The sequence below is a fragment of the Streptomyces sp. NPDC057616 genome (assembly GCF_042800575.1).
Lineage (GTDB): Bacteria > Actinomycetota > Actinomycetes > Streptomycetales > Streptomycetaceae > Streptomyces.
Genome location: NZ_JBHVGU010000008.1, coordinates 88,436 through 131,688, shown reverse-complemented (window position 1 = coordinate 131,688; position 43,253 = coordinate 88,436). Strand labels below are relative to the sequence as shown.

Sequence of the window (43,253 nt, the reverse complement as noted above, 5' to 3'; positions counted from 1 at the left end):
CTGGAGGCCTTCGTGCGGGCCGCCGCCATCGAGATCGCCCCGCGGCGCATCAACGCCGTCAGCCCGAACGTCTTCACCGAGAGCCTCACCGACTACGCCGGCTACTTCCCGGGCATGGGCTCGGTCGACCTCGCCCAGGTCGCCCAGGCGTACGTCCGCTCCGTGGAGGGCGGCCAGACGGGGCAGGTCTACGCCCTGTAGCGAGCGGGGCCGGCATCAGCCGGCCTTGCGTGCCACAGCCCCGTAGAACCCCACGTCCTCCGACCCGGCCGGCGGCGGGCCGTCCGGCCGCCAGAACGGGACCTGCACCAGCCCCGGGTCCACCAGGTCGAAGCCGTCGAAGAACCGCTCGACCTCGCTGTGGGTGCGCAGGTTCATGGTCGCGGTCGCCCTGTTGTAGACGGCCTGGGCGTCCCCCCGGTCGGCCAGGTCGCCGGTGGCGTGCGAGAGGGCCAGGAAGCTGCCGTACGGCAGGGCCTCGCGCAGGGTGGCGACGATCTCCGCGGGCCTCTCCGCGTCCGTCACGAAGTGGAGGATCGCGACCAGGAACAGCGCGACGGGCTCGCCGAAGTCGATGACACGGCGGACGTCGGGATGGTCGACGACGCTGCGGGGGTCCCGTACGTCGGCGAGCACCACGCTGGTCGAGCCCATGTCGCCGAGGAGCGCGTCCGCGTGCCTCGTCACGATCGGGTCGTTGTCGACGTAGGCGACGCGCACGTCCGGCGCCAGCTCCTGGGCCGTCTCGTGGACGTTCGGGGCGGTGGGCAGGCCGGTGCCGACGTCGAGGATCTGGCGGACGCCGGCGCCGGCGACATGGCGGACCGCACGCCGCAGGAAGGCGCGGTTGGCCCGCACGGACATCCGCGCCTCGGGCGCCTGGGCGGTCAGGGCGTCGCCGGCCAGCCGGTCGACCTCGTAGTGGTCCCTGCCGCCCAGCAGGTAGTCGTAGATGCGTGCCGGGTGCGGTCTGCCGACGTCGATCTCCTCCGTGGGGACACCGTCCCGTGTCACGTCCGCTTCTCCTCTCGGCGACCGCCACGGCGCATTCGTCCGCGATCGGTTGTACGAGAGCTTTCTACATCAACTTCCCGGCCGCGGAGGCACGTTGCGCGCGCGGGAGCCGCCGGGCCCGTGCGCCGCGCTAGCTCGCGCGCTTGGTCGCCGCCCACGGGGTAGTCATCCTGTCGGTACAGGAGGTGCGTGTGACGGGATGGGCTGTCCCCTTGTGGGACGTGGACAACGGGCAGGGGCTGCGGCAGCTGGCCGAGCTGGGTCTGGCGCTGCTGCTGTCGAGCCTGATCGGCTGGGAGCGGGCGGCGCAGCAGAAGAGCGCGGGCCTGCGGACCCACACCCTGGTGGGCATCGCCAGCGCGCTGATGATGGAGGTCTCCCAGCACGGCTTCACCAACGTGCTCGGCCTGGACAACGTGTCCTTCGACCCGTCCCGGGTGGCCGCCCAGATCGTCTCGGGGATCGGCTTCATCGGCGGCGGCCTGATCTTCGTACGCCGTGACGCGGTCCGCGGACTGACGACGGCCGCGACGATCTGGCTGACCTGCGCGGTCGGCATGGCCTGCGGCGGCGGTCTGCCCGTCCTGGCCTGCGCGGTCACCGCGGTGCACTTCCTCGTCGTGCGCGGATATCCCCTGCTCACCGAACGCCTGGTGCCCGGCTCCTCGGCCTCGGCCTTCGAGCTGCGCATGACCTATCGCACCGGCACGGCGCTGCTCCCCCAGCTGATGGAGACCTGCACCCGGCGCGGCTTTCGGATCCTGCAGGTGAAGGTCGACCGGCTGCCCGGCCGGACCGACTCGGCGGCCCGCGTCCTGCTCGAACTGGAGGGGACCGGCGACTCCGCCCCGCTCACCGCGGAGCTGTTCGAGAACGAGGGCGTGATCGACGTGGAGACGACCGCCGCCCTCGACGACTAGCGCTCCCGCTCCCCGGCCCCGGCCGGGTCCCGCACGGGACGCCCGCACGAGACGACGTACGAAAGGCACCGCGTTGCACGCATCTTCGCCCGATTCCGACGGCGGCCGCATCACCACCCGGCCCCGGACCACCCGCCCTCCGACACCGCAGGCGGCGGTGGGTGTCGGGGTCATCGTGGTCCGGGACGGGCGGCTGCTGCTGGGGCGGCATCGGCTCGGCACGTACGAGTTGCCGGGCGGGACCGTCGAGCCGTACGACGGGTCCTTCGAGGCGACCGTCGTACGTGAACTGGCCGAGGAGACCGGTCTGGTGGCCCGAACCGACGACGTCACGCTGCTGGGGACGCTCGTCGATCGCGTCGGCGACGTCGTACGGATCACCGTCGGCGCGGTCGTCCGGTCCTGCGAGGGGCAGCCCTCGACGCAGCCGGACGAGAGCGTGGGCGGATGGGAGTGGTGGGCGCTGGACGGGCTTCCCCGGCAGGACCTCTTCGAGTGCAGCGCCCAGGTCCTCGCGCACTGGCGCCCCGAGCTGCCCATCGACCATCCGCCCGCGCACTTCACGCCCTACGCGGCGGACTGACGCCGTGCGCCGGCCGCCGGCTCACTCACGAGCGCCGGGGCCGTAGGCCGCGGCGATGTCCTTCGACGTCCCCCACCGGCTGTACGTGGGCGACTGGGGCCACCCCTCCGGCGAGTCCTGCCACTCCTCCTGGCGCCCGTACGGCAGGAGGTCGATGAGCGCGAAGGTGTGGCTGAGCTGCTCGGTGCCCCGGCCGTTGGTGTGCCAGGTGCGGTAGACCTTGTCGCCGTCGCGCAGGAACACGTTGACCGCGAACCCGCCGTCGGGCGGGGCGCCGACGTCGGACCCGAAGGAGCTGTCGGCGGTCGAGTACCAGGTCATCCGGTTGCCGACCCGGTGCTTGTAGGCGAGCGCCTCCTTGATCGGCCCCTGGGTCACGACGACGAACCGTGCGTCGTAGTTGTCCAGGAACTCCAGGCGCGTGAACTGCGAGGTGAAACCGGTGCAGCCGGGGCACTGCCATTCCTTGCCCGCGAACCACATGTGGTTGTAGACGATCAGCTGCGGCTTGCCTTCGAAGACGTCCGCCAGCCGGACGGGGCCGTCCTCGCCCTCCAGGACGTAGTCGGGCATCTCCACCATGGGCAGCCGGCGGCGCTCGGCGGCGATGGCGTCGAGTTCGCGGGTGGCGGCCTTCTCGCGGGCTCGCAGCTCCTCGAGCCGGCGCTCCCAGGTCGCGGCGTCGACGACGGGTGGCAGGGCATGGGTGGTCATGGTCCCCTCACAGAGCTCGTACGCAGTTCGGGTTGTCCGGAGGTAGACCGCGTCCGTCACCAGAACTCATCGGTCGCGCCCGGGGTCGTTGCGGTAGCGGCCGGGTGTGGTGCCGATGATCTGGGTGAAGGCCGTGATGAAGCTGCTGGGGTTGGCCCAGCCGCAGGCGTGGGCGACGCGGGTCGTGTCATGGCCGTCGGCGAGCAGGACGAGTGCGTGGTAGACGCGCAGTTGCGTGCGCCACTCGTAGAAGGTCATGCCGAGTTCGTCGTGGAACAGCCGGCTGAGGGTGCGGGCGCCGGCGCCGATCGTGCGGCCGAGTTCGGCGAGCGAGGTGTTGTCCGAGGGCTGCTCGCGCAGGATCCGGGCGACGGCGCGCAGGCGGTCGTCCTGCGGTTCCGGCAGCTGCAGGGGCTGCTCGCGCGCTTCGTGCAGCTCGTCGACGAGGACGCGGCGCAGGCGTGCGTGCGCGGCACGGTCGTGGTCGGCACCGTCGCGGAACCGCGGGCCCGTGAGGGTGAGCAGCAGCTCTCGGACGAGGTCGGAGGCCGTGAAGACGGCCGGACGGGCCGGCACGAAACGGGTCAGGGAGGAGGGCAGGAAGAGGATCCGCATGTCGGTGCTGCTGTGCGCGCGGTGATGGTGCGTGCAGCCGGCCGGGATCCATGCGACCCGGTTGGCGGGGACGATCGACGTGCCGCGTTCGGTGTGGACGGACAGGACGCCCCGGGCCGCGTACACGAGGTGCCCGCGCTCGTGGGAGTGCGCCGAGCTGGTGCCGCCGGACGGCCACAGGTGCACCCCGCCGGACGGCCAGATCTGCGACGTCCGGACGGTTGCGGGAGCTTGGCGGCCATCGGGCATGACGTGGCATCGTACCGGTGGCAGGCCACGGTGCCCACCGGCCCCGGTGGACGCATGACGATGACGATGCGTGCGGCGGTCTGTTTCGGGGGCCCCGAGGTGCCGGGATCCGGAAGCGGCCCGTGCCCGTGGTGCGGGAGGGCTGGAGCCTGGTGCGGGTGAAGGCCGCGGGCCTGAACCGGTCGGAACTGCGCACGCGCCAGGGGCACTCTCCCGGTGTGCGGTTCCCGCGGGTGCTCGGCATCGAGTGCGTGGGGGTCGTGGCGGAGTCGACCGATCCGGGGCTGCCGGAGGGGACGACCGTCGCGGCGGTGATGGGCGGGACGGGCCGGGAGTTCGACGGCGGCTACGCCGAGTACGCGCTGCTGATGCCGATCACCACCACCCTGCCGTGGGACGTCCTGGCCGCGCTCCCCGAGACCTACCTCACGGCGCAGGGCTTGCTGGACGCGCTGGGGATCGCGCCCGGTGGTACGGGGCGGCTGCCGATCCGGGGCGGGACGTCGTCGGTGGGGATGGCGGCCGCGTCGACCGGGCGCGGCTACGGCCTCGAGACCGCGGCCGGCGTCGACCACGTGCTCCTCGACGACGAGGGACTCGTTGCGCCTGGTCCGGCGCGGCGGGATGGTGCGTGGACCGGGTGTTCGCACTGGACGAGATCGTCGCGGCCCACCGGTACATGGAGAATGACGAGGGCACCGGAAAGCTGGTTCTGATCACCGATTAGCACGGAAAGAAAAGAACCGGCTATGAGCGACGTTAATTTTCGGAGATATCTCGTACAACCTTTGGTCACATGCGTGGGTCTCGTTAACGCAAGGGTGAGTTGAGGTTGTTGAAGAGGAGCTCCGAACGTGACCGTGCGCTCTTTTGCCCGGCGTATGCGGCCCCGAGTCGAGCGGAAGGCCGCCGAGCGGGTGTGGCAGCTGCGCACCATGCGGCGGCGCCGGCAGGCAGCGGTGACGGACCCGGTCCTGCGCCCGGTGGCGGTGCGAGGCCAGCAGCTCTACGGACGCGTCGTGTCCGCCTTCACCGCGGCCGGGGCCGCCGCCTCCAACCTCGGCCTGGTCGTGGCCGCGCTGGAGCAGGAAGGCATCCCCTACTTCCTGGTGCCGGCCGCGCGGACGCGGTACACGGTCGGCGTGAACGCCGTCGACCGGGAGCGGTTCCTCACCGCTCTCGAGACGCAGAACGCGGGCAAGGCGGTCTTCATCGGCAGGCCACTGCCCGGCGGCACGCTCCGCCACCCGGCCCTGTTCATGGACGGCGTGCTGCCCGCCGCGCTGCGCACGGCACCCACCTTGCGCGTCGGCGAGAACCACCTGGGCCCGTCAGGCCAGCTGCTCGCCGGTCCGGAACTCGCCTGCGACGTCGAGTTCTGGGAGGACGGGGCCCAGCTCCTCGCCACCGCCGACGGCCCCAGACGCCTGGCCAAGGTCCAGCCGCAGGCGTCCGAGGACGTCTTCGCCGAGTCCCTCGTCGCACCGCGCAGCAACGGCATCACCGACGTCCTGCCGGCGTCCGAGCAGAAGCCCGCCACCGTGCAGGTCGGCGACCGCGAGCTGCCGACCTTCGCCGCGCTCACCCCGCCGACCGTGAACGACGTGACCTTCCCCGTCGACGTCGTATACACCTGGGTCGACGGCGAGGAGCCCGCGATGCGGGCGAAGCGGGCCCGCTTCCGGGAGCGGGGCACCGCCGAGATCCTGGACAAGGAGACAGGCGCCTCCCGCTACACCAGCCATGACGAGCTGAAGTACTCGCTGCGCTCGCTCGCGATGTACGCGGACTTCGTGCGCCACATCTACCTCGTCACCGACGGACAGAAGCCGCACTGGCTCGACGACCGGGCCGAGGGCATCACGGTCGTCGACCATCGCGACATCTTCCCGCCGGACGTGTTGCCGGTGTTCAACTCCCATGCCATCGAGACCCGTCTGCACCACATCGAGGGCCTGTCGGACCACTACCTGTACTTCAACGACGACGTGTTCGTCGGCCGCCGGGTCACCGCGGAGCACTTCTTCCACGGCAGCGGGCTCATGAAGATCCCGGTCTCCCCGCTCAAGATCGGCGTCGGCAAGCCGCACGCCGAGGAGACCGCCACCAACTCCGCCAGCAAGAACGTCCGCGGGCTGCTGATGGAGAAGTTCGGGCGGATGACGACGAACAACTTCATGCACACGCCGCTGCCCCAACAGCGCGAGACGCTGCGGACGTTGGAAGAGCTCTTCGACGAGGACATCCGCCGCACCACCGCGTCCCGCTTCCGCTCCCCGCAGGACATCGCCATGACGGCGCCGCTGCTCTACCAGTACGCGCTGATGACCGGCCGCGGTGTGCCGGGCAGCTTCAGCTTCCGGTACGTCAACATCAGCCGCCCGGACGCCGAGGCGCGGCTGGACGATCTGCGCCGCAACCGCCGCTTCGACTTCTTCTGCCTCAACGACGTCGACGTGCCGCCGGAGGAACGGGAGCGGGTCGGGGTCCGCATGGGCGAGTTCCTCGACCACTACTTCCCCTTCCCCAGCCCCTTCGAGAAGCGGAACTGACGGGGGTCGGGGGGCATGGACATCCGTCACCATTTCGCCGGTCCCGCGGGCCTGCGAGCCGTCTGGGAGCTCCTGGTGGTCCTCCGCCTCCAGCTCTCGGCCCGGCTGTGGACGCTGCGCAGGGCCCGGGCCCGACGGCGCCTGCGGGCCGCCCTGCCGGGACTGCGCCGGATCAGCATCGGGACGGTACGGCTGTACGGTCCCACGGTCGCCGCGTACACGGCCGCGGACGCCGCGGAGGCCGACCTCGAGCGGGTGTGCACCCTGCTGGAGTCGATCGGGGTGCCCTACTTCCTCGTCCCCTCCGACCGCGAGGGCAGCGCGTCCCGGCCGGTGGTCGGCGTCGAGGAGACGTACCGTGACGCCGTCCTCGCCCGTGCGGCGCAGCGCTTCGCGCACACCGCCGAGTACGTCGGCGCGTGCGGGCGGGACGGCACCGTGACGCGTGCGGTGCTCTGGGCCGACGGCACGTTGCCTCGGGCGCTGAAGCGGGCGGCCGTGCTGCGCACCGGCGTGCTGCGTCTCGGCCCCGAGGGGCAGGTGCTCAGCGGTCTGGAGGCGGGCTGCGACATCGAGTTCTGGCGCCGCGGCCGGGACGTCGGCACGGCTGTGGGCTCCGACCCCTCCTGGCTCACCGTGCCCGGCAGCCAGTTGGGGGACGTCTACGGGCCCGCGCTCGTCGCGCCGCGCCGCAACCCCGTCTCGGAGGTGCTGCCCGCTGCTGCGCAGCAGCCGGCCGCCGTGACGGACCACCGGCGCAGCGTGCCGACGTTCGAGGCCTTCGCCGAGACGGGTATCGACGAGGTGCGCTTCCCCGTGGACGTCGTCTACACCTGGGTGGACGGGGACGACCCCGCGATGGCCGCGAAGCGCCGCGCCTACCAGGAGCTCTCCGGCGGTGTCATCGCGGCGCGCGAGACCGGGGCGTCGCGCTACACCAGTCATGACGAACTCCGGTACGCGCTGCGGTCGTTGGACATGTACGCCGGGTTCGTGCGGCACGTCTACCTGGTGACCGACTCCCAGATCCCGGACTGGCTGGACCCCGACGCGGAGGGACTGACGGTCGTCGACCACCGGGACATCCTCCCGGCCGAGGCGCTGCCCGTCTTCAACTCGCACGCCATCGAGAGCAGGCTGCACCACATACCGGGCCTGTCGGACCACTACCTCTACTTCAACGACGACGTCTTCATCAACCGACCGGTGCGGGCGGAGCACTTCTTCCACGGCAACGGCATCGCCCGGATCCCCCTGTCCCCGCTGAAGCTCGGGCTGGGCTCCCCGCATCCGCTGGAACCGGCGCCCAACTCCGCGGGCAAGAACGCCCGCGAGGTGATCAGGCGCTTCCACGGCCGCTACGTCACCCAGAAGTCGCTGCACACCCCGCACCCCCAACTGCTTTCCGTCATGAGGGAGATGGAGGACATGGGCATCGAGGAGCTCGAGCACACCGCGTTCTCGCGCTTCCGCTCGACCTCCGACGTGGCGCCGGCGTCCACACTGCACCACCACTGGGCAATCGCGACGGGACGGGCCGTCCCGGCCCACTACCGCTTCCGCTACGTCCAGTTGGGCACCCCGGACATGCAGCGGCGGCTGGCCCGCCTCGCCGCCGGCGAGGACATCGACTTCTTCTGCCTCAACGACGTGGACACGCCCCCGGCCGCCCGGGCGGCGGCCCGATCCGCCATCCACACCTTCCTGCAGCGCAAGTACCCCTTCCCGAGCCGCTTCGAGGGCTCCGGCCGCCCCCTCTCCCACACCGCCGCACCGCGCATCACGAAGCTCCCACGCCAGGTGACGTTCGAGGAGGCAAGGCGCCATGACGGAGGCTTTCAGCGCGAGGGCCAGAGCCAATAACGTGGCGGCAACCGACACCTCGCATCGGCCGTAGACGGCCTTGCCCCGTGGGGTTCGGCGTAAAAACACAGTTCCCGGCCGGAACCGGCTGGGTCAGGGGTCCGTAAAATTCCTGTGCCGCACTTGTTCGGCGTGAGGGGTGCGGTCCACGGCGTTCGCCGTGTCGAGAAAGGTCGACTCCATGACTCAGCCCCCCGCCTCCAGCGAACTGACCTCGCAGTATGCCGCCCAGGTGACCGGCGACCTCGAGCGCAACGTCAAGGAGCAAGATCGCGTCGGTGCGGAAATCGCCGATCTGCAAGGGCAGTTGGCCGCGCTGCAGCACGACCACACCATCCTCCTGAACATGCAGCAGGCCCTCGGTGTCACTCCCGCACCGGTCGAGCCGTCCGCCACGTCCGCCTCCCCGCGCAGCAAGGCCCGGGCCAAGAAGGCCGGCGGCTCGCCACGTCGCGCCGCGACCACCCGGCGCACCTCGACCCGTAAGTCGGCCGGGAAGAAGACCCGTCCCGCGGTCGGGACGGGCACTCGGCCCACCCTGGTCGAACTGGTCCGGGACCATCTCGCCGAGGTGCGCGAGCCCCGTTCCACCGCGGAGATCGCCGCCGCCCTCTCCGAGGCCCATCCCGACCGTACGTTCAAGAACACCGTCGTGCGCACCACGGTCGAAGCTCTCGTGGGCAAGGGCCTCGCGCAGCGGACCAAGCAGGGCAGTTCCGTCTACTACACCGCGTCAGAGGCGGAACCGTCCGGCGACGACCGGCCTCGGTCCGACGCCGAGTAGGGGTCGGACGGCACCCTGCTCCGCTCCGCCTGGTGCCGTCAGCCCGACATCCCCGCCCTCATCGCATGCGCGGTCGCCGCCGCGTCGTAGTCCTCCCGCACGCCCGGCACCATGATGATGTCCCCGGCGATGTGCTGCGAACGCAGCGGCGCGATCTCCTGGTACGCGGGCGAGTCCCACCAGGCCCGGGCCTGGTCCATCGACGGGAAGCCGATCACCACCACGTGCCCGGGCCACGAGCCCTCCTTCACCTCGTGCTGCGCCGCATGTACGAGGAAGCGTCCGCCGTACGGGGCGAAGGTCGCCGTGATGCGCTCGATGTAGTCGGCGATCTCCGGGTGCGGAGCGGCTTCCTGCAGGTGACCGATGACGTAGGCAGACATGTCGTTCCTTCCGGCGGTTCCGACTCCTTGTGCCGACGATCGTCACACGGCCGCAGGGCACGGTCGATGACCTCGGGGGTAATGAACCCGGACCCGAGTCGGTCATAGATGTTCTCAACCGACATGCCCACCCGGGAGGATCGGGCAGAGACAGCACCGGAGTTTCCCCCTGGGTAGGAGGAGTCCATCCATGCCCGCTCTCCCGCACGGCCCACGCATCGCCATCGTCGGGGGCGGCATCGGTGGTCTGGCCGCCGCCGCCTTTCTGCGCCGCGCGGGGCTGACGGCCACCGTCCACGAGCAGGCGGCCGAGCTCACCGAGGTCGGCGCCGGGATCATCATGGCCCCCAACGCCGTACGCCTGCTGCGGCGCCTGGACGTCATGCGGACGTTCCTGCGCAGGGCCGTGGAACTGGAGTGGGGCTGGGAGTTCCGCCGCTGGGCGGACGGCAGCGTGCTGTCGGTGGAGAACCTGACCGACGCGTGCGAGGAGCTCTACGGCGAACGCACCTACGTCACCCGCCGGTCGGATCTCCTGGACACGATCAGGTCGGCGGTGCCCAGCACATGGCTCCGGCTGGGCGAGCGGTGCGTGTCGGTCGAGGCGTCCCCGGACGACGTGCTGCTGCGCTTCGCGGACGGCAGCCGGGCCGAAGCCGACGTCGTCATCGGCGCCGACGGCGTGCACTCCGTCGTCCGCGGCGTCCTGGCGGGCCGTACGCCGCCCGAGTACTCCGGCGTCTGCGCCTTCCGCACCGTCGTGCCCGCCCACGCCGCACCGGCCTTCGCCCTGCGGCCCGCGCAGACGATATGGCTCGGGCCCGGCCGGCACCTCGTCCACTACCCGATCGCCGGCGGCAGCGCCGTCAACGTCGCCGCCTTCGCGCCCGCCGGGGACCACGTCGAGGAGTCCTGGAGCGCCACGGCCACGACCGAGGAGTTCCACGCCGAGTTCGCCGACTGGGACCCAAGGGTGACCGACCTGGTCCTGGCGGGCGGCAGGCCGGGCCGGTGGGCACTGCTGGACCGCGCCCCCCTACGGCAGTGGAGCCGGGGCAGGGTCACGCTGCTCGGTGACGCCGCGCACCCCATGTACCCCTTCTTCGCACAGGGCGCGGCCCAGTCCATCGAGGACGCCGCCGTACTGGCAATCTGTCTCGCCACCTCTCCCGACGACCCCGAACAGGCCCTCAAACGCTACGAGTCGGCGCGCATTCCGCGCACCACGCGTCTGCAGGAGTTCAGTCACGCCCGCCGGGACACCAACCACCTGCCGGACGGGCCCGAGCAGGAGACGCGTGACACGTCGCTCGCCGCGTCCGACCCGCTCGTCACGGCCGGCTGGATCTACGGCCACGACGCCGAGGCCGCGCTCACCACGTGACCGGCGGTCAGGCCGCCGGCCGGACGCGCAGCGGCAGTGAGGTCCACGACCGCAGGGTGTTGTTGGGGTGGCGGCGCGGGGTGCCGGTGAGTTCGAATCGATCGACGCGCCTGACCAGCGCGGTCAGCAGCGCCTCCGCCTCCAGGCGGGCCACATGCTGGCCCACGCACTGGTGGATGCCCATGCCGAAACCGACATGCCCGGACGGGTCACGCCTGAGGTCGAAGCGGTCCGGCTCGGTCCAGCGGTCCGGATCGCGGTTGGCCGCGCCCAGGAACATGAGGATCTTCGTGCCCTCGGGAACGACCGTCCCGGCGATGGCGACATCGGTGGTGGCGGTACGGAAGAAGGTCTGCACCGGCGACTGCCAGCGCACCGACTCGTCGAACGCGACGCGCACCAACTCCGGCCGCTCACGCAGCCGTTGCCACTCGCCGGGGTGCGTGGCAAAGGCGTACAGACACGCCGCCAGGCCGTGCACCGTCGTGTCGACGCCGGCGGTGAGCAGCGAGCGCACCACCAACGGCGCCTGCTCGTACGTGAGATCGCCCCGGTCGGCGGCCGCCCAGATCCGTGCGCCGAAGCCGTCCTCGCTCAAGGCATCGCGAGCGCAATGAGCGTTCACCCAGTCCGACAGCGCGGCCACCCGGTGGGCGTCGGCGGCGACGAGCCCGTTGCGCGGACCGAACGCGTTGAAGGCCATGGTGCCATAGGGCAGGAGGTTCTCCCGGCCGTCCGGGCCCAGGCCCACCGCGTCCGGGAAGGCCCGTAGCGGAAATGCCTCGGCGAGCGCGGTGAGTCCGTCGAACTCCGTGCTCTCGGCGAGGACTTGGCCGACGAGTTCCCCCGCCAGGCTGTGCCAGCTCTCGCGCAGACGCCGCAGCGCGGGCGGGGCGAGGATCTCGCGCAGCACGCGGCGGGGCGCGTCGTGCCGGGGCGGGTCCGCCTCCAGGAGCAGGCTCGGCGGCCGCCAGGGCTTCTCGTGACGGAAGTTGGCCAGGCCCACGCCCGCACCCGACTCGAAGCGCTGCCAGTCCACCAGCGCCGCGTGCACCTGCTCGTGGCGGGCCAGGGCGTGCACGTCGTAGCGCGAGAGGTACACCACGGGGCCGGCCTCGCGAAGGGCGCGGTGCAGCGGTTCGGGATCCAGCAGGACCTCGGGGGCGAACGGGTCGGCGTCGCTGACGGGCGGTACGACCGCACGCTCCGGTGCCTCGGTCATCGCGGCTCCTTGAAGGGCGTGAAGGATGGGAGGTGGACTCAGAGGTCGAGGACGAGGCGGTCGCCGCGGGAGCGCGAGACGCACAGGAACATGCAGTCGCCGGCGGCGCGTTCGTGGTCGGCGAGCACCGAGTCCCGGTGCTCGGGCCGCCCTTCCAGTACGGGCGTGAGGCATGTCCCGCAGGTGCCCTGTTCGCAGGAGGACAGCACGTCCGCTCCGGCGCGGCGCACCGCCTCCAGCACCGACACCTCCGGGGTGACGGTCACCGTGCGTCCGGTGCGGCGCAGTTCGACCTCGAAAGGAGTGCTGCGTACCGGAGCGCCCTGGGTGGCGGCGGTGAAGCGCTCGACCCGCAGGGAGTGCGGCTCCCAGGCGGCGCAGGCCGTTTCGACGGCGGCGAGCAGCGGCGCGGGACCGCAGCAGTACACCTTCGTCCCGGGGCGCGGCGTGCCCAGCCAGGCCGCCAGGTCCAGGAGTCCGGACTCGTCCTGCGGGACGAGGTGCACCCGGTCGCCGTAGGCGGCGGTCAGTCGGTCGCGGAAGGCCATCGACGACCGCGTACGGCCGCCGTACAGCAACTGCCATTCGGCGCCGAGGAGTTCGGCCTGGTGCAGCATGGGCAGCAGCGGGGTGATGCCGATGCCGCCCGCGACGAAGAGGTACCGCCGCGAGGGCACGAGGGGGAAGTGGTTGCGCGGCCCGCCTACACCGACGCGGTCGCCAGGCCTCAACCGGTCGTGCACGTAGGCGGATCCGCCGCGGCCCGCGGGCTCTCTGAGGACGGCGATCCGGTAGGTGTGGGCCTCCCACCGGTCGCCGCACAGGGAGTACTGCCGGGTCGTCCCGTCCGGCAGGACCAGGTCGATGTGGGAGCCGGGCGTCCAGTCCGGCAGCCTGGCGCCGTCCGGGTGCGTGAGCGTGAGGGACACGACGCCGTCGGCCACCGGTTCCTTGCCGGCGACGGTCAGGGTGGCCGCGTGCGCGACGTGCCCCGGCACCGGCAGTTCGACACTGTTCGCGACCACGTCGTCGCCTCCCGTCTCTGGCTTGCCAGGCAGGATGCGCGCCGGGGACACGCGTTCGCGACGGCCTTCTCATTCAGTGAGAGACGAATCATTGCGCTGGCGGTGACGTGCCGCCAGCGCCCAGCGCGCGGGAGACGCCGCGGGCCGCGGTGCGCACCACCGGTACGACGGAGGCGGCGCCGGCCTCGTTCGGGACGATCACGGCCAGCGCGGCCACCACCTCACCGCGTGCGTCGCGCACCGGCGCCGCGATGCCGAGGGCGTCCTCATGGACGTAGCCCGGGCAGAAGGCGTAGCCCTGGCGCCGGACCTCCGCGAGCACGGCGCGCAGGTGCGCGGCGGTGGCGGGGGTGTTCGGGGTGTAGCGCCGCAAGGCCCCGTCGAGCACCCGTTCCCGCAGGTCGACGGGGCCGTGGGCGAGCAGGACCAGGCCGCTGGAGGAGGCGTGGAGCGGCAGCCGGCCGGCGATGCGGGTGTAGTTGATGACGGCGCCCGGTGCCGACAGCCGCTCCAGGAACAGCACCTCGTCGCCGTCGAGCACACCGAGTTGGACGTGGTGGCCCACGACGTCGTGCACGCCCTCCATGAACGGCATGGCCGCGTCGCGTAGCGACAGCGTGGGCGAGGCCCGGGTGGCCAGCTCCCACATGCGCACGCCGATCCGGACCCGGCGGTCGGCGTCGCGGGCCAGGAAGCCGTACGAGACCAGCTCGGCGACGAGGCGTGAGGCGGTGGCCACGTGCAGCCCCGTGCGCCGGGCGATCTCCGAGACGGTCAGGGCGGAGTCCTCCGCCGTGAACGCCTCGAAGATCCGTACGACTCTCGCCAGTACCGACTCGCCGTTCCGTGTTCTCACCCGCCCATCATCGGACGCCTTCGTGGCCGTCAGCCACCGCCGGCCCGCCCGCCGGAGCTCCGGTAGGTGCGCAGGTAGTCGAAGTGTGCCGTCGCCCCCGCGCTGTTCATCGAGACCAGGCCGATCCTGAGCGCCTGTTCGGCGGGCAGGGTCCATACCCCGGTCCGGGTCCAGTGCACGCCGTCGGTGCTCGTGGCAGCGCGCACCTCGTGTTCACCGGCGGCCGTGTCGGCGTGGTAGGCCATCCGCATCCACAGCGTGCCGGCTGCCGGTCCGCCGAACATCGGCCCGTAGGCCACCGCTGTCGGTGGAGTCGTCGTCGGCCGTGCGCCCTCCTTGGCGAACTCGGTGACGTGCGTGACCTTGCCGGCGGTGTGGCTGAGCGGCAGGACGGCGTGGACCAGCTTGAAGTAGCGGTCGTCGTTGCCGTAGAGGACGAGACCTGCCTGCTGGTTGGCGGGGCCGGAGGTCAGCCGGAGTCTGGTCTCGACGATGAAGTCGCCCGGTGGCGCGGGCCGGGTGAGCACGGACGCGGTGTTGGTGGCGAGGTTGAGCTCGGCGTTCTGGGTGGGCCAGGACAGTGCGCCGTCGCCGACGGCGGCTCCGGCGGCCGGACCCCGGACCCAGGTCCACTTCGGCGACAGGCCGACGCCGTCGAACTCGTCGCTGTAGGACGCGAGTTGGCTGACCGGAGTCGGTTGTGGGACCCGCTTGGTGACCGGTGTCCAGAGGCGGGCGGCGCCGACGTTGTCCGCGGCCACGCCCGTTCCCCGGGCTGCGACTCCGGTGCGTCCCGCGCGGGCCGCGGCAGCCGGTACGGTGCGCTGCTGCACGGCCACCGGGTCGCGCAGCCGGTCCGCGCCGACCTCCACCGTCAGGTGGGTGCCGCGCAGTTCGGCGGCGACGTTGCGCCAGGAGGTCCACCGGAATCCGGAGGGCAGCGGCGTCGACCGCTCCCCCGCGCTGACGCCGTCGACCCGGGCGTCGGTGACCAGGGACTGCCGGTTGCGGTCGAGCCAGGCGACGACGTAGTTGCGCGGATCGGTGTAGCCGATCAGCAGTCCGGCCGCCGATCCGGCCGAGGTGACGCGCAGGTCCGCCTCGGCGCGCACCTGGGCGGGGGCGGCGGACGCCGTGACCAGGTAGGACGGGTCGCTCGCCGTTCCGCCGTGCGTGACGTAGCCGCCGGAGTCCTGGTCGGTCGCGGTCGTCCAGGCGCCGGAGCCCTCGGACCGCCAGCCGGAGGTGGAGCCGTCGTTGAAGGTGCTGCCGGCGTCCCACCTGGTCACGGGGGCACGTCCGGTGCCGTCGGAGGGGCCGGCTCCGGCACGGACCACGGGCCAGCCGTCGATCCAGTCGAGCCGGTCGATGAGCATCGGGCGTCTGCTGAGGGTGCGGTCGAGGCCGGGGACGGGGTCGAGGTCCGGGTCGTCGGCGGGGATCGCGTGGTAGACGAGCCAGTCCTGGCCGGAGAGGTCGGTCTGCAGGGCGTTGTGGCCGGGACCGATCCACCGCCCGCCGTTCGCCGCGACGACCACGCCGCCCTTGCTGGTCGGCGCCATGAGGCCGACGCCCCGGTCGTCGGTGAACGGGCCGGTCGGGCTGGTGGCGCGGCCGACCTTGACCTGGTAGCCGCTGAACGCGCCGTCGCAGCAGCCCGCGTCCGAGTAGAAGAGGTAGTAGTGGCCGCCGCGGTGGACGACGAAGCCGCCCTCCATACGGCGGCCCTGGGCGACCTCGGTGACCGGGCCCTCGACGCGGGTGCGGTCGCCGTCGAGCTTCGCCACGCAGATGGTGTCGTAGCTGCCCCAGTACAGGTAGGGCTGCCCACCCACGTCCGTGAACTGGGCCTCGTCGATGTCGCCGGTGGCGCAGCCGCTGTCCGCGGGCAGCACGGCGCCCTCGTCGGTCCAGGGCCCGGTGGGCGTCGGGGCGGTGGCCACGCCGACCGTGTCCCTGCCCGGAACGGAGTAGTAGAGGTCGTAACGGCCGTCGCCGTAGCGGATGTCGGGGGCCCAGAGCCGTGAACCGCCGTGCCAGGCGGGCTGGTCGCCGGGGGTGAAGACCTGGCCCGCGTACTCCCAGTGCGTCATGTCCGACGAGCGCAGGATGGGCAGCGTGCGTTCGCCGGTCTCGCCCTTGGTCTGGAAGACGGGGTTCTGGGTGCCGTAGGCGTACCAGTAGCCGTCCTTCCCGCGGATCATCGTGGGATCGGGGAAGGTGTCGACCGTGCCGGCGGTCACGGGATTGGTGTACGTCGCCGCCGGCGGCGCCGCCACCGCGGCCCGGGCGGGGGGAAGCGACCCGGCGAGGAGCAGGCCGGTCAGCGCGGCGAGGGTGCGGCGGATGCGTCTGCGGCTCATGACTCTGCGGCTCATGACGGCGACGGGCCTCCTTGTTCGAAGGAGCTGAGCGTGGGGTCGTAGTCGGAGGTGCCGATGTCGTACATCGGGGTCATCCAGTGGTAGAAGTTGTCGCCCCGGTCCCTGAGGAGTTCGTAGAGGCGGCGCATCAAGCGGCGGCGTACCGGCGCGAGTTCCGGGTGGTCGTAGCGGTTGGACAGCTCGTGCGGGTCGGCGGTGAGGTCGTAGAGCTCGTTCACGGACTCGGGGTTGACGACGAGCTTGTAGCGGTCGTCGCGCAGCATGCGCTGCGGGTAGGGGAAGTGGTGGCCGTGGAACTCGGCGAGCAACTCCCCCGGCCACTCGGGGTGCTCGCCACGCAGGAGCGGGAGCAGGCTGCGGCTGTCGGTGGCGGGCCCCGTGTCGCAGCCGGCGAGGTCGAGGAGCGTGGCGGTGCAGTCGGTAAGGGTGGCGAACTCCCGCCGCACCTGCGGGGGTTGGCCCGGTACGCGGATGATCCCCGGGATGCGGTAGATGTCCTCGTACATGGCCGGGCCCTTGTCGTGCAGGCGGTGGGCGCCGGTGAACTCGCCGTGGTCGGCGGTGAAGAAGACGGACGTGTCGCCGGTGAGGCCGAGTTCGTCGAGCCGGCCGAGGATGCGGCCGACCTGTTCGTCGACGAGCGTGACGTAGCCCCAGTAGACCGCGATGAGCTTGCGGGTCACGTCGAGCGGCATGGTGTCGAAGGCCCAGTGCGCGCTGTAGTTGCGCTGCACCGGGGGTTTGCCCTCGAAGGTCTCGGCGATCGACGGGGGCAGCGCGACGAGTTCGGGGTCGTAGCGGTCGTAGTAGGCGTCGGGCAGCAGGTAGGGCAGGTGCGGGCCGAAGAAGTGGGTGGCGAGGAAGAAGGGGCGCCCGTCGGCCGCGTACTTCTCGAGTTGCTCGATGGCGCGGGTGGCCAGGTAGTACTCGAAGGTGGCTTCCACGGGCTGGTGGAGGCGGGCGGCGAGAAGGTTGCCGGGGTTGCCGTTGGGGGTGGTGCCGCGGACCAGGTCGGTGATGCGGTACGGCGGCAGTCCGCGTTCCTCCAGGTAGGCGAGGTAGTCGGGGTGGTCGACGGGGTTGTGCCAGCCGGGCAGGTCGGGGCCTTCGAAGCCGTAGGAGGCGGCGTTGCGGTGCGTGCCGACGTGCCACTTGCCGATCAGGCCGAGCTGGTAGTTCTGCTCGGCGAGGGCGGCCGGGAAGGTGAAGGCGTCCTCGCGCAGGTCCTCCAAGTACCCCACGTTGCGTTCGTGGTTGGCGAGCAGGCGGTGGCGGAAGGGGGCCTGGCCGGTGAGCAGGCTGGCGCGGGCCGGGGTGCAGATGGCGGTCGGCGTGTAGAAGCGGTCGAAGCGGGTGCCGGTGGCCGCGAGCCGGTCCAGGTTCGGGGTGGCCACGTGCGGGTTGCCGTAACAGCCCAGGGTGTCGACCCGGTGCTGGTCGGTCATCAGGAAGAGGAGGTTCACTCGGCCGCCTTGGCGTAGACGTCGGCCGCGTAGAAGGAGTTCGCGGCGGGGGCCTTCTTGAGCTGGCCGGTGCCGACGAAGAAGTCGCTCATGCCGTCGAGCCACTTGGCGACGGTGCCGTCCTTGGTCTTGGCGACGAGGTCGGCGGTCGTCATCTGCTTCACATGGCCGGCGTCGGACGCGACCTTGTCCTGGGGGACCTTGAGGAGCTTGGCGGCGAGCGCGATCGACTCCTTGGGGTGCGCGGCGCGCCAGTCGTTGGCCTCCTGGAGGACCTTGACGACCTTCTCGTTGGTGGCGGGCGCGACCTTGGCCCCGGCGACGAACGCGGTCGGGAAGTCGCCGCCGATCTCCTGGGTGCCGGCCACCTCGACCAGGCCGGGCACCTTCTGCTTGATCGTGTCGATCAGCGGGTACCAGATGCCGGCGCCGTCGATCTGCCCGGACGAGAACGCGGAGACGACGGTCGCCGGCTCCATCGCGACCTTCTTGATGTCGCTCATGCTCATTCCGGCCTTCTGCAGGGCGAGGTGCAGCACCATCTCGCCGGAGGTCCCCTCGGGCACGCCGACCTTCTTGCCCTTCAGGCCGGTGATCGAGGTGATGCCGGGCTTGGCGATGACCCGGTCCGCGTAGGTGAGCGTGTCGATCGCGACGATCTTCGAGCGGCCCGAGGCGGGCAGCCACATGGCGCCGGGGCCGATGTAGCCGTAGTCGAGGTTGTCGGTGCCGAGTGCCTGGATCTGGATGGGGCCGTTGACGAAGACCTTGTACGAGGCGGAGACGCCGTGCTTCTTCCACAGCCCCCGCTCGTCGGCGATCGCCAGCAGGCTGGCGCCGTTGTAGTCGGCGATGTATCCGAACCGGACCTTGTTGCCGCCGCCTCCTCCGCTGGAGCCGCAGCCGGCGGCGGAGAGCGAGAGCGAGGATGCGGAGAGTGCCGCGATGAAGCCACGTCGGGACATGCTCATGACATACGTTCCTTCGAGGTGCTGGGCCGGTCAGGGGTGAAGTGGTGGGCCGGTACCGGGAGTTCGGGTCAGGCGGGCGAACCGGCCGGTGTCTGGTGGTAGACGGAGTGCCAGACCTCGTTGCGGATCCGGGCGAACTCCGTTGACAGCCGCAGCTGTTCGGTCCGGGGGTAGGGCAGGTCCACCTCGACGACACGGTGGATCCGGCCCGGCCGGGCCGCCATGACGACGACGCGCCGTGCCAGGTAGACGGCCTCGTCGACGTCGTGCGTGATGAACACGACCGTGCGCCTGCGGCGGCTCCAGGTCTCCAGGAGCTGGTCCTGGAGCTGCACCCTGGTGAGCGCGTCGAGAGCGCCGAACGGCTCGTCCATCAGGAGGACTTCGGGGTCCACGGCGTACGCGCGGGCGATCGCGCAGCGCTGCTTCATGCCGCCCGAGAGCGTCTTGGGCAGGGCGTCGGCGAAGTCGGTGAGCCCGACGAGGTCGATGGCCTGCTCGGCCCGCCGCCTGCGCTCGCCGGCCGGAAGGGAGGTCAGCTTCAGCCCGAACTCGACGTTGCCGCGCACGGTCAGCCAGGGGAAGAGGGCGTACTGCTGGAAGATCACGCCGCGTTCGGGGCCGGGCCCCGTGACCCTCCTGCCGTCCACCAGGACCTCGCCCGAGGTCGGGGCCACCAGGCCCGCGGCCAGGTTGAGCAGGGTCGACTTGCCGCAGCCGGAGGGGCCGACGACGGTGACGAACTCCCGCTCCCCCACGTCCAGCGACACCCGGTCCAGGGCGGTGAACTCGCCCCCGTTCATCGGGAACGTCCGCACCACGTCCCGGAACGAGATCTTCGCGTCGGTCCTGCCGGGTTCCGTGCTCATCGGCGCTCCTGCCATCCGGTCAGCCGCCGTTCGGCGAGCAGCAGCAGTCGGTCCATCACCAGCCCGATCACCCCGATGGTGATGAGGCCGACGAAGATCGTGGGAATGTCGTAGTAGGTCTGGGCGTGTGTCATCTCGTAGCCCAACCCCTTGTCCGCGGCGATGAGTTCGGCCGCCACGACGGTCGCCCAGGCCGAGCCGAGACCGATCCGCATGCCGACGAGCAGGAACGGCGTGGCGGCGGGGATGACCACCTTGAGGAAGATGACGCGGTCGGGGGCGCCGAGCACCCGGGCCGCGTTGATCAGGGTGCTGTCGACGTCGACGACGCCCTGGAAGGCGGCGACCACGCAGGACAGGAACGCGGCCAGGAAGATGACGAACACTTTCGGCGTCTCACCTATGCCCATCAGCACGATCGCCAGCGGGATGATCGCGAGCGGCGGGATGGTGCGGAAGAACTGGACGTACGGTTCGAGCAGTCCGCGGGCGACGGGGTACCAGCCCATGAGGAAGCCGACCGGGACGGCGAGCAGCGTGCCCAGCGCGAAGCCGAGGAGGACGCGGCGCAGACTCGCCAGGGCGTCGTCGACGAGGGTGCCGTCCTTCAGCAGGTCCAGGGCGCGGGAGGCGACGGACAACGGGCCAGGAATGTCGGCGAGTTGGGCCGAGGCGATCAGCGCCCAGACGGCGACGCCGACGACGAGGGCGATCAGATTGAGCAGGAGTGCGGGGAGGGCGCGCCTGCCGCGCCGGGGCGCGGAGGCCGTGGGCGTCTTGTCGGGCGCGGTGATCACTGCCATGGCGGCCTCGCCCGGTGCGCGGGTGTCATGTGTCCTCCAGAGGGGCGGGGGAAGCGGGGTAGCGGGCGAGCAGGGGCGACTCGTGCAGCACCAGGGCGATGGCACCGAGGGCGCCGCCCGCCTCGCCGAGGGTGGCCGGGCGCAGGTCGACGCGATGGCGTGAGAGCGGCATGAGGTCGGCGGCCAGGGCCCGGCCCACGCCCGCGAACAACGCCTCACCGGCCGCGGCGAGTTCGCCGCCGATGACGACGACGCCGGGGCCGATCGCGTTGCACACGGCGGCCAGCACGGTGCCGACCTTGGCTCCGACACGGTCCAGGAGCGGGGTCGCGGCGGGGTCGGCGAGGAGGGTGGACAGGTCGTTCGGCCCGTCGTAGGCGTCGAGGACGGCGCCCACCGAGGCGACCGTCTCCAGGCACCCTCGCCCGCCGCACGAACATCGGCGCCCGTCCAGCTCGACGGTGATGTGCCCGAACTCCCCCGACATGCCGTGCGCGCCGCGGTGCAGCGAGCCGCCGACCACGAGCCCGCCGCCGACGCCGTGCGAGAGCCGCAGGTAGAGCACGTCCTGGTCGCCGGCGGCCGCTCCCCAGGTCGCCTCGGCGAGAGCCGCGAGCCGCGTGTTGTTGTCGACCAGGACGGGCACACCGAACCGCTTGCGCAGCAGCAGGGGAAGGTCACGGCGGGGGTCAGCGCCGTCCTGCTCCCCGGCCGCCGCGTCCTGCACCGGGCCCACGACACCGACGCCGATCGCGCTCAGCGCGCCCAGCCGCAGAGTGCCGCCGGCCAGGGAGCCGACGAGACGTTCGGCGAGGTCCACCCGCTCCTGCCAGGGCAGGTCGGGGGCGTGCGCCTCGCCGGCCGAACCCATCACCTCGTGGGCGACGTTGACCGCCGCCACGTGCACCGCGCGCCGCGCGAAGTCGATGCCGATCGCCTGGCCCGCCTCGGGGTGCAGGGTCAGCGTCTCGACCGGGCGGCCGCGCCGGCGCTCCTCGGGAGCGGGCGCCGAGGCCACGACCGCGCCGTTGTCGACGAGCGCGCCGACGATGTCGTAGAGCGTCGTCCGGGACAGTCCGCTGTGCCGGCCCAACTCGGCCCGGCTGAGCGGGCCGTGCGTGCGCAGCAGTCCGAGGACGAGCTCCTCGTGCCCGCGCCGCAGTCGCGCCAGCGGGCCGTCGTGGTGCAGTGCCATGGGGCACAGCATGCTGACGCCCGTATTTTTTCGTCAACACTCCGGAAAAAAGAAAGTTGTTGGAGCCTCTCCCCCGGTGAGGGAAACGGTGCAGGTCAGCGCCGTGTCCGCGGACGCTTCGCCGGACGGGGATTTTCATACGCGCGCAACAGTCGCGGCGCGGGCGCGGTCCGGATCAGGCGTCCCGGACCGTCCGGAACCCCAGGTTTCCCGTGCTGCTGTCCGGGGTGTTCGAGGTGCGGGCCGCGACGCGGTAGCGGTTGCAGTAGGAGCGGTGGCAGAGGTACGAACCGCCGCGCATCACCCGTGCCGTGCCGCGGCCGGGACCCTTCGGGTCCGTGCGGGGGCGGGCGCCGTGGTCGGTGCCCCACCAGTCGGCGCACCACTCCCAGACGTTGCCCGCCATGTTGTGCAGACCGAAGCCGTTGGGCTTGTACGTGTCGACCGGCGCCGTGCCGCGATGGCCGTCCTCCGCGGTGTTCTTGGTGGGGAAGTGCCCCTGCCAGATGTTGCAGCGGTGCTCACCGCCGGGCGTCAGCTCGTCCCCCCACGGATAGCGCCGCTGGTCGAGCCCGCCCCGCGCGGCGTACTCCCACTCGGCCTCCGTGGGCAGCCGGGTGCCGGCCCAACGGCAGTACTCCAGCGCGTCGTTCCACGACACATGGACCACGGGGTGGTCACTGCGCTCGTCCAGCGCGCTGCCCGGCCCCTCGGGTGCCTTCCAGTACGCGCCCTCGACCCCGCACCACCACGGTGTCCGCTCGGGCCGGGCGGCGCCGCGCCGCAGCGCGGCCGGCAGGAACCCCGCGAACACGAAGGACCAGCCGAACCGTTCGGCCTCGGTGACGTACCCGGTCCGCCCGACGAAGCGGGCGAACGCCTCGTTGGTCACGGCGTGCGGGTCGATCCAGAAGGGCGACAGGGTGACCTCGCGGATCGGTCCCTCGCCGTCGTCGCGGAAGCCCTCCGGGTCGTCGGTGCCCATGCGGAACGTGCCGCCCGTCAGCAGCACCATCGCGTCCGTGGCGCCCGTACGCCCGTCGACGCCGGGCACCGGCCCGCCCGCACCGGCCTGCGGTGCCCGTCCCGGCGCACAACAGCCCTTGGGCTCCGCCCCGGATTCCGCCATACGACCTCCCGCCTCGCACCTGACCCTTCGCAGCCGAGGCTACGACACGCCCAGCTCGGCGCCCACGCGCTGGGGCGGGCCGGGCTCGTCCGGGCACTGCGCGGCCGTCGGTCAACGACGGGGCATCCCAGGGCAAAGGCAGCGGCAAAGAACGGTCTCTGATCCCGTCCCTCGGGCCCCAAACGGCAACTGTCAACGCGCAGTTCACCTGCCTGCCGCCGGGCGGCGCCAGGGTGCCGTCGTTCAGAGCTCCACAGCTCCACAGCTCGTCAGGGAGGGCACCATGACCGCACAGTCAGGGACGGCGGACGGGGCGCAGAAGTCGTCCGAGGGGGTCAGCCGTCGTCACGCGCTGGGCCTCTTCGGCACCGCGGGGGCGGGCGCGGCCGTCACCCCGCTGCTGGGAGCCGGCACGGCGCAGGCCGCTCCGGCGGGGGCCCCGGCGTTCCATCTCACGGCGGACTCGACGGGCGCGCCCCCGGTCCAGGGACTGCACCTGACCTTCGGCGCGGACCCCAGCACCCAGATGACGGTGTCGTGGATCACCGATCGGTCGGTGAAGAGACCCGCGGTGCGCTACGGCACGCTGGAGCACGGGTTCGGCTCCCGCGCCGACGCGCGGACCGTCACCTACGTGGACGGCACCTCGGGCCGGACCGTGTACGTCCACCACGCCTCGCTCCACCGGCTGACGCCGGGGACCGACTACCTCTACCTCGCCACGCACGAGGGCACGACGCCCGACAGCGGCACGTTCCGCACGGCCCCGCGCGGGCGCAGGCCGTTCACCTTCACCAGCTTCGGCGACCAGTCCGCGCCGCAGGTCACCTGGGCGGCCAACGGCACGGCGGCGCTGGACGCCAACTCCACGCCCGCGACCAAGGACATCGTCACCGGCATCGAGCAGGTCGCCCCGCTGTTCCACCTGCTCAACGGCGACCTGTGCTACGCCAACCTCGACGTCGACCGGGTGCGCACCTGGAACAACTTCTTCACCAACAACACGCGGTCCGCGCGCTTCCGCCCCTGGATGCCGGCCGCCGGCAACCACGAGATCGAGAAGGCCAACGGCCCCGTCGGACTCGGCGCCTACCAGACCTACTTCGCCCTCCCGTCGACCGAGACCGACGCCGAACTCGCGGGCCTGTGGTACGCCTTCACGGCCGGCTCCGTCCGGGTGATCGTCCTGCAGAACGACGACAACTGCCTCCAGGACGGCGGCGACGTCTACATCAGCGGCTACTCCGGAGGGCGCCAACTGGAGTTTTTGGAGAAGGAGTTGAAGGCGGCGCGGTCCTCCCGCGACATCGACTGGGTGGTCGTCGCCATGCACCAGGTCATGATCAGCTCCTCCGACGCCAACGGCGCGGACCTGGGGCTGCGGCAGAAGTACGGCCCGCTGTTCGACACGTACGGCGTGGACCTGGTGGTGTGCGGGCACGAGCACAACTACGAGCGCTCCCTGGCCGTCCGCGGGATCGTCGGCGGCAGCGCGACGCTGACCCCGCGACCGGTCTCGCAGGGCACCGACGACATCGACACCGGGCTGGGCACCGTCCACATGGTCCTCGGCGGCGGCGGTGTCTCCGGCACCACCAACCAGAGCTTCTTCAAGGACGGCACCGCCAAGGTGATCACCGCCGTGTCGGCGACTCCTGGCTCCAACGGCAAGCGCACCTCCACCTACGCCAAGGAGGAGGCGGTCTGGACGGGTGTCCGCGACACCGAACACCCTTACGGCTTCGCCTCGTTCACCGTCGACCCCGGCCGCCACCCGGGCGACACCACCCGACTGCACGTGACCTACTACAACGTGAACAAGCCGAACGGCGAACTGTCGGTCTTCGAGACGTTCACCCTCCACCGCAGGCGTTCGGACGGCCCCGGCAGGTGACCTGTCACTCCCGGCGTGCGGCGACGTCTCCGTTGACCGTGGTGAGGCTCATCGCGGGGCCGTGGGAGGCGTCCCGCGTGGGCACGGTCACCGTGGTGCGGCCGTTGACGGTCGCCGCGGTGACCGCGTAGGCGGGGACGTCGCCGGCGACGGTGACGTCGACCGAGCCGTTGGTGGTCGTCGCGGTGACGTGCGGCGGAGCGTCGGCACACGCGACGACCACGTCCCCGTTGGTCGTGGTCGCGGCCACGCGGCGGGCCTTGAGGGCCGTGGTGCGCACCGAGCCGTTGCGGGTGGACAGGCGGACCGCTCCGTCGCCGCGACCCGCATCGGTCGCCGCCACATCGCCGTTGACGGTCGTGATGTCCAGCGCCGCCGCGATGCCCGCCACGTCCACGCCCGCGTTACGGGCGCGGGCCGTCACGTCCATGCCGTCCGGCACACCGACGGAGGGCATGCGCGGGCACCCGGCGTCCTTCCCGGACCCGTCGTCGCACGTGATGAGGTCAAGGACCCAGGTCCGGCCGTGGTGGGACCAGTCGGCCTTGACCCCGTCCTGCGTGGTGACGCGGTCACCGTCGGCGGGGCGCAGCCGCAGCCCGTTGTCGGTCGTGACGATCAGGCGGTTTCCCGACGCCGTGACGGCCTGGCCACCGGACGAGGCCGGCGCGCCGGCTCCCTGCGCCTGGTGTTGCGCGCACGCCACTCCTGCGGGGAGCACCGCCAGCACAACGGTCAGTGTGAGCATGTGCCTTGCCGGCATCGCCTTCATGCCCCTACGGGTGCCCGGCCGGGCCGCTGTCATGGCCTGCCCGCGTCACGGTTCCTTCGTCTCGTCCTCCAGCGACGCCCGGGTCGCGGCGCCGTAGACGCCCGACGGGTCCTTCAGGACGACGCGGGTGAGCTGGTAGGTGCGCACAGCGTTCTCCACCTGGCGGTCGAAGTCGCCGTCGGCGTCCCCGTCGTAGAAGCCGATCTGGTGGAGGCGGAGCTGGAGTTCGACGACCTCGGGTCCCTTGTCGCCGTAGCGCAGGACGGGGGCCTCGCCGCCGGGTTCGCTCGGTGCGGGCGCGCCCGTCGCCGTGGTGGTGGTGACGGCCGTGGGCGCGGTCGCGCTCCGGTCGCCGGGGGTGGACGAGGCGCCGTGGCCCGCGGACGAGGTGGCGCCCGGCGCGGAGGCCGTCGAGGACGCGGACGCGGAGACGGAGGGCGCCGTGCTGGACGGGTCCGCCGACGAGGGGGCGTCCCCGGCGGACCGCCGGGCGGGCAGACCCGCCCGGACACCGCTGGAGGCGGAGTCGTCCCGCGCCGGGCTGTCGTACCAGAACACGCCCCCGATGACTCCCCCGGTCACCAGGACGGCGACGGCGGCCCCGCCACCGGCCAGCAGCAGTGATCGCGGGCGCCGTCTGCGTGCCGGGACGCGGTCGGACGGGGACGGCGTGGGGAGTTGGTCGAAGGCGTCGGCAGCGCCGGGCCGGTGCTGCTCGTCCAACAGGTCCGTGGCGCTTGCCTGTTGGGCCTCCTCGGCAGAGGTCTCGCCGGGCGCGTTGCCGTCGTCGAGATCCACGAACGGCCGTATGCGCACCGGGTCGAAGTCCTCCGCAGCCGCCACCTCGGCCGTGCGCGTCTCGCTGCGGGCGTCGGCGGCGCGGCGGGTGCACGAGCAGGTCGGGGTTCCGTCCGCCGCCCGCGGCCGCTCACATTCCGGGCAGCCCGGTCCCGCTAAATCGCTCACACGTTTCCCTTCTCCGTACGAGCTCCAGATCTTAGACAGGTTTCCCGCACGAAACCTTCATGATCTGACGGAGAGCGGAATCTGCCCGTCCTTGCAGCACAGCGGGCCGACGGGCCGTCACGGACAGCGAAGGAGACGTGCCCTCAGCCCGTCGTGTCCGGCGGCGGCGAGCACGGTCGCCGCCGCGCCCGTTCCGAGGACGGCACCGGCGATCACGTCGCCCGGATAGTGCACGCCCGTGTGGATGCGCGAGTAGCCGACGGCGCACGCGAGCAGTCCCAGCGGCACCGTGGCGGCCGGGAAGGCGGGGCCGACGGCCGCGGCGAAGGCGACGGCCGAGGCCGTGTGTCCCGAGGGGAACGAGGCCGAGGCGGGCATGGGCACGTGGCGTCCCGGGAACGGCGAGTCCTCGGCGCGATGCGGCCGGGACCGGCGGACGAGGCGTTTGCCGAGCAGGTTGGCGGTGGCCGAGGCGACGCCGATCGCCGCGACACCGAGGGCGGCGGCGCGGCGTGTCCGTCCGGGGCGCACCGCGAGGGCCCCGGCGATCAGGAAGGAGATCTTGGAGTGGTCGGCCGCGGCGGACAGTCTGCGCAGCGCGGCGTCCAGGGTGGGGGTGCTGGTGACCGTCACGGCCTCGTAGAGCGCCTGGTCGAGGGCGGCGAGGTCACGCATCAGGCCTGTCGGCACCTGTTCTTCCGGCGGGCGGCGGTCAGCCATCGCTCTGCTCCTGGTTCTTCTCGTGCGGACGGGGTGCTCGGCCGACGGCGAGGCGGACGATGCGCCGCCAGTCGACCGACGGTGCGACGTAGGGGGCGCCGGGACGGTGCCTGGGCACCCGGACGCGGAGCGCGCCGGGCCGCACGGTGCACACGACCGGCGTGGGCAGGGTGAGCGCCTCGCCGTCCAGGGCCACCGGGATCACCTCCTCGTCGGCCTCGACGACCACGCGGCGGGACTTCAGGGTCGTGATGCCGCTCGCCCTTTCCCCGAGCAGCGCCAGTTCGGCGGCCTGGGCCGCGCCCCCGACCCGGACCGAGATCACTCCGAGCCTGCCCGTGTCGAGCCTAGGTCTGCGTCCGCCGGTCAGGGGATCGGCGCGCGCGTAGGGGTTGTTGCTGACGAGCACGGCCTGCGGGGAGTCCAGCACCTCGTCGTCGGCGCGGGCCGTCAGGGTGGCGCCGGCCTCGCCGGTCAGCAGGTCGGGCAGCTGGTCGAGGGCCGTGATCGCCTTGGCGTCGCGGTATTCGGGGCTCTGCACGATGTGCGCGTACGTGCCGAACGACGCCGTGTTGACGAAGGGTCTGCCCGCCACGTCTCCGAGGTCGACGCGGAGTTCCACGCCGTCCGAGAGGGCGTCGAGGCTTTTGGACGGGTCGTCCCGGTCCAGGCCGAGGTCCATGGCGAAGTGGTTGCGGGTGCCGGCGGCCACGACCATGAAGGGCAGACGGTGCTCGGCCGCCACGGCCGCCACCAGGGCCTGGGTGCCGTCGCCACCTGCCACGCCGAGCAGGTCGGCGCCCTCTGCGACGGCCTGCCGGGCCAGCGCCACCGGGTCGGGGTTCGTGTCGAGGTCGAGCAGGATCACCCGGGCGCCCAGGGCCTCGGCCCGTTCCACCAGGCCGTGGCGGCCGACCTTTCCGCCGCCCGACTTGGGGTTCATGATCACCACGGGGCGGCGGGGCGCCCGGGCGCTGCGGTGGTGCATGCCGCGCGGCTTGCGCAGATGGCGCAGCGCGCTCCGCGCGCAGGCCAGCGCGACGGCCCAGCACGCGAGCGCCGCTGCCGCCACCACCCACAGGCCCGAGATCGCGTACAGCACCAGGACGGCCACGGGCGCGCCGATCGCCAGCAGCGCGCCGAGGAGACGGGCGACGCCGCGGTGGGCGAGGGCCCACCAGAGTCCGGCGCCGGCCAGGGCGAGTCCGCCGAGGCCGAGCAGCAGGATCAGCCACTGGCCGGCTCCGGCCACCACGGAGGCCACGGCCCCGGCGACGCACAGGAGGGCGAGCCTGGCCAGGGCGCGCGCCGACCGCACGGCCGCGGCGGTGGCGTCGGGCTGGGCCTCACCGGTGGTACGGGTTGCGTTCAATGTCGTGGGTCCCCGGTCGCTGCTGGATCGGACGGCGGTCGCGTGCCCCGTGTGCCCGGAGCGCCGGCCCTGCCGCACGGCGCCAGGGGCAGGATCTCGCAACCGGCGGGAGTCTCACGCCGCGAATCCGATGTTGGTGACGTACTCGTACTCGCCCCACTGACTGCCGAGGTCGACCGTGACGTCGTTGACCCAGGCGTCGTCGAGTGCGGCGTCGTCGCCCTCGGCCCAGGCTCGCACGATGCGGTCCCAGTGGCGGACGTTGAGGGTGCGGTACTCGACCACGCGCTGGCGGGGCCGGGGCACCTGGCTCTGGTTGAGCGGGTGGAACTCGACGCGGGTGCCGCGGCCCTCGCGGTTGAGGCGGGCGAGCAGGTAGCGGGAGACGTTGTGGCGGCGCACGGTGCGGTACGCGGTCTCGACGCTCTCCAGGTTCTTCCGCGACGGCGTGCGGCGGCCGTCCAGCCATGCGCGGATCGTGCGGTCGGTGACGGTGAGGCCCGCCTCCCGGGCCGCCAGGCGCGCGTGGTCGGTCCGGGTGAGGTAGTGCAGCCGGGCCAGAAGCCCCCGCTGCGCCGTGACCGGGGTGGCGACGAATCCGGCGAGCGCGTCGAGCCGCCGCCCCGCGGCCTCGTGCCCCTTGATGCCGCGAGCCCCGTACTGCCCGAACTCGAGATTCCTCTCCGGCACCTTCGTCTCCTCGCCCGGCGGTGATGGACGGACCTGTACAAGTGTCCAGTTCAACGCAGGCAGATGCTACATGTGGCGGGTACGCGGGTCGCGTTGGGCGCCACCGAACGACACGGTCGGAGCTGGGTCGGCCGCCGCACCGGCACCGCCCTCGACACGCCGTCTCAGAACTCGCGGAACTCCTCGAAGGGCGGCTCGGACGGCGGGTCCGGCAGGCGCAGCGCGGTGCAGCGCGGGGTTTCGGTGTGCACCGTCCACCCCAGGTTGCGCACGTAGTAGCGCGCGGCCGTCCGGACCGGCGGGGCGGTGGCGTCGTCGAGGACGATCACGCCGCCGGGGCGGACGATCCTGCGGAGGAAGTAGAGGTCGACGAAGACCTCGTGGAAGCGGTGGCTGCCGTCCACGAACGCCGCGTCGGCCACGAGTCCTTCGGTGAGGAGTCGCGGGAGGGCGATCGAGGACGGGGTGCGCAGGAGCGTGGTGATCGGTTCCAGGCCGGCCGAGCGGAGCAGGTTCCAGCCGACGTCCGCCCACGCGCTCTCCTGGTACGGGTCGATGACGACGTGCCGCGGGTGCTCCGCTCCGACCGTCGTGAGCGCCTCGCCGATCGCGAGTGCCGAGCTGCCGTACGCGAGGCCGATCTCGACGACCGTCCGCGCGCGCTCGGCCGTCAGCAGGTCACGCAGCGCGTCGCACTCGTGCCGCGGCAGCGTCACCGTCTCGAAGTCCCCGGCGCGGTCCCGCGTCCACGGCGGGCCCTCCTCGGCGAGGCGGCGCCGTACCTCGCGGACCCGGGCCGTTCGTCCGTGCGTCTCGTCCATCCCCCACACCTCCCCGGCCCGTGGGTCACAACACCCTGGGGCGCGGGGAGTTGGAGGTCAGGCATGCGGTTCCGGAGTGGCGCTCCTCGGGGCCTGGGCAGGTGCGCGGCCCGCGTCGCGCGGGAGCCGGGCCGCCGCCACCAGACCGACCAGGCCGATCACGGCGATCGTGATCATCGCCGCGGCGTACGCGCCCTTGGTCAGGCCGGAGACCAGGATCGTGCCGGCGATGGCCGTGCCGAAGGAGGAGCCGAGGTTCGAAACGCTGCGGGACAGCCCTGAGATCTCGCCCTGTTCCTCCTCCGGGAAGCTGGACTGCACGACGTTGACCGACGGGGTCAGCATGACGCCCAGGCCGAGTCCGACGAACAGCAGCCCGGGGACGTAGGCCCACGCGGTCGTATAGGCGCTGGCCAGGACGATCAGCACCACGATTCCGACGATGCTCACGGCGAACCCGGTCGTGATGAGCAGCCGCTGGGAGCGCCGCTTGGCCATGCGTTCGGCGCCGAGCGAGGTGAGCAGCAGTCCCAGGGTGGCCGCGGTGAAGATGACACCGGTCTGCACGGCGTCGTACTCGCGCACGACCTGCAGGTAGGCCGCGACCGTGAACGACGTGCCCATGAGCATCAGCCACTGGATGTTCTGGGTGACGAGGCCGAGGTTGGACACGCTGTTGCGGAACAGGCTGAGCGGCAGCAGCGGTTCCTCGCCGGCCGCCTCCTTGGCGCGCACGGACCGGAAGAACCACCAGAGCACGAGGGCGCCGAGGGTCACCAGCCCGATCATGAGCCAGATGTTGTCGTCGGTGGCGAGGATGCCCATGACGACGAGGACGAGTCCGACGGCGACGAGCACCGCGCCGAACACGTCGAAGGAGGCGTCCGGATCGGGCGGCAGCGGATCGGCCATGCGCAGACTGAGCAGGACGATCGCGGCGACGACGAGCGCCTGGAACACGAACGCGGCGCGCCAGCTGACGGCCGAGGTGATCAGCCCGCCGATCAGCGGTCCCGCCGCGGCGCCGACACCGCCGAACGCCATGATGACGCCGAAGGCGCGGGCGCGGCCGGTCACGTCGGGGTACAGCAGCGTCGCGAGGATGTACACGGGCGGGATGAGCAGGGCCGTGCCGACGCCCTCGAGGATGGAATTGCCGAGGATCAGCACGCCGAGTCCCGGCGCGGCCGCGCTGAGCAGGGCGCCCGCCGCGTAGATGACGAGGCCCGCCAGGAAGCAGCGCTTGCGGCCGTAACGCTCCGTCAGCTTGCCGCCGGGGATCATCAGCGCCGCCATCACCAGCAGGAAGATGGTGATCGCCACCTGCACGCCCTGGACGGTGGTGTCCAGGTCCTTGCTGATGTCGTTGATCATCACGTTCATGTTGGAGCCGGCGAAGCTGCAGATGAACTGGGCGAGCGCCAAGGCCGCCAGCACACGTCTCTTGGTCGCCGTCCGCGCCGGCCCGGTCGTCTCAGCCACTGATGTCGCCCCCTGCAGCGCCCTCCGACTCGACACGCTCGAGCAGGGATACGTCATCGCCTGCCCGGACCAAGAGTTCGGCAACGCACGCGCCGCTGCCTCACCCACCGAGGGTGAAGCCCTCATCGCCGTGCGTTGCGAGGTTGGGCGCACGTGGACGGCGCGGTGTCGTGGCGCGAAGGTGCCCCGGAGGGCACAGCGGGAGGGAGACCTGCTCATGCAACGCTATGCACCGATCGAGAATCACGGGCTGGTGGGAGACCTGCAGACGGCGGCACTGGTCTCGTTCGAGGGCACGGTCGACTGGCTGTGCGCGCCGAGGTTCGACTCGCCCAGTGTGTTCGCCTCGATCCTCGATCACGAGCACGGCGGGTACTTCGGCGTCACGGCCGACAGCCGGCGGCCTCCGGTCCAGCTGTACCTCCAGGACACGGCCGTCCTGGTGACGCGTTTCCTGGCCGAGGACGGGGTCGGCGAGGTGATCGACTTCATGCCGGTGGACCACCCCGAGCGCCCTTCGGACACCCATCGCCTGATCAGGATCTTCCGGGTGGCGCGCGGACGGGTGCGCTTCTCGCTCGAGTGCCGCCCCCGCTTCGACTACGGCCGCCGCGCGCACCGCCTCGTGACGGGTGAGGACGCGGTCCGGTTCGACGGCGGCGGGTTCCAGGCCGCGCTGCAGAGCGTCGGACCGGTGCGATGGACCCGGGACGGCGATGACATCCTCGGTGAACTCACCATCGGACAGGACGAGTTGGCCGCCGTGGTGCTGACGGTGGGAAGCACGAAGGACCTCCGGCTCGCCCCGCTCGGTAAGCCCGAGATCAGGGAACTGTTCGAGCACACCCGGGACTTCTGGCACGGCTGGATGCGCCGCAGCACCTACCGCGGGCGCTGGCAGGACATGGTGAACCGGTCCGCGATCACCCTGAAGCTGCTCACCTACGCGCCCACCGGAGCGCCCGTCGCCGCGGCCACCATGGGACTGCCCGAGCAGATCGGCGGCGGACGCAACTGGGACTACCGCTACACCTGGGTGCGCGACGGCTCGCTGTCGGTCAGCGCCCTGCTGGGCCTCGGCTACGTCGACGAGGCCGTCGCGTTCCGCCGCTGGCTGGGCGACCGGCTGCGGGCGGGCCGCACGGTGAGCGGCGAACCCCTGCAGATCATGTACCGGGTGGACGGCGATCCGGAGCTCACGGAGGAGGTGCTGGACCACTTCGAGGGCTACCGCCAGTCGGCGCCGGTACGGGTCGGCAACGGCGCGGCCGGACAGCTCCAGCTCGACATCTACGGAGAGGCGGCGCTCGCACTGGGCCACTCCGTGGACGGCATGGACGACGTCCCGCCGTACGACGGCTGGCAGGCCCTGGCGGGCGTGCTGGACTGGCTGGTGAAGGAGTGGGACCGGCCCGACGAGGGGATCTGGGAGACCCGGGGCGGCCAGAAGGACTTCACCTACAGCCGGCTGATGTGCTGGGCCGCCTTCGACCGGGGTGTCCGGATGGCGCAGCACTACGCGCGGCCCGGCGACACCGTGCAGTGGGCGACGGCCCGGGACGACATCCTGCGCCAGGTGATGGAGCGGGGCTGGAGCAGCCGGCGCCAGGCCTTCGTCCAGCAGTACGGGGAGACCACCCTGGACGCCTCCCTGCTGCTCATGCCCGGGGTCGGTTTCATCTCGGCGACGGACCCGCGCTGGTTGTCCACCCTGGACGCGATGGAGCAGGAGCTCGTCTCGGACAGCCTCGTCCATCGCTACGACCCGGCGGCCTCCCCGGACGGCCTGCGCGGCAGCGAGGGCACGTTCTCCCTGTGCAGCTTCCTGTACGTGGACGCGCTCGCACGGTCGGGGAAGCTCGGTCCGGCCCGGTACGCCTTCGACAAAATGTTGACGTACGCGAACCATGCGGGTCTCTTCGCCGAGGAGATCGGCCCGACGGGAGAGCAGCTCGGGAATTTCCCGCAGGCCTTCACGCATCTGGCGCTGATCACCGCTGCCCTCTCCCTCGACCACCAGATGGACCGGGCGGGGCGGGTCGGCGCGTAGCGGATCGTGGGTCGATCGGCCCGTTGACAAGGGCCGGTCGGCATGGCGAAGGGACCTTCGGACCACGCGTGCCGGGCGCGTTCGCGAGAAGAATGCGACTCTGAGCGAAGGGGAGCGCCGCCCTTGACCTGACCCACAGTGGTGGTGAGCACCGTGACTGATCACGAGGGGCATCCGGTACCGGCCGAGCACCGCGTCGATCCGCTCGGGGACCCGTTTCTGCGGACGCGTTTCGCCCTGCCGACCAGGCCCGGGACGTTCCTGTCCCGTCCCCGGCTGACCAAGCACCTCGACCAGGCCCTGCGGACCCCGCTGACGATGGTCAACGGCGCCGCCGGAGCCGGGAAGACCTTGCTGGTCGCGGAATGGGCCGCGGAGCAGGCGCGGCCGCTCGCCTGGCTCACCGTCGAGGCGGAGGAGGAGCGGCCCGGGATGTTCTGGGCGTACTTCCTCCACGCGCTGAGCGCGTCCGGCAACCCGCTGTCCGAGCAGGTCGGCTGGCCTGCCGACGCGAACCATGTCAACCGCAGGGTGCTCTCGGCGATCGCGGAGGAGCTGGACGGGCGCAGCCCGGCCGTGACGGTCGTGCTCGACGAGTTCGACCGGGTCACCGTCCCCGAGGTCGCGGAGCAGCTGGACTTCGTGCTGCAGCACGCCGGGCGCGGGCTGCACCTGGTGGTCGTCACCCGCACCGAGCCGATGCTGTCGCTGCACCGCTACCGGGCGTCCGGCGTCCTCACGGAGATCCGCGGCGCCGAGCTGGCCTTCACGCCCGAGGAGGCCGCGGCCCTGCTGGAGCGGCACGGGCTGCGGCTTCCGGTGGACACGGCGCGCTCCATCGTGGACCGCACGCGCGGCTGGGCCGCCGGTCTGCGGCTGTGCGCCCTGGCCGCGCAGGAGAGCCCGGACCCGGAGACGTACCTCAAGGAGTTCGAGGTGGGCCGGAGCACCGTCGCCGACTTCCTGCTGGCCGAGGTGCTCAAGCGGCAGACCCCGCAGACCCAGGACCTGCTGCTGCGCGTCAGCGTGCTGGATCGTTTCTGCCCCGAGCTGGTGAACGCGCTGACCGGCCGGACCGACGCCGCGCGCATCCTGGGCGAGCTGTACCGCGAGAACGCGTTCGTCGAGCAGCTCGGGCACTCCTGGTACCGCCTGCACCCGCTCTTCGGGGAGATACTCCGGGCCCATCTGCGGGTGCGCTGCCCCAGTCTGGAGCCCGAGCTGCACCGGCGGGCCGCGCGGTGGCTGCGGCAGGCCGGCTCGCTGCCGGAGACGCTCAGCCACGGCGCCGCCGCGGGCGACTGGGAATTCACCGCGGGCGCGCTCGTCGACGACCTGGCGATCGGGCAGTTCTTCACCGGCCTGCGCTCCGACGACCTGACCCAGCTGTTCTCCCGGATGGGGCCCGAGGCGACCAGCCCCGCCACCGACCTCGTACGGGCGGCCTACGACCTCTCGCACAGCGACCTCGATCGCGGGATGGCCCATCTGCAGCAGGCCGAGGCACGGCTGGCCGGGGACGGGGGCGACCCGGCGGCGGCGCAGCTCAGCTGTGCCCTGCTGGAGGCGCTCGCCGCCCGTCTGACCGGCTCCCCCGCGCGCGCCGAACGGGCCGCCGAGACGGCCGACGAGGTGCAGCCGGAGGTCTCCGCGCACCTCCTGGACAAGCACCCCGAACTCCCCGCCCTGCTGCTGACCCATCTGGGCTCCACGCGGGTGTGGGCGGGACGGTTCGAGGACGCGCGCGCCCCGCTGTCCAAGGTCACCGGGCGGCCCGGCAGTGCCGCCACCGTGCTCGCCCGCGAGGAGTCGCTGGGCCACCTCGCGCTGATCGACTACCTCAACGGCTGGACGGGCCTGGCCGAGCACAAGGCCCTTGAGGCGGTGTCGGAGACGGAGCGGTTCAGCCTCTCCCGGCCGTCCGGCTCCGGGATCGGGCAGGTCGTGCTGGCCGCCGTGGCGGTGGACCGCAACGAGCTGCCCCGGGCGCAGGCACTCCTCGACGAGGCGGCCGAGCTCCCGGCCGCCCGACAGGACCCGGTGCTGGCCGCCCTGCGGGCCATCGTCACGGCCCGGTTCGAACTGGCCCGCGGCAATCCGCGCGCCGCGGTCGAGGCGGCCGGCCCGCACGTCGCCGCCGCCGAGGCCTCGCCTTGGGCGGACAGCCACGAGATGCTGGTGACGTCGGCGGCCCATCTGGCCGAGGGCCGGTCCGAGACCGCCGCCGAGGTGCTGGCCAGGCTGAGCGACGGACAGCCCGTGTGCGCCGTGGAGGCCGCCCGGATCCAGCTCGCCGCCGGCCACGCGGATGCCGCGATCGAGCTCCTCGACACCGTGCCCGGCGCGGAGCCGGCCGGTCCCGCGGTGACCGTCCGCGCGACGCTGGTGCGGGCCCAGGCCGAGTTCACCGCCGGGGACACCCCGGCCGCCCGCAGGATGATCGCGCAGGCGCTCCTCGACGCGCGCCACGACCTGCTGCGGCGCCCCTTCCTGGACGCGGGACGGTGGATCCGGCCGCTGCTGACCACTCCGCCGCTGAACCAGCTGGCGGCAGGGTGGCTCGCGCCCTCTCCGTCGCCGTCCGGCGCACCGAACGCGCTCGGGACCTCTCCATGGCCGATCGTCGTGGAGGAGCTGAGCGCCCGCGAGCGCGACGTCCTGGAGCGCCTGGCCCAGATGATGTCGACGCAGGAGATCGCCGCGGATCTCTTCGTGTCCGTGAACACGGTGAAGACGCACCTCAAGAGCCTGTACCGCAAGCTCGGGGTGAACCGCCGCAGCGACGCCGTGCACCGCGCGCGGGACATGCGGCTCCTGTGAGCGCGGGGGCCTCGCCCACGACGGGTGAGCCGCCGGTGTGCCGCCTCCGGTGCCATGGGAGTGACCGACCGCGAGGAGCCCGATGTCCGGAACCGACCAGCGAGCAGCGCGCACGCACGCGGCCGAACGACGGGCCCACGCGGACTACACCGGAGGCGTCTACGGCTCGATGCTCGCCGCGTCGGTGGTGATCGGCGCCGGCACCCTGGGGGACTTCCCGCGGTTGCAGCTCGTGCTGCTCCTGCTGCTCACCGGCGGGGTGTTCTGGATCGGGCACGTGCACGCCCAGCTCTTCGGGGCGCGGCTGGCGCAGCAGACGCTGGACCGCCGCACGGTGCTGCGGGTGTGCCGCGACGAGTGGCCCATCGTCAAGGCCGCCGTGCCTCCCGCGGTCGCGGTGGCCGTCAGCCCGCTGCTGGCGCTGGACGTGCAGGGCGCCGTCTGGCTGGCCCTCTCCGTCGCGGTGGCGGGGCAGGTGGGGTGGTCCGTCGCCGCGGCCCGGCGCGCCGGTGCCTCCTGGCGCCTCCTGACGACCACCGCCTTGGTCAACCTGGTGCTGGGCCTGCTGATCCTCTCCTTCAAGATCGTCCTGACGCACTGACCCGGGTCACACGTCCGGGGTGAGGCCAGGTGGTGCCTGCGGGCGGACGATCGCAGAACGGGGCGCAGTCCGCTTCCCCAGTCCCCGTGGGAGTAGAGCTCATGCGCTACGAGATCCGAGTCGACGGACACATGTCGGAGACGCTGGCCAAAGCTTTCCCGGAGCTCGAGCATGTGCTGATGTCCGGCCAGACGGTCCTGTACGGACCGGTCGTCGACGAGGCCCACCTGTACGGACTGCTGACGCGCTTCCAGTCGCTGGGCCTGCACGTCCTGGAGATGAGGCAGCTGCCGGAGTGACGGGGCAGCTGCCTCGGGTGATGTGCCGCGGACGCTCACAGGTCGTGCACGGTGACCCTGCCGGAACGGGACGCGGCGGCGAGCGCCTCGAAGTCGCGCTCGTTCAGATCGGCGTAGGACTGCGCGAACTCGGTCAGCGCGCGGTCGAAGCGGTCGCTGCCGCCGAGGTAGGCGGCGATGGCGATCGGGTCGCCGGAGCGGGCGTGGGCCCGGGCCAGGGAGGCGCCGCACAGCCGGGCGAAGAGGTTCAGCATCTCCGGCCCCATGGTCTCCGGGCGGGCGATGCCCTTCCAGTCGCGCAGCTGCCGTACGTAGAAGTCACGCTCGTTGCCGTCCATGCCCAGCACGTGGGTCCAGCCCAGGAAGATGTCGCTGGTGGTCTGGATCAGCCGCTGTCCGGTGACGACGCGGCGGCCCTGGTTGTCGTAGCGGTCGCCGCCGGTCTGGGCGGACAGCACCGACTCCTGGGCCTCCTTGGCCTGCAGCAGCAGCGGGTCCTCGTCGTCCCTGCCGCGCAGGAGCACGATCCAGCAGCGGGTGCCGACGCTGCCGACGCCCACCACCTTCCGGGCCATGTCGACCACGTGGTAGTGACGCAGCAGATGCCGGCGCTCGGACGACAGGGTCGGCGCGTATCCCTCCAGGACCGACTGCAGCGCCTTCTCCTCCTCCGCGGAACCCGACATCAGGTCGCTGAGCGGAGTGATCAGCGGCGGGTCCGGGGTGATGCGCCGGCCCTCGGCCGTGACGCGGGTGAGCTTCTCGAACGCCTGCATGCCGGTACGGGTGCGGGCCTGTGCCGTGGCACGGGCGGTGCGGCGCTTGGTCTCCTTGTCCATCGAGGAGGCCATCAGCTCGCGCAGCGAGTCGACGTCGTCCTGGGCGTACCAGATGTCCAGGGTGCGCATTCCGGCGAACTCGTGCATCCGCTCCCGGTAGGCCCGTACGCAGGTGCGTACGGCGGTGTTCTGCTCCTTGACGGAGAAGCCGTTCGCCCGGCACGCGATCGCGAAGCTGGTCGTCAGCCGCTTGACGTCCCACTCGAACGGGCCGGGCAGGGTCTCGTCGAAGTCGTTGATGTCGAAGACGAGATGCCGTTCCGGCGAGGCGAGCAGCCGGAAGTTGAGCAGGTGCGCGTCCCCGCAAAGCTGCACCCGCAGCCCGGAGTTGGGGGTGGGACCGAGATCGGCGGCCATGATCGCCGCGGCGCCGCGGTAGAAGCGGAACGGCGACTCGAGCATGCGGCTGTAGCGGATGGGCACGAGTTCGGCCACCCGGGTCGCCGACTGACGCCCAATCACCTCGATCGGGTCGAACCGGTCCTGGCCGGCCTCGAACCACCCGTGACACGAACGGGACGCACGGGACCGTGCGTTGCGGCCGATCGCCACACGCTCGGCGGGCGACAGGGCCGCGGTGAAGGAGTTCGGTGCGGTCATGGCTCAACCTCCTGGTCCGGTGCGGCAGTGGCCTGGAGATCGCTCATCCCGCCCCGTACTTCGCAACGTCTCCGGTTACAGCCCAGCCGTACGGCGGTGCAGGCGGATCACCCGGGACGGGTGACCCCGCCACCCGTGCCGCGAGGGACGCTGGCCTCCTGAGGTCCTCCGCCCACCGCCCCGCCGGCGGTCCGGATCCGAACCGCTCGTCAAGCGAGGAGGAGCCATGACCATTCCCCGTGGTCCGGCACCGCGTACCGGCCCGGAGCAGAGCCCCGACGGTGTGGGCGCCGGCCGGGCGCCCGGGCAGGCCGACGGTGCCGCGAAGGCGCTGGAGCAGCTCGGGCGCTCCTGGACCTGGGTGCTGGCCTCCGCGATCATGACGCTCGTACCGGGAATCCTGGTCCTGGTCTGGCCGGACGAGACCCTGCATGTGCTGGCCGTGCTGATCGGCCTGTACCTGCTCGTGAACGGGGCGTTCCGGTTCGTGGCGGTGTTCGCCGGCAACGGGCTCGTCGAACGCATCGTCTCGCTGGCGATGTCCATCCTGTACGTGCTGGCCGGCGTGCTGTGCCTGCGTAACCCGCTCCAGACCATCGCGGCGGTCTCGCTGATCGTCGGTGTGGTCTGGCTGGTGACCGGGATCCTCACCCTCTACACGGCGATCGCCGCCGAGGACATGCCGCACCGTGGCTTCGTGCTGGGGGCCGCCGTGATCGGCATCGTCGCGGGGATCGTCGTCCTGGCCATGCCGACCGAGTCGGCCCGCGCGCTGACCCGGCTGCTCGGGCTCTGGCTGGTGCTGCTCGGCACGGCCGAGATGGTGCTCGCCTTCGCCTGGCGGGCCGCCCTGCGCAGGTCGGGTCTCAAGGGCGGTACCGGCCCCTCCGTGACCGACGGCGCGACATCCCTCGGCGGCTGACCGAGGCCTCTCCCGGGGGGCGGGATACGACGTGGGAGACCAGATGAATCCCCCTTCGACCTCTGTGACGCCGGATTCCGGCGCGACCTCCGACGCCGCGCACGTGATGTCCGCCGCGGAACACGAGGAGTACGTGCGGCTCAGGAGCGCGGCCAAGGTACGCCACCGCAAGGCCCGCCGCGCGGGCGCCGTCGTCCTGCTGGTGCTGACGCTGGTGCTCGCCCCGCTCGCGCTCGTCGCCGCCTGGGTGCACGACGAGGTCGCCGACACCGGCCGGTACGTGCAGACGGTCAGGCCGCTCGCCTCGGAGCCGGCCGTGCAGAAGGTCCTCGTCGACCGGCTCACCGACCGGGTCGTGGCCAACATCGACGTCTCGGCGGTGACGAACGCGATCACCGACACGCTGAAGAAGAACGGCGCTCCCCCGCGCGTGGTGCAGGGCTCCGAGTCCCTCAACGGCCCGCTGCGGTCCGCGGTGCGCACCGTCGTGCAGCGCAACGTGAACCGCGTGATCACCAGCGACGTGTTCCAGGAGGCGTGGGTGGGGGCCAACCGGCGGGCGCACGCCGCCGTGGTGAACATGCTCACCGGATCACGCTCGGGTGCGCTGCAGGCCAACGGCGACACCATCCAGCTCGACGTCGGGACCGTCGTCGACCAGGTCCGCCAGCGCCTCGTCGACGCGGGCTTCCAGAAGGCCTCCGCCATCCCGAACGTCGACCGGAGCATCACGCTGTTCAAGACGCAGCAGCTGCACAAGGCGCAGGACGGCATGCGGCTGCTGGACATCGTCGGCACCTGGCTGCCCATCCTGACGCTGGCCTTCGCGGCCCTCACCGTGTGGACCGCGCCGAACCACCGGCTGATGGTGATCATCGTCGGCATCGGCGTCGCCGTGATGGCCGTGCTGCTGCTGGTCGCCCTGGCCCTGGCCCGACGGGTCTATCTCGACTCCGTCCCCTCGGCCACCCTGCCACCCGACGCCGCGGCGGTGATCTTCGACACCTTCATCCGCTTCCTGCGCTCCAGTACCCGCACGCTGCTCGTCGTCTCCCTGCTCGCGGCCCTCACCGCCTACCTCTACGGCCCCGGCCGGGTCGCCAAGGGTGTGCGGAGCCTGTCCGGGCGCGGTGCCGCGGCCGCCGGACAAGGGCTGCGCCGCGTCGGGATGAACACCGGCCTCACGGGCCGCTGGCTGGCCGCCCACCAGTCCTGGACCGTCGGCGTCACCATCGGCGCGGGCGCCCTGGCCCTCGTCCTGTGGAACCGGCCCACCGTGGGCGCGGTGGTGCTCGTCCTCGTCCTGGTCCTGGTCGCACTGGCGATCGCCGCCGTGCTCTCGGCCGCGGGTCCCGGCCGCGACGCCGACGAACCGGGGCACGCGGTCACGTGAGCCATGGCCAAGGACACCGCACCGGCCACCCGCAGGGACCGCGCGGTCCAGGCGGCGGCGCAATTCAGGGCCGGCCCACTGGGCCGGCTCCTGCCCCGGCTGGCCGCGCTCAACCTCGTGGAAGGAGCCATGCGGCTGGCCGCGCAGGCCTTCCTGGCGGCGCTCCCACTGCTGATGACCGTGGCAGCGTTCGCGCCCCCGAGCGTGCAGCGCCTGCTGGCCGACTCCCTGAGCTCGGTCCTGGGCGTACACGGCGACACGCTCGACGAGGTGAGACGCACCTACAAGGCCGGCGACTCGGCGCGGCAGTCCGTCGGTGTCCTGGGCGCGCTGCTGACCCTCGCGTCGGCGACCGCGTTCAGCCGGGCCCTCCAGGCGGTGTGCGAGCGCTGCTGGCACCTGCCCCGGGCGCCGTTGCGGGCGGCGGTCTGGCGCTGGCTCATCTGGCTCGTGGTGTGGCTGGCCTTCATGCTCGTCCAGGCGCCTCTGCGCCGCGGCTTCGGCATCGGCCCCGCGACCGGCCTCGCGCTGTCCCTGGTGGGGGCCGTCCTGCTGTGGTGGTGGTCCCAGCACCTGCTGCTGGGCGGCCGGATCGGCTGGCTGGACCTGCTGCCGGGGGCGGTCCTGGCGGGCGTGGGCACGATCACGCTGAGCTCGGCCGGCCATCTGGTGCTCTCCAACGCCATGCAGCGCAGCCTCGCCGAGTTCGGGCCGCTCGGACCGGTCTTCACGCTCCTTTCCTGGCTGATCAGCATCTTCCTCGTCGCCATCTCGGGCATGGCGCTGGGCGAGGCCGTCGCGACCAGCTCCTGGTACCGGCACGTCGTGGCCCTCCTCGGCCCGCCGAAGGCCGGGGGGTGACCGGGGCCGGCGGTCGCTCACCCGTGCCGGGTGAGGCCGCGCGCGGCTTGCCGTGCGCACGCTGAGAAGCGCAGAAGCAGGTCGCCGGGCGCATGCCCGGGACGGAGGGAGAGACATGAGCACGCCCACGTACCTCGCGTACGACTATCCGATGCTGAGCATCTTCTGGTCCATGCTGGTGTTCTTCCTGTGGATCATGTGGTTCATCCTGCTCTTCCGGATCATCGTCGACATCTTCCGCGACGACGCCATGAGCGGCTGGGGCAAGGCCGGCTGGCTGGCCTTCGTGATCCTCCTGCCCTTCCTGGGCGTGTTCGTCTACGTGATCGCACGCGGCAAGAACATGGGGCGCCGGGAGATCGCGGAGCACCAGGCTCAGCAGCACGCGTTCGACTCCTACGTCCGCGAGACGGCCAAGGGCGCCGCCGCGACCAGCAGCGCCGACGAGCTCGCCAAGCTGTCCGAGATCCGCGCCCGCGGCGACATCACCGACGAGGAGTTCGCGAGGGCGAAGGACCTGGTCCTCAGTGGCCACGGCAGCGGGACCCGTCCCGACGCGGCCACCACGTCCGGGCACTGAGCACGCCGGGCCGAACGAAACGAGGTATTGAGGATGACCGCCACACACCCCACACAGCCCACGCAGAGGGATTCGGCGAAGCAGCAGTGGGCCTCCGGCCTGGTGACCTTCGGCGCCGTCATGCTGACGATCGCCGGCCTGCTCGGCATCTTCCGCGGCATCATGGCGATCGCCGAGGACGACGTCTTCGTCACCACGCGCAACTACGTCTTCCAGTTCGACCTGACCAGCTGGGGCTGGATCCATCTCGTCCTGGGCGTCATCGCCGTGGGCGTCAGCTTCGGGCTGTTCACGGCGGCCACGTGGGCGCGCGTCTCCGGCGTGGCGATCGCAGGACTGATCATCATCGCCAACTTCCTTTCGCTGCCGTACTACCCGGTCTGGTCCGTCGTGATGATCGCCTTCTCGGGCTTCATCATCTGGGCCCTGTGCGTGGTCAAGCGGGACGAGTACTAGTCGTCCCGGCGTCCGCCCGCTCGCGGGAACGGCGGGACGGGGGGCCCGTCGGGGGAGCGAGGGGGATGGGAGACCGCCGCCACGGCGGGGGTACGAGCGGAACGCCGACGGCGGCCGGGGTACAGGGCCCGCACGAC

39 protein-coding genes and 1 pseudogene are annotated in these 43,253 nt (G+C 71.9%); 18 read left to right on the top strand and 22 right to left on the bottom strand.

Annotated features, from left to right (window positions below; translation table 11 throughout):
* Positions 1 to 201, top strand: a pseudogene (locus tag ACFU97_RS12145) (short chain dehydrogenase); the annotation flags it as partial.
* A gap of 15 nt (positions 202 to 216) precedes the next feature.
* On the opposite strand, the gene ACFU97_RS12140 reads toward ACFU97_RS12145, so the two are convergent.
* Positions 217 to 1,014: an SAM-dependent methyltransferase gene (locus ACFU97_RS12140; protein WP_384254403.1), complete on the bottom strand. Its 798-nt coding sequence runs from the start codon at positions 1,012 to 1,014 to the stop codon at positions 217 to 219.
* 191 nt (positions 1,015 to 1,205) lie between these two features.
* Between ACFU97_RS12140 and ACFU97_RS12135 the strand changes: the two genes are divergently transcribed.
* Both ACFU97_RS12135 and ACFU97_RS12130 read left to right on the top strand, forming a co-directional pair.
* The gene (locus ACFU97_RS12135; RefSeq protein ID WP_384254400.1) at positions 1,206 to 1,934 is read left to right on the top strand and encodes an MgtC/SapB family protein; all 729 of its coding nucleotides are present in this window, start codon (positions 1,206 to 1,208) and stop codon (positions 1,932 to 1,934) included.
* A 73-nt stretch (positions 1,935 to 2,007) separates the two neighbouring features.
* A complete protein-coding gene (locus tag ACFU97_RS12130; RefSeq protein WP_384254398.1) occupies positions 2,008 to 2,517 on the top strand; it encodes an NUDIX domain-containing protein in 510 nt (169 codons plus the stop codon).
* 21 nt (positions 2,518 to 2,538) lie between these two features.
* Here ACFU97_RS12130 and ACFU97_RS12125 read toward each other — a convergent pair whose 3' ends face one another.
* Together ACFU97_RS12125 and ACFU97_RS12120 are read right to left on the bottom strand one after the other, a co-directional pair.
* Positions 2,539 to 3,231, bottom strand: coding sequence for a DUF899 domain-containing protein (locus tag ACFU97_RS12125; protein ID WP_384254396.1), 693 nt, complete (start codon positions 3,229 to 3,231; stop codon positions 2,539 to 2,541).
* Between the two features lie 66 nt (positions 3,232 to 3,297).
* Positions 3,298 to 4,095 (bottom strand): AraC family transcriptional regulator, encoded by a 798-nt coding sequence (locus ACFU97_RS12120; RefSeq protein WP_384254393.1) that lies wholly within the window; start codon positions 4,093 to 4,095, stop codon positions 3,298 to 3,300.
* A 122-nt stretch (positions 4,096 to 4,217) separates the two neighbouring features.
* Between ACFU97_RS12120 and ACFU97_RS12115 the strand changes: the two genes are divergently transcribed.
* The 4 genes from ACFU97_RS12115 to ACFU97_RS12100 all read left to right on the top strand — a co-directional run bounded on the left by ACFU97_RS12115 (position 4,218) and on the right by ACFU97_RS12100 (position 9,294).
* Positions 4,218 to 4,811, top strand: a complete 594-nt coding sequence (locus tag ACFU97_RS12115) for an alcohol dehydrogenase catalytic domain-containing protein (protein WP_384254391.1) — start codon at positions 4,218 to 4,220, stop codon at positions 4,809 to 4,811.
* Positions 4,812 to 4,949: 138 nt separating this feature from the next.
* On the top strand, positions 4,950 to 6,647 hold the full coding sequence (locus ACFU97_RS12110) for a stealth family protein (protein ID WP_384254389.1): 1,698 nt from the start codon (positions 4,950 to 4,952) through the stop codon (positions 6,645 to 6,647).
* 15 nt (positions 6,648 to 6,662) lie between these two features.
* Positions 6,663 to 8,510 (top strand): stealth conserved region 3 domain-containing protein, encoded by a 1,848-nt coding sequence (locus ACFU97_RS12105; RefSeq protein ID WP_384254386.1) that lies wholly within the window; start codon positions 6,663 to 6,665, stop codon positions 8,508 to 8,510.
* Positions 8,511 to 8,691: 181 nt separating this feature from the next.
* The gene (locus tag ACFU97_RS12100) at positions 8,692 to 9,294 is read left to right on the top strand and encodes a hypothetical protein (RefSeq protein WP_384254384.1); all 603 of its coding nucleotides are present in this window, start codon (positions 8,692 to 8,694) and stop codon (positions 9,292 to 9,294) included.
* Positions 9,295 to 9,332: 38 nt separating this feature from the next.
* On the opposite strand, the gene ACFU97_RS12095 is transcribed toward ACFU97_RS12100, so the two are convergent.
* Positions 9,333 to 9,677: a DUF1330 domain-containing protein gene (locus tag ACFU97_RS12095; protein ID WP_384254381.1), complete on the bottom strand. Its 345-nt coding sequence runs from the start codon at positions 9,675 to 9,677 to the stop codon at positions 9,333 to 9,335.
* Between the two features lie 190 nt (positions 9,678 to 9,867).
* Here ACFU97_RS12095 and ACFU97_RS12090 point away from each other — a divergent pair, with 190 nt between their 5' ends.
* Positions 9,868 to 11,061 carry an FAD-dependent monooxygenase gene (locus ACFU97_RS12090; RefSeq protein WP_384254379.1) on the top strand — a complete coding sequence of 398 codons (1,194 nt, stop codon included), beginning with the start codon at positions 9,868 to 9,870 and terminating at the stop codon, positions 11,059 to 11,061.
* Between the two features lie 7 nt (positions 11,062 to 11,068).
* On the opposite strand, the gene ACFU97_RS12085 is transcribed toward ACFU97_RS12090, so the two are convergent.
* The 10 genes from ACFU97_RS12085 to ACFU97_RS12040 all read right to left on the bottom strand — a co-directional run bounded on the left by ACFU97_RS12085 (position 11,069) and on the right by ACFU97_RS12040 (position 22,978).
* Positions 11,069 to 12,283 carry a cytochrome P450 gene (locus tag ACFU97_RS12085; RefSeq protein WP_384254377.1) on the bottom strand — a complete coding sequence of 405 codons (1,215 nt, stop codon included), beginning with the start codon at positions 12,281 to 12,283 and terminating at the stop codon, positions 11,069 to 11,071.
* Positions 12,284 to 12,321: 38 nt separating this feature from the next.
* A complete protein-coding gene (locus ACFU97_RS12080) occupies positions 12,322 to 13,308 on the bottom strand; it encodes a PDR/VanB family oxidoreductase (RefSeq protein WP_384254374.1) in 987 nt (328 codons plus the stop codon).
* 88 nt (positions 13,309 to 13,396) lie between these two features.
* Positions 13,397 to 14,164, bottom strand: a complete 768-nt coding sequence (locus ACFU97_RS12075) for an IclR family transcriptional regulator (RefSeq protein ID WP_384254372.1) — start codon at positions 14,162 to 14,164, stop codon at positions 13,397 to 13,399.
* Positions 14,165 to 14,193: 29 nt separating this feature from the next.
* Positions 14,194 to 16,542, bottom strand: coding sequence for a family 43 glycosylhydrolase (locus ACFU97_RS12070; protein WP_384254370.1), 2,349 nt, complete (start codon positions 16,540 to 16,542; stop codon positions 14,194 to 14,196).
* Positions 16,539 to 18,011: a sulfatase-like hydrolase/transferase gene (locus ACFU97_RS12065; protein WP_384254368.1), complete on the bottom strand. Its 1,473-nt coding sequence runs from the start codon at positions 18,009 to 18,011 to the stop codon at positions 16,539 to 16,541. The genes ACFU97_RS12070 and ACFU97_RS12065 overlap by 4 nt, the downstream gene beginning before the upstream one ends.
* Positions 18,008 to 18,982 (bottom strand): aliphatic sulfonate ABC transporter substrate-binding protein, encoded by a 975-nt coding sequence (locus ACFU97_RS12060; protein ID WP_384254365.1) that lies wholly within the window; start codon positions 18,980 to 18,982, stop codon positions 18,008 to 18,010. The genes ACFU97_RS12065 and ACFU97_RS12060 overlap by 4 nt, the downstream gene beginning before the upstream one ends.
* A gap of 68 nt (positions 18,983 to 19,050) precedes the next feature.
* Positions 19,051 to 19,851 (bottom strand): ABC transporter ATP-binding protein, encoded by an 801-nt coding sequence (locus ACFU97_RS12055; RefSeq protein WP_384254363.1) that lies wholly within the window; start codon positions 19,849 to 19,851, stop codon positions 19,051 to 19,053.
* A complete protein-coding gene (locus ACFU97_RS12050; RefSeq protein ID WP_384254361.1) occupies positions 19,848 to 20,654 on the bottom strand; it encodes an ABC transporter permease in 807 nt (268 codons plus the stop codon). The genes ACFU97_RS12055 and ACFU97_RS12050 overlap by 4 nt, the downstream gene beginning before the upstream one ends.
* Positions 20,655 to 20,679: 25 nt before the next feature.
* Entirely contained in the window at positions 20,680 to 21,861 is a 1,182-nt protein-coding gene (locus ACFU97_RS12045) for an ROK family protein (protein WP_384254358.1), read from the bottom strand.
* A gap of 163 nt (positions 21,862 to 22,024) precedes the next feature.
* The gene (locus ACFU97_RS12040) at positions 22,025 to 22,978 is read right to left on the bottom strand and encodes a formylglycine-generating enzyme family protein (protein WP_384254356.1); all 954 of its coding nucleotides are present in this window, start codon (positions 22,976 to 22,978) and stop codon (positions 22,025 to 22,027) included.
* Between the two features lie 283 nt (positions 22,979 to 23,261).
* On the opposite strand from ACFU97_RS12040, the gene ACFU97_RS12035 reads away from it, so the two are divergent.
* Positions 23,262 to 24,872, top strand: coding sequence for a purple acid phosphatase family protein (locus tag ACFU97_RS12035; protein ID WP_384254354.1), 1,611 nt, complete (start codon positions 23,262 to 23,264; stop codon positions 24,870 to 24,872).
* A 4-nt stretch (positions 24,873 to 24,876) separates the two neighbouring features.
* Here ACFU97_RS12035 and ACFU97_RS12030 read toward each other — a convergent pair whose 3' ends face one another.
* The 7 genes from ACFU97_RS12030 to ACFU97_RS12000 all read right to left on the bottom strand — a co-directional run bounded on the left by ACFU97_RS12030 (position 24,877) and on the right by ACFU97_RS12000 (position 31,695).
* On the bottom strand, positions 24,877 to 25,602 hold the full coding sequence (locus ACFU97_RS12030) for a DUF4097 family beta strand repeat-containing protein (RefSeq protein ID WP_384254351.1): 726 nt from the start codon (positions 25,600 to 25,602) through the stop codon (positions 24,877 to 24,879).
* An 87-nt stretch (positions 25,603 to 25,689) separates the two neighbouring features.
* Positions 25,690 to 26,610, bottom strand: a complete 921-nt coding sequence (locus tag ACFU97_RS12025; protein ID WP_384254349.1) for a peptidoglycan-binding protein — start codon at positions 26,608 to 26,610, stop codon at positions 25,690 to 25,692.
* 117 nt (positions 26,611 to 26,727) lie between these two features.
* Positions 26,728 to 27,330: a phosphatase PAP2 family protein gene (locus tag ACFU97_RS12020; RefSeq protein WP_384254347.1), complete on the bottom strand. Its 603-nt coding sequence runs from the start codon at positions 27,328 to 27,330 to the stop codon at positions 26,728 to 26,730.
* Positions 27,323 to 28,702, bottom strand: a complete 1,380-nt coding sequence (locus ACFU97_RS12015) for a diacylglycerol/lipid kinase family protein (protein WP_384254345.1) — start codon at positions 28,700 to 28,702, stop codon at positions 27,323 to 27,325. Before ACFU97_RS12015 ends, ACFU97_RS12020 begins: the two co-directional genes overlap by 8 nt.
* A gap of 114 nt (positions 28,703 to 28,816) precedes the next feature.
* Complete coding sequence (locus tag ACFU97_RS12010; RefSeq protein WP_384254343.1) at positions 28,817 to 29,392, bottom strand: transcriptional regulator; 576 nt, start codon at positions 29,390 to 29,392, stop codon at positions 28,817 to 28,819.
* A 164-nt stretch (positions 29,393 to 29,556) separates the two neighbouring features.
* Positions 29,557 to 30,213, bottom strand: a complete 657-nt coding sequence (locus ACFU97_RS12005; RefSeq protein WP_384254341.1) for a class I SAM-dependent methyltransferase — start codon at positions 30,211 to 30,213, stop codon at positions 29,557 to 29,559.
* A gap of 57 nt (positions 30,214 to 30,270) precedes the next feature.
* Entirely contained in the window at positions 30,271 to 31,695 is a 1,425-nt protein-coding gene (locus ACFU97_RS12000; protein ID WP_384254339.1) for an MFS transporter, read from the bottom strand.
* A 217-nt stretch (positions 31,696 to 31,912) separates the two neighbouring features.
* Here ACFU97_RS12000 and ACFU97_RS11995 point away from each other — a divergent pair, with 217 nt between their 5' ends.
* The 4 genes from ACFU97_RS11995 to ACFU97_RS11980 all read left to right on the top strand — a co-directional run bounded on the left by ACFU97_RS11995 (position 31,913) and on the right by ACFU97_RS11980 (position 37,465).
* Positions 31,913 to 33,745, top strand: coding sequence for a glycoside hydrolase family 15 protein (locus ACFU97_RS11995; RefSeq protein WP_384254336.1), 1,833 nt, complete (start codon positions 31,913 to 31,915; stop codon positions 33,743 to 33,745).
* 153 nt (positions 33,746 to 33,898) lie between these two features.
* Positions 33,899 to 36,565: a LuxR C-terminal-related transcriptional regulator gene (locus ACFU97_RS11990; protein WP_384254333.1), complete on the top strand. Its 2,667-nt coding sequence runs from the start codon at positions 33,899 to 33,901 to the stop codon at positions 36,563 to 36,565.
* A gap of 82 nt (positions 36,566 to 36,647) precedes the next feature.
* Positions 36,648 to 37,166 (top strand): hypothetical protein, encoded by a 519-nt coding sequence (locus ACFU97_RS11985; RefSeq protein WP_384254330.1) that lies wholly within the window; start codon positions 36,648 to 36,650, stop codon positions 37,164 to 37,166.
* Between the two features lie 101 nt (positions 37,167 to 37,267).
* Complete coding sequence (locus ACFU97_RS11980; RefSeq protein WP_384254328.1) at positions 37,268 to 37,465, top strand: hypothetical protein; 198 nt, start codon at positions 37,268 to 37,270, stop codon at positions 37,463 to 37,465.
* A 35-nt stretch (positions 37,466 to 37,500) separates the two neighbouring features.
* On the opposite strand, the gene ACFU97_RS11975 is transcribed toward ACFU97_RS11980, so the two are convergent.
* A complete protein-coding gene (locus ACFU97_RS11975; RefSeq protein ID WP_384254326.1) occupies positions 37,501 to 38,904 on the bottom strand; it encodes a DUF2252 domain-containing protein in 1,404 nt (467 codons plus the stop codon).
* 226 nt (positions 38,905 to 39,130) lie between these two features.
* Between ACFU97_RS11975 and ACFU97_RS11970 the strand changes: the two genes are divergently transcribed.
* The 5 genes from ACFU97_RS11970 (at position 39,131) to ACFU97_RS11950 (ending at position 43,116) form a co-directional block, all read left to right on the top strand.
* Positions 39,131 to 39,826, top strand: coding sequence for an HdeD family acid-resistance protein (locus tag ACFU97_RS11970; RefSeq protein ID WP_384254324.1), 696 nt, complete (start codon positions 39,131 to 39,133; stop codon positions 39,824 to 39,826).
* A gap of 43 nt (positions 39,827 to 39,869) precedes the next feature.
* Positions 39,870 to 41,219, top strand: coding sequence for a hypothetical protein (locus ACFU97_RS11965; RefSeq protein ID WP_384254322.1), 1,350 nt, complete (start codon positions 39,870 to 39,872; stop codon positions 41,217 to 41,219).
* A 3-nt stretch (positions 41,220 to 41,222) separates the two neighbouring features.
* Positions 41,223 to 42,080 carry a YhjD/YihY/BrkB family envelope integrity protein gene (locus tag ACFU97_RS11960; protein WP_384254320.1) on the top strand — a complete coding sequence of 286 codons (858 nt, stop codon included), beginning with the start codon at positions 41,223 to 41,225 and terminating at the stop codon, positions 42,078 to 42,080.
* A 115-nt stretch (positions 42,081 to 42,195) separates the two neighbouring features.
* The gene (locus ACFU97_RS11955; RefSeq protein ID WP_384254318.1) at positions 42,196 to 42,660 is read left to right on the top strand and encodes an SHOCT domain-containing protein; all 465 of its coding nucleotides are present in this window, start codon (positions 42,196 to 42,198) and stop codon (positions 42,658 to 42,660) included.
* Between the two features lie 33 nt (positions 42,661 to 42,693).
* Positions 42,694 to 43,116, top strand: coding sequence for a hypothetical protein (locus ACFU97_RS11950; RefSeq protein ID WP_384254315.1), 423 nt, complete (start codon positions 42,694 to 42,696; stop codon positions 43,114 to 43,116).
* Positions 43,117 to 43,253 lie beyond the last annotated feature (137 nt).

Excerpts from the sequence above, each read along its gene's own strand:
- ACFU97_RS12005 (WP_384254341.1), bottom strand. The coding sequence starts at position 30,213 with ATGGACGAGACGCACGGACGAACGGCCCGGGTCCGCGAGGTACGGCGC.
- ACFU97_RS11995 (WP_384254336.1), top strand. The coding sequence starts at position 31,913 with ATGCAACGCTATGCACCGATCGAGAATCACGGGCTGGTGGGAGACCTG.
- ACFU97_RS12120 (WP_384254393.1), bottom strand. The coding sequence starts at position 4,095 with ATGCCCGATGGCCGCCAAGCTCCCGCAACCGTCCGGACGTCGCAGATC.
- ACFU97_RS11970 (WP_384254324.1), top strand. The coding sequence starts at position 39,131 with ATGACCATTCCCCGTGGTCCGGCACCGCGTACCGGCCCGGAGCAGAGC.
- ACFU97_RS12125 (WP_384254396.1), bottom strand. The coding sequence starts at position 3,231 with ATGACCACCCATGCCCTGCCACCCGTCGTCGACGCCGCGACCTGGGAG.
- ACFU97_RS12055 (WP_384254363.1), bottom strand. The coding sequence starts at position 19,851 with ATGAGCACGGAACCCGGCAGGACCGACGCGAAGATCTCGTTCCGGGAC.
- ACFU97_RS12105 (WP_384254386.1), top strand. The coding sequence starts at position 6,663 with ATGGACATCCGTCACCATTTCGCCGGTCCCGCGGGCCTGCGAGCCGTC.
- ACFU97_RS11965 (WP_384254322.1), top strand. The coding sequence starts at position 39,870 with ATGAATCCCCCTTCGACCTCTGTGACGCCGGATTCCGGCGCGACCTCC.
- ACFU97_RS11985 (WP_384254330.1), top strand. The coding sequence starts at position 36,648 with ATGTCCGGAACCGACCAGCGAGCAGCGCGCACGCACGCGGCCGAACGA.
- ACFU97_RS12060 (WP_384254365.1), bottom strand. The coding sequence starts at position 18,982 with ATGAGCATGTCCCGACGTGGCTTCATCGCGGCACTCTCCGCATCCTCG.
- ACFU97_RS12100 (WP_384254384.1), top strand. The coding sequence starts at position 8,692 with ATGACTCAGCCCCCCGCCTCCAGCGAACTGACCTCGCAGTATGCCGCC.
- ACFU97_RS12035 (WP_384254354.1), top strand. The coding sequence starts at position 23,262 with ATGACCGCACAGTCAGGGACGGCGGACGGGGCGCAGAAGTCGTCCGAG.
- ACFU97_RS12020 (WP_384254347.1), bottom strand. The coding sequence starts at position 27,330 with ATGGCTGACCGCCGCCCGCCGGAAGAACAGGTGCCGACAGGCCTGATG.
- ACFU97_RS12090 (WP_384254379.1), top strand. The coding sequence starts at position 9,868 with ATGCCCGCTCTCCCGCACGGCCCACGCATCGCCATCGTCGGGGGCGGC.
- ACFU97_RS12095 (WP_384254381.1), bottom strand. The coding sequence starts at position 9,677 with ATGTCTGCCTACGTCATCGGTCACCTGCAGGAAGCCGCTCCGCACCCG.
- ACFU97_RS12070 (WP_384254370.1), bottom strand. The coding sequence starts at position 16,542 with ATGAGCCGCAGAGTCATGAGCCGCAGACGCATCCGCCGCACCCTCGCC.
- ACFU97_RS11950 (WP_384254315.1), top strand. The coding sequence starts at position 42,694 with ATGACCGCCACACACCCCACACAGCCCACGCAGAGGGATTCGGCGAAG.
- ACFU97_RS12085 (WP_384254377.1), bottom strand. The coding sequence starts at position 12,283 with ATGACCGAGGCACCGGAGCGTGCGGTCGTACCGCCCGTCAGCGACGCC.
- ACFU97_RS12045 (WP_384254358.1), bottom strand. The coding sequence starts at position 21,861 with ATGCTGTGCCCCATGGCACTGCACCACGACGGCCCGCTGGCGCGACTG.
- ACFU97_RS11960 (WP_384254320.1), top strand. The coding sequence starts at position 41,223 with ATGGCCAAGGACACCGCACCGGCCACCCGCAGGGACCGCGCGGTCCAG.
- ACFU97_RS11975 (WP_384254326.1), bottom strand. The coding sequence starts at position 38,904 with ATGACCGCACCGAACTCCTTCACCGCGGCCCTGTCGCCCGCCGAGCGT.
- ACFU97_RS12050 (WP_384254361.1), bottom strand. The coding sequence starts at position 20,654 with ATGGCAGTGATCACCGCGCCCGACAAGACGCCCACGGCCTCCGCGCCC.
- ACFU97_RS11955 (WP_384254318.1), top strand. The coding sequence starts at position 42,196 with ATGAGCACGCCCACGTACCTCGCGTACGACTATCCGATGCTGAGCATC.
- ACFU97_RS12040 (WP_384254356.1), bottom strand. The coding sequence starts at position 22,978 with ATGGCGGAATCCGGGGCGGAGCCCAAGGGCTGTTGTGCGCCGGGACGG.
- ACFU97_RS11980 (WP_384254328.1), top strand. The coding sequence starts at position 37,268 with ATGCGCTACGAGATCCGAGTCGACGGACACATGTCGGAGACGCTGGCC.